The following is a 57,671-nucleotide window of genomic DNA, read 5'->3' as shown; positions in this document are numbered from 1 at the left end:
AGAAGAGATCAGGGCGGTGCTGAAGCAGGTGACGAGCAGTGGCAAACCCGTTTTGCGGCAGGAACGAGTGTACAATAAGTGGCTGACCGATGAAGAAAGCTACGATGTGCTCTATTATAAAATGGGTGATGGCTTCGCCTGCAGCTGGCGCAATGTAACGGAATACCGCCGAGCTCAGGAGCATTTGGAGCTTTCGAACCTGAAATTTACGAGCGCCTTTCATACGAATGCGACGATGAACTTTTTAATAGATTTGGAAACAGCGACGATTATAGAGATGAATCAGAAGTTTTCGCAGACGATGCGGCGGGGACATTATTCCCATTTTGTAAATAGTATTTTGCAAGCGATTCCAGATCAGGGGTTATTAGAAAATATCGAGCTTCCCTTTCTGCGGCAGTCTGGGGATACGGGCTATGGCGTCATATCGGGCGAAGTGCTTGAGCTGAAGAACAAGCGTTATTTTCTCGCCTTTGCCATCGATATTACGGAGCTGCGCAAAGCCAAAAAGCATCTCCTGCTTATGGACAAGCTGAATTTGCTCAGCTCCATGGCGGCAAGTATCGCCCATGAGGTACGCAATCCGATGACGACGATTAAAGGCTTTTTACAGCTGATGCAGAAAAATACGACGCTCGCCTCTTACCGCGATACGTTAAATTTAATGATTAGCGAGCTCGATCGCGCGAACGGCATTATTTCAGAATATTTATCACTGGCGAATACCCGTTTTGTGCAAAAAGAACAGAAGCAGCTGGATGTTCTCGTTTCGAATATACTGCCGCTGCTGGAAGCGGATGCGGCCTACTCCAACATTTTAATTGTGCTTGAACTGCATGCCACGGAGCCCGTTACCGTGGAGGAGAAGGAGATCCGCCAGCTGCTGCTGAATTTGACACGCAATGCAATCGAAGCGATGGAGAGCGGCGGCGAGCTGACCATTCGGACGAGAATGAATCAGGGCGATGTCATACTGGAAGTAGCCGATCAAGGACATGGCATTCCGAAGGAGCATATAGAGGCGATTTTCACCCCTTTTTATACGACGAAGGAAACGGGAACCGGGCTTGGTCTTGCGGTGTGCCGCAGCATTGCGGAGCATCATGGCGCCGAAATCGAGATTGAATCAAGCGAGGAGGGTACGACATTCCGGGTCGTATTTTAGCAGCCCTCCAAGCAGCGTACAATCTCATGAGAAGCAGCCAATCGTTTGGGTGGAATAGGATATTTTCCCACACTAACGTTTTTTTGCTGATGAATGGTTTCGAACAGTCGGAGACTTGGGATATTGAATCCAGTAAATAAGATTATAAGTAAGTTAGGCATTGATAGCTTGAATCCACCTGTGTGGCTCAAGTCATCAATGCCTTTTTGTATAAGAACGATTTAATAGAAGCAGTAAATTCTAATATGCGACAAAATATTTAGGGATAGAGGACTTTTTTACTATATCGTCGAATGTGATAATTGAAAAATATTGTAAGTTTAAATTTGCGGAGCATTATTTCAAAAGGGGGAAGATTTTTTTATAGACAGGGGGTCTGGAGATGAGAGATTCACGCTACATGGTAGTCGGAATTATCTTACATGTAGGTTGGTTTTTATGTGGATTTTATTTGTTGCAGTATATCGGAAAAGCAAGCTTTATGATGATCTATGATAGTTGGGGTGGCGGACTAGAAGGAACGAAGACAGTAGCAAACAGGATGTATATGTTACAAATAATGTTTGTTCTTTACTCTTTTAGCCTACTGTATTTCCATGGACGATATTTTAATCGTTCAAAGACGGTAGTGAAAAAGAAGCTGCTTCATCTAATTTCTATTATGGGAGTGACCATATTTTTTATAACAGGCTTTCTGCTCTGGTGGAATTATTCACCTCCAATGAGTGAGGCGAAAGCGCTAGAATATGCAGAAAAAAAAGTAGCGGGTTCTATATTAAATTTAGATTTTAACTCTATTCAATATAACGAAATGAGTAATGAATGGATAGTAGAGTATAGAATACTGAATCTATCTGATCAATGTACGACAGTTATTATTGGAAAAGGATATGATATGCGAGGAGGAGGGACGTGCTCACAAAATTAAATTGAGAGAGGTAGCACTATGAAAGAAATTCCTAAAGGTCATTTTTAATTTTAGGTAAAGCAACAGAATTCCTGAAAACTCATTGTTTCGTTTATATATTTATTTTCTTGTTCTTGGGATCATATGAATGTGAAAGGGAAGTTTAAATGACAAAGATCAGGTCAATTCTAGCCGTTATGCTAATCCTCTCGTTAATCTTTCATCTTACGCCAGTTGCTCATTCCCAAAATATAATTGAAGCTGGGATTGAGGATGCGGATGTTGTAATTCCTTCGGTGGTTGAATCGGTGTATGAGGACATTGAATTAAATACATTGAACCCAATAGGCCCAGTGAGTATGCTAACGGAGGGAGTGCCTATCAAAGAGGGGATACCTATACGTATAGAAACGTCGAGGGCGATTCGGTGAGCTGGGGTCTCTATTCTATTGGAGGCGATTAGGCGCATCAGGCAGGTATAATAGGTCAGTTGATAAAGTAGGGACATGGATTTTTAAACGCGATTTCAAATTTCCTGAAAAGAATGTAGATGATAATATACGACAAAATATTCATAAAATAGAGGACTTATCTACTAATTGGTCGAATATGATTATTCAAAAATTTTCAAGTAAAAGTGGATGAGTGTTTCCTAGGATTGGAAAGAGATGGCTAGATATAGACAGGAGGGCTAAAAGTGAAAGACTCTCGCTACATTGTAATCGGGATTTTTCTACATGTGGGTTGGTTCCTTTTTGGATTTCACTTATTTTGGTATGTCGGTGAAGTATCATTCCATTTAATGTATGAAAGCTGGAATGGCGGTTCGGAAGGAGAGGAGTTAGCGCAGAGAGCGAATGTCTATCAGATATTATATTTGATTTACACCTGTTTGCTGGTAGCCTTCCACATCCGATATTTCAGACGTTCGCAGACCAAGAGAAAACGGAAAACGTTTTACTTACTGAGCATATTAGGGGCAATGGCGCTCTTTATAACGGGCTATATGCTGTGGTGGAACTATGTTCCTCCGATGAGTGAGGTGAAGGCGTTGGAGTATGCTAATGAAAGAATGAAGAATCAATTAAAATATAATGAGTTTGATCGAATTAGATATGACTCAATAAACAATAGATGGCAGGTAAGGTATAAGCCTATAAACGGTGGTGCTTGTATAACTATAAATATAGGAAGGATTTACAGAGATTCGGGTATGGGGGCTTGTTCGAACGATTAGATGTCAAAAAATCAATTATAAAGTGGTTAGCGAAGTCATCTAAAGATAAAGGGGAATATTAAATGGGAACAATCAAATCCATAATAGCCGCTATAATTACGCTTTCACTAATCTTTAATATCACGCCAACTACTTATGCTCAGAATATAATTGAAGCAGGGGTCCAGGACACGAATGTAGTGAGTCCTACAGTAACTGAAACGGTATATGAGAACACGGGTGAAGTCCAAGAATACATGATCGCTTTTGAGGAAAAAGTAGATGTTGACGAATTTGTAGAGACAGAGATAGTTGCAAGAAGCGTTGTTGAGCAAAATGAAGAACAGCCAAATAGTAAAATAGCCACAGTGTTGTTGACTGAATCTGAGAAGGAGCAATTGGAGCAAAACCCTGAAATTAAATACATCGAATCAAACAGCCCGGTGAGTATGCTAACAGAGGGAGTACCTGTCAAAGAGGGGGATGCTTATACATATCAAAACGTGGATGGTGATTCTATAAGCTGGGCCTCTATTCCATTGGAGGAGATTAGGCGCATCAGGCAGTGATAATAGGTACAGTTGATAAAGAAGGGATATGGATTTATTAAACGAGAATTCAAATTCCCTGAAAAGGATATAGATGATAATATACGACAAAATATTCATAAAATAGAGGACTTATTTACTAGTTGGTCGAATATGATTATTGAAAAATTTTCAAGTAATAATAGGGGAGCTTTGGTTGGAAAGCGGAGAGTTGGTCAGATATAGACAGGGGGGCTGAAAGTGAAAGATTCTCGTTACATTTTAATCGGAATTGTCTTGCATGTGGGTTGGTTTTTGTGGTCTTTTTATATGTTTCTGTCTACAGGAGTATTGTCTTTTCTGTTATTGGATCAAACTTTTTATAGCGAATTAAAGGGAAGTTCAATGACGATGTGGATGTATGTCTTTCAAATTCTCCATTTTTTCTATACTTGTATTTTAGTGTATTACCACATCCGTTATTTCAAACGTTCACAATCGATAAGAAAGAAAAAAAATAGATATTTTTTTTGTATAATTGGATCAATGTTATTATTTATAATTTGTTTTTCGCTATGGTGGAATTACGTTCCTCCAATGAGTGAAGCAAGAGCATTGGAGTATGCGAAGGAGGAAATGAAAGACGAAGGTTTAAATTTTCATTATATACGGTACGATAAACACAATAATTCTTGGGATATTATTTATCGAGAAAATGAAAATGCTGATATTTGCACTACATTGGTTATAAATAGGAATTATACAATGAAAACTTCTGGATATTGCGAAAAAAAATAGAATCTAAAATTAAAATTATTTGTTTAAATGATTATTTTCACTATATTCATATAAAAACCATTCTGCTTGTTGGCCGGTTTTATTCGAGTTATATGTGGGACAAGGTTCCCTTTCAAACTAAGTATGACGGCTTTAATGATAAACTAAAATTAATGAATTATCCAATCATTTGTTAATTGACAATTTGTTTATTTTATGTAAATACCTTTTATCTACTGAAAATATTTGATATAAAAGGGGAAGTTTAAATGCCAAAAATCAAGTCCATCTTAGCCGTTATGCTAATCTTCTCGCTAATCTTTGATCTTACGCCGGTAGCACATTCTCAAAACATAATCGAAGCAGGGACTGAAAATACGAATGTAGTGATTCCGTCGGTTGTCGAATCGGTATATGAGGATATGGGAGAAGTTCAAGAGTACATGATCGCTTTTGAGGAAAAAGTAGATGTTGAAGAATTCATAGAAGCAGAGATGGATAGCAGCAAGGTAATGGAACAAAATGAAGAACAGCCAAATAGTAAAATAGCGACTGTACTACTTACCGAAACAGAGAAGGAACAATGGGAACAAAACCCTGAAATTAAATACATCGAACCCAATAGCCCTGTAAGTATGCTGACGGAGGGAGTACCTGTCAAAGAGGGAGATGCTTATACATATCGAAACGTGGATGGTGATTCTATAAGCTGGGGCCTCTATTCCATTGGAGGAGATCAGGCGCATCAGGCAGGGATGAAAGGTGCGGGTGCAAAAATCGCTGTTCTGGATACCGGAATTTCAGAACATGCTGATCTTCGTGTGAACGGCGGAGTATCTTTTGTAAGCGAGGTTGCAGCATACGACGATGACAACGGGCATGGTACATTCGTAGCAGGCATTATTGGCGCGCAAATAAACGGTCAAGGAATAGCGGGAGTGGCTCCTGATGCAGAATTGTATGCGGTAAAAGTGCTTAATTCAGCAGGCAAGGGTACGTATGCGCAAGTCGTAAATGGCATAGACTGGGCTATTAATAATCATATGAATATAATTAGCATCAGCTTTGGCGGTATGGAATCTAGCGAGATTCTGCGCGAAGCGGTCATTCGGGCGAATGAAGCGGGAATACTGGTTGTAGCTGCTGCTGGGAACGCAGGCGCAGGGGAAGAGACTGAGCTTTATCCAGCACGTTTTGAGGAAGTTGTTTCCGTTGGTGCGGTTACCCGATCATTTAAACGCGCGATTTATTCAAGTACGGGCGCACAATTGAACGTGGTTGCCCCTGGCAGTGATATTTTAAGCACAACCTATGATGGCGATTACGGTGTCGTATCAGGAACGTCAGTTGCAGCTCCATTTGTAGTAGGAGCGGCTGCGCTTTTATACTCAACAAATCCTCAACAAACGCCTTCCGAACTCCAATCCACCTTATATGGAAGTGCGACACCGTTAGGGGAGCAAACTTCTTATGGTAGCGGAATAGTAAACATTGCAAAAGCAATTGGCCTTAATGATGAGCCTATCCCTCCTATTTTCTTAGGCTCTGCTACAAATGAGGATGAAGAATGGGTTCCCCCAATATTTGAGGCACAGGATGGTGAAGTTTCTATTCTTGCCTATGGGCATAGTGGCAATGGACAGTCCATCGTGCCTGGAGAAAGCGCTACGGTTTCTTTAACTCTTTCTGATCCAAAGAGCAGAGTATATATTGGCGTCTTTAATCCAGCAGGCGTTAAAATTGACGGTATAGAATTTTCTGATGTAAGCGCAAATTTTCCTATTGAATATACTTGGAACACCTCTTCCGGTACGGTTCCAGGAACGTACAAAATTAAATATGCTTATTCAGGCACCACTTTAACAGATTTCTTTACCATATATGTTACTGCAACTCAATCCAATGCCACGCCAGTAAAGCCTACGGGTCTGCATATTAGCAGCTATTCAGATAGCGGTATTAGAATTAACTGGAACGATATGGGTGGTGGCCTGCAGTATATCGTTAGACTTAACGGCAGTACGGTCACTACTACCATGAACAAGAGCTATACATTTACTGGCTTGCAGCCTAACACGCAGTATGTCATGCAGGTATTAACGACTAATGCATCGGGAGAGAGAAGCGATGATGCAATTATTTACAAAAGTACACTCTTTCCTGTTCCTGGTGGGATAACGGCAACAGATGTTACGGAAACATCCATGACAATAAAATGGAATAGAATCGTAGGAGCAGATTTTAGTATACGCAAAAATGGACAATATTTCACAACAACAAGCAATAATTATCAGAGCTTCACGGGTCTCGATCCAGATACTACTTACAATTTTACCGTTGCTTCAAAAAATAGTAGCGGGGAGCTAAGCGAATTTAGTAATGCGTTTGCTATGAAAACACTAGCAGATACAATAAATCCTACGGTCTGGATTTCTGTGGCAACAGCGCTACCTTATTATGAAAATAAAGAGATTCTCATTAATTTCTCAGCATCCGATAATATAGCGGTTACGAAGCTGAATTTTATAGTGAAGAGAGATGGTGTTTTTTTATTAAATAAGGATCTTCCGCCAAATACAACTAGTCAGAAGTATACGCCCACAACAGCTGGGAACTATATATTTGAATTGACGGGATATGATAAAGCAGGCAATTCACAGACCAGGAGCCAAATCGTTATTGTCAGTCCTGAGAAAAAGGTTGTTGTTTATGTTCCTGGGTTTATGAATACAAGAATCTTTAAGGATGGTGATCAGGTTTGGCCTGCCTATCTGGTGAATCCAGTAAGTAACCCACTCCGATTGTCTAGTACTGGCGAACCTAATAATGGTACTACTCATGGAACAGTGTTTGAGGAATTTGCGCAAAAAGATTTTGGCGAAGTATTTTTTAAATATTTAAAAGATAATAGTATTAAGGTTGTGCAAGTAGGCTATGATTGGAGAAGAGATTTACGGCTAGCAGCTGAGCTTGTAAAAAACACGGTCGATGCTGAGTTTGAATCAGCAGGCAATCAAAAAATCAATCTTGTAACACACAGTACAGGAGGGATTGTAGCTAGATACTATTTACTTACAGACCCTACAGCTAAAGATAAGGTGAAAAATTTTATAAATATGGGCTCACCTAACTTGGGAACAGTTACTGCACTCAAGGGACTCATGGTTGGAGATGATCTTGGGGTAATTGAATATGGCTTGGTTCCGTTCTCTGAACGAGCATCCAAAGAAATGGTTCAAAACTTCCCTGCGGTTTATCAATTGTTACCCGGTCAGAAATATGTAAATGCTTATAATAGTTTATATGGAGGTAAGTTCAAAAGTTTTTATCAGTATACTAGTGTAGCTAGCCTTTCTGGACCAGCTCAAAATATAAATACCTATTCTGACACTGTTCAATATGTTAAAAATAATCACAATAATCGTATTTATGAGGTACCTGAGGATAGCAGTTCATTTAGATATACAATTGAGAATAAACAACTAGATTCCTCGATTAAAGAGTACCGAATCGCCGGTTACTACGATCATGATAAGAAAACTATTCTAAAATTTGTGGCACACAAAGGCCTTAATCGTAATCCTGAACCTTCTTACAAGGCTATTTGGGGATTAGGGGACAGCCTTGTCCCTTTGCTCAGTGCAAACTTCAATGAGCAAGGTTCCTCAACAAACTATTATTTACAAAGATCGCATATAGGTCTTATAAGGCCTGATGGGGCAAACCCATCCAGCGCGTTCAAAATCGTCAAAAGCATCGTAGCGGACAATGACCCATTGCCTGCTTATAATTATCCGAAACCTTCATTAACAGATATTAAAGGTGACGCTATAGATATTTTATGCCCTGTTAATGTCGTAGTAACAGATCATTATGGCAACAAAGCCTATGTGGATGAGAATGGTTTTGTTGTGAACAATATTGAGGGCTTAACTTATGAAATAGTAGGCGAATCAAAGCTTCTTTTTGTATCAGTAGGAGTAAAGGTGAAATTTGATATTGTTGGAACAGACGAGGGGGAAGTGAACCTTGGTGTAACAAGATACGAATCCTCTGTTCCTGTTCGCACGAATCTGATTCAGAATCTGGACATTAATGATGAGTCCCAAATCAAGTTTGAGTTTACAGGTGGTCAAGAGGTCACGAATCAGACGGATATTTTGTATGATTTCAACGGTGATGGAAACGTGCAAGTGCTTCATCTAACGAAAGAAATTCCAGCTGATGAGTATTTGGATAATTCTTATATTGACGTTACTGCACCAACTGTGCCGACTGCTCTATCTGTTACTGGAAAAACAGAAACGACAGTATCTTTGGTTTGGCAGGCTGCAACAGATAATGAAGGTATAAAAGGCTATGAAATTTATGAAGGCGCCAAGCAGGTTGGTTTTTCAAAAACGTTGGATTTTACGGTTCGAGATTTGCTGCCTAATGTTTCATACAGATTCTCCATTAAGGCGGTAGATAAGGCAGGTAATCCTTCGAATTCAAGTGCAGAAGTAGTTGCTATTACTAATCGTGATGTACAAGCGCCAACTGTTCCTGTAGAGATAGTCGTTAAATCAAAAACAGAAAAGTCGGTTACCTTGTCATGGGCAGCGTCTACAGATAATGTTGGCGTCGCAGGTTACGATGTTTATAAGAACGGGAATGTTCTTGCTGGATCTTCTGTATCTACAGAATTCACTGTAACAGGGCTGGTTCCAGAGACAGCATATTCCTTTACCATCAAGTCCAAGGATGCCTCGGGTAATATTTCTGGTTTCAGTACAGCAATAACGGTGGTGACTAATGCGGATACAGAAGCGCCCTCCGTTCCGACTAATTTGCAATTGCTGACTAAAACAGATCAAACCGTAACGCTATCATGGTCAGCATCTACTGATAATATTGGGGTAAAAAATTATGATATCTATATGGGTACAGAACTAGCAGGCACTTCTGCTTCTACCTCCTATACGGTTACAAAGCTGATGCCTGATACTTCGTATGATATTTCTATTAAAGCTAAGGACGCCAAAGGAAATGCGTCAGAGTTTAGCTCAATTTTAAATGTTCGGACGATGCCGGATACAACTCCTCCGGAGGCACCGACAAATTTAAGTGAGAGTGAAAAAACAGCAGCGAAGCTGAAATTGTCATGGAAAGAAGCGAAGGATAATATTGCGGTGACAGGCTATCATATTTACGAGAGCTCTAATTTAATAGGAACGACAGATTCTACAAGCTTTGAAGTAGGGGGTCTGACTTCTAACCGGCTCTATATTTTTTCTATAAGGGCTTATGATGCTGCTGGAAATATATCTAGCGAAAGTAAACCTCTTGACAGCATTTTTGTAGTCTCAAATGGAATAAAGCGACTAGCGATTGGAAATCAGATGCTTTATGCGAAAGCGGATGGAAGCCTATGGGGTTGGGGGAACAATAACTCCGGGCAATTGGGAGATGGAACGATCAATGCAAAATCGACGGCCACGCAAGTGCCTGATGTGAGCGGAATCGTCCATGTAGCAACAGGCTATGCCCACACGCTAGCGTTAAAGGAAGACGGAACCGTGTGGGCATGGGGAGATAACACCTTCGGTTCTTTGGGAACGGGTGACAAAGTTAATCAGAAAAAACCGAAGCAAGTAACCGGCCTAACCGATGCAGTTGCCGTAGCGGCAAATGGACAGGGCTACAGTAGCTATGCTCTGAAGAAAGATGGAACCGTATGGACATGGGGGAGATTTCTCAATAATTACAATACCCATCTAGTAGTGCCGCAGAAGATGTATGGAATGGAAGGGATTAGTCAGATTGCGACAAGTTTGACCAAATTCGCAGCTTTGAAGAATGATGGAACCGTATGGGTGGTAGGAACTACGACAAGTAATCCTGCTCAAATGATTGTCCCAGAAAAAGTAAGTACGATAGTGGTAGAAGACAAAGTGCTTGCCCTAACAGAAAGCGGAAAGGTATGGGCATGGGGCGGCCCAGGTGCAGGCGATAACCCAACAGAAGTAGCAGGGTTGAGTGGAATAGTGGAGGTGGCCGAAGGAGGAGCGTTCTACCTGGCACTTAAGGGTGACGGAACCGTATGGGGCTGGGGAAGAAACACGCAAGGTCAGCTAGGAGATGGAACGAGGACAGATCGAGCAGCACCCGTGAAAGTAAATGGCTTAACAGATGTGAAAAGTATCTATGCAGGAATGGCAAGCAGTGCAGCGATTAAGCAGGATGGGAGTGTGTGGACGTGGGGAGGGAATACCAGCGGTCAACTGGGAGATGGAACGACCACGGATCGCTCAACCGCTGTTCGGATGCTAGAAAATACAGCACCTACGTTAACCCTGAAATACCCGCTAGGTAAGGAAAGTCAGCCAGTATTCGTGAATATTGACCAGCCATCTATTGCCTGGGAGCAAATAGATACTGATTCGTTGACGGTATTTAGCCGTTTTCAAGTACAAATAAGCGACGGAGCGGGCGTGATGGTAGCAGATTCCGGTGAGGTGGAGCAGACGCTGCGAGCTAAAGCAGGAAACTGGGTAGTCAACACAGCGTTACCTTCAAATAAGATGCTAAAAGTACGGGTAAGGGTAAAGGATGATTCGTTGTGGTCAGAGTGGAGTGATTACGGATGGCTGCAAGTTAAAGTAGAATTTTCTAAGAATGTCATGGCGATTGGAAATCAGATGATGTACGTGAAGGCAGATGGAAGCTTATGGGGCTGGGGAAATAATAACTCAGGGCAATTGGGAGATGGGACGACCAATGCCAAAACGACGGCCACGCAAGTGCCTGATGTGAGCAGAATCGTCAATATAGCAACAGGCTATGCACACACGCTAGCGTTAAAGGAAGATGGAAGTGTGTGGGCATGGGGAGACAACACCTTCGGTTCTCTGGGAATAGGCGACAAAGTTAATCAGAAAAAACCGAAGAAAGTAACAGGCCTAACCGATGTAGTTGCCGTAGCAGCAAATGGATATGGCTATAGCAGTTATGCCTTGAAGAAAGATGGAACGGTGTGGACATGGGGAAGATTCATTAATAATTACAATACCCATCTCGTGGTGCCGCAGAAGATGTATGGAATGGAAGGGATTAGTCAGATTGCGACAAGTTCGACCAAATTTGCTGCATTGAAAAATGACGGAACAGTTTTGGTGGTAGGAACTACGACAAGTAATCCCGCTCAAATGATTGTCCCAGAAAAAGTTAGTGCGATAGTGGTAGAAGACAAAGTTCTTGCGCTAACAGAAAGTGGGAAGGTATGGGCTTGGGGTGGCCCGGGCGCAGGCGATAATCCAACAGAAGTAGCAGGGTTAAGTGGAATAGTGGAGATAGCTGTAGGAGGAGCATTTTACTTAGCGCTTAAGAGTGATGGAACCGTATGGGGCTGGGGAAGAAATACGCAGGGCCAGCTAGGAGATGGAACGACCACAGATCGAGCAGTACCTGCGAAAGTAAATGGATTAACGAATGTGAAAAGTATCTATGCAGGAGTAGCAAGCAGTGCAGCAATTAAGCAAGATGGAAGTGTGTGGACGTGGGGAGGAAACACCAGTGGTCAGCTGGGAGATGGAACGACCACGGATCGCTCAACCGCTGTTCAGATGCTAGAGAATACAGCGCCAACGTTAACCCTGAAATACCCGCTAGGTACGGAAAGTCAGCCTGCAGTGGTGAATATTAACCAGCCATCTATTGCTTGGGAGCAAATAGATACTGATTCACAGACAGTGTTTAGTCGTTTTCAAGTACAAATAATCGATGCAGTTGGGGTAGTTGTAGTGGATTCCGGTGAGGTGGAGCAGACGTTGCGAGCTAAAGCGGGAAGCTGGGTAGTCAACACAGCATTACCTTCAAATAAGATGCTAAAAGTACGGGTAAGGGTAAAGGATGATTCGTTGTGGTCAGAGTGGAGCGATTACGGATGGCTGCAAGTCAAAGTAGAATTTTCTAAGAATGTCATGGCGATTGGAAACCAGATGTTGTACGTGAAAGCGGATGGAAGTCTATGGGGCTGGGGAAGCAATAACTCCGGGCAATTGGGAGATGGGACGACCAATGCCAAAACGACAGCCACGCAAGTGCCTGATGTGAGCGGAATCGTCAATGTAGCAACAGGCTATGCGCACACGCTGGCGTTAAAGGAAGATGGAACGGTATGGGCATGGGGAGATAACACCTTCGGTTCATTAGGAACAGGTGACAAGGTTAGCCAGAAAAAGCCGAAGCAAGTAACAGGTTTAACAGATGTGATTGCCGTAGCGGCAAATGGAAATGGCTATAGCAGTTATGCTTTGAAGAAGGATGGAACCGTGTGGACATGGGGGCAGTTCATCAATAACTACAATGTCTCTCTAGTTGTGCCGCAGAGGATGTACGGAATGGAAGGGATTAGTCAAATATCGGCAAGTACAACCAAATTTGCTGCATTGAAAAATGACGGAACAGTTTTGGTGGTAGGTAGTACTTCAAGCAATCCTGCTCAAATGAGCATACCGGAGAAAGTAAGTACGATAGTGGTAGAAGACAAAGTACTTGCTCTCACCGAAAGTGGGAAGGTCTGGGCATGGAGCGGCCCGAATACCGGTAACAATCCAACAGAAGTAGCAGGGCTGAGCGGAATAGTGGGAGTAGCAGCTGGAGGAGTGTTCACCTTAGCATTAAAGAGTGACGGAACCGTATGGGGATGGGGAAGGAACACACAGGGCCAACTGGGAGATGGCACGATCACTGATCGAGTGACTCCGGTGAAAGTAACCGGTCTGACAGGTGTAAAAAGTATCTATGCAGGAGTAGCAAGCAGTGCAGCAATTAAACAGGACGGGAGTGTATGGACGTGGGGAGGAAATACGCAGGGTCAACTGGGAGATGGTACAACAGTAGATCGTTCAACTGTTGTCCAGATGCGGGAAAATACAGCGCCTACGTTGACCTTGAAGTACCCACTAGGTACGGAAAGCCAGCCAGTAGTAACGAATATTGATCAACCGTCTATTGCATGGGAGCAAATAGATACGGATTCGCTAACGGTATTTAGTCGTTTTCAAGTGCAAATAACCGACGGAGCGGGCGTGATGGTAGCAGATTCCGGTGAGGTAGAGCAGACATTGCGAACTAAAGCAGGAAGCTGGGTAGTCAACACAGCATTACCTTCAAATAAGATGCTAAAAGTACGGGTGAGGGTAAAGGATGATTCGTTGTGGTCAGAGTGGAGTGATTACGGATGGCTACAAGTTAAAGTAGAATTTTCTAAGAATGTCATGGCGATTGGAAATCAGATGATGTACGTGAAGGCGGATGGAAGCCTATGGGGCTGGGGTAATAATAACTCAGGGCAATTGGGAGACGGAACAACCAATGCAAAAGCGACAGCCACGCAAGTGCCTGATGTGAGCAGAATCGTCAATGTAGCAACAGGCTATGGGCATACGCTGGCTTTAAAGGAAGATGGAACCGTATGGGCATGGGGAGAGAACGGATATGCTTCATTGGGAACAGGTGACAAAATTAGTCAGAAAAAACCGAAGCAAGTAACAGGTTTAACAGATGTAATTGCCGTGGCGGCAAATGGGTATGGCTACAGCAGCTATGCTTTGAAGAAAGATGGAACCGTGTGGACATGGGGGCAGTTCATTAATAACTACAATTACTTTTTAGTCGCCCCTCAGAAGATGTACGGAATGGAAGGTATTAGCCAGTTCGGAGCAGGAAGTGATAAAGTAGCGGCACTGAAGAATGATGGAACCGTATGGGTAGTGTCCCGAACATATAGCACGCCTATCCAAATGACCATACCGGAGAGAGTAAGTTCGATAGTGGTAGAAGACAAAGTTATGGCTCTTACGGAAAGCGGGAAGGTATATATATGGAGTGGTCCGGGTACAGGGAGTAATCCAACAGAAGTAGCAGGGTTGAGTGGAATAGTGGAGTTAGCCGAAGGAGGAGCGTTCTACCTGGCGCTTAAGGGTGACGGAACTGTATGGGGCTGGGGAAGAAATACGCAGGGTCAACTGGGAGATGGAACGACCACAGATCGAGTAGCTCCCGTGAAGGTGAATGGCTTAACAGACGTGAAAAGTATATATGCAGGAGTGGCAAGCAGCGCAGCGATTAAGCAGGACGGGAGTGTATGGACTTGGGGTGGGAATGGCAGTGGTCAACTGGGAGATGGAACGACAATGAATCGATTGTTACCAGTTAAGATAGTACAATAATCAAAATGCTATTATAAGTTTGGAATGTCATAAATTTGTACCCGCAGATTGACGCTTAAAAAGGCGTTCAGTCCGCGGGTACTTTTTTATGACATATTTATATTGAAGATGAAACAGCCTTAACCCTCGTTCATAATCTCAGCAATCAATTCAAAAGAGCGAAGGCGTGCCTGATGATCATAAGCGGAACCTGTTATCATCAGCTCGTCAGCACCTGTCTTTTCAATAATGTCGGCGATTCTGCGGCGTACCGTTTCCTTGCTTCCGGCTGCGCCGAAGCTGAATTTGCTGCGGACGACAACCTTCTCCTGCTCATTCCACAGTTCATCCATATTCGCAACGGGCGGTTTCAGCTTGCTCGTCTGGCCGCGGATGAGGTTCAGGAACTGCTGCTCCTGCGAGGAAGCGAGGAAGCGTGCTTCTTCATCCGTATCAGCCGCGAGAATGTTTACGCCAATCATGACATGCGGCTGCTCCAGCGCTGCCGAAGGTCGGAAGCTGCTGCGATACAATTGCAAAGCCTGCATTAAATAGTCCGGCGCAAAATGGCTGGCGAAAGCAAACGGCAGGCCAAGCTGCCCTGCCAACTGAGCGCTAAAGCCGCTGGAGCCTAGCAGCCAGATCGGAATATCGAGTCCTTCGCCTGGGAAAGCGCGAACCGCAGGAACGCCTTCTTCTATAGAAGGGTTTAGAAAGCTGCGGAGTTCGCCAAGCAGCTCAGGGAAGTCTTGGCCGTTATTGCTATTAAGTCCACGGCGCAGCGCACGGGCAGTTGCCTGGTCAGAGCCTGGCGCACGCCCAAGCCCGAGATCAATGCGCCTTGGATACATCGAGGCAAGTGTGCCAAATTGCTCGGCTATCATAAGCGGCGCATGGTTGGGCAGCATAATACCACCGGAGCCGACTCGGATCTTATTGGTGCCTTCGGCAACATAACCGATGAGAACGGAGGTAGCAGCGCTGGCAATGCCTTGCATATTGTGATGCTCAGCCAGCCAATAGCGCTGATAGCCCCAACGCTCAGCATGCTGGGCGAGATCGCGTGTATTTTTGAAAGCGTCGGTTGCATTGCCGCCTTCAACAACGGGAGCCAGATCAAGAATGGAAAGAGGAACGGTATGTGAATGGGTCATGATAACAATAACCTCCTGTACAGTAAATTGACTTGTAGGTCATACTCTCCATTATATCATAATGAACGCCAAGTATAGAGTGAACGGGCAGGCGTGAAAGAGGGTGAAAAAAAGTTAAAGCAAAAGCTTGCATTTTATCTTTAATTGTAGTATCTTAAATTTAAGATAATAAATGCAAGGAGGTGAGGGCAATGAAAGAGGCAGACAGCAAGACGAAAGTGTCACCGCAGGAAGCCGAAGACAGCGCCTTGAAGCTCTACATTGCGCTCAACCGGGCCAGCCAATGGATTAACGCCCACGGCGACCGGGACATTCGCAAGCATGGCTTGAATCGTACCGAATTCGGCGTACTGGAAATGTTGTATCACAAGGGTGCACAGCCTTTGCAGCAAATTGGCGGCAAGGTGCTGATGAGCAGCGGCAACATTACCTACGTAATAGATAAGCTTGAGAAGAAGCAGCTCGTGCAGCGTAGAGCTTCGGCTGATGATCGCCGGCTCATCTTCGCAGAAATAACGAGCTATGGCACGCAGTTTATTGAGGAAGTATTCCCGGCACATGCAACTATTATTAAAGAAGCGGTTAGCGGCTTGACGTTAGAGGAACAGAAGCTGGCGAGCGTGCTGCTCAAGAAGCTCGGAAGACACGCGCAGGATGCATTTAAGTAGAAGCTGCTTAGTATCCTGTACAGTCACTTATTGTCATCGCTCAGCCCTGATATCTTAATTTAAAGATTCTCAAATCCATGATATAATAGAGGAGTGTTCATAATGACACAACAAACAGCAGGCATTCACCACATTACAGCTTTCGTATCGAGCGCACAAGCAACGGTTACTTTCTACGCGGGCGTACTTGCCCAGAGGCTCGTGAAAAAAACAATCAACTTCGATGCTCCGGAAGTATATCATCTTTATTTCGGAGATCAAGCCGGCAGTCCAGGCACGATCATGACCTTTTTCCCTTTTGCACACGGTCGTAAAGGTGTGATTGGCGGCGGACAGGTTGGGGTAACCACTTATGTTGTTCCTGCGGGAGCGCTGGATTTTTGGAAAGAGCGTTTGGCAAAATATGAAGTACCATTTACCGAAACAGAGCGGTTCGGCGAGTCGTATGTCCAATTCGTTGATCCTGATGGCTTGCAGCTTGAGCTTGTAGCTCGGGAGGAAGGCCCGCTGAGCGACTGGTCTTATGCGGGAGTACCGACAGACAAAGCCATTAAAGGCTTTGGAGGCGCCATTTTGTACAGCTCTGCTCCGCAAAAAACGTTCCGTTTGCTGGAAGAGGTAATGGGACTTAGCAAAATCGGTGAGGATGCTGGTTATGCGCGTTTCAGATCATCGGCAGATATCGGCAATATCATTGATCTTCCGATTGAGCGTGTTGAACCTGGCCATGGCGGTTCCGGTACGGTGCATCATATTGCATGGCGTGCGAAAGATGATGTAGAGCATGCACTTTGGAGAAGCCATGTAGAGACAAATGGCTACCACCCTACACCAATAATTGACAGACAATATTTCCATGCAATTTATTTCCGCGAAGAAGGCGGCATATTATTCGAGATTGCGACAGATCCTCCAGGCTTTGCACGTGATGAGGAGCCAGAACATCTTGGTGAAAAATTGATGCTGCCAGAGTGGTTTGAACAGCATCGCGAGGACATTGTGCGGCTGCTGCCGCCTATCCAAGTACCGCAATGAGAGGAGAATGGACAATGAAGCATATTTATCAGCAAGGTACGAATGCAGCGGCGCCAGTTTTGGTGCTGCTGCACGGTACCGGAGGAACGGAACGAGATTTGCTGCCGCTGGCTGGCCGGATTGATCCTACAGCATCGGTGCTCAGCATAAGAGGAAACGTACTTGAAAATGGGATGTCCCGCTATTTCCGCAGACTCGCCGAAGGTGTGTTTGACGAGGAGGATTTGGTGCTTCGTACGAAGGAGCTGCATGATTTTCTGGATCAGGCGGCCGTTGACTATGGCTTTGATCGTGAAAACCTCGTCGCCATCGGCTACTCCAATGGTGCCAACATTGCGGGCAGCCTGATGTTTCATTACAAGGATGCTTTCCGCGGCGCGATTTTGCATCACCCGATGGTTCCGCTTCGCAGCGTCGAGCTTCCCGATATGACCGGTATTTCCTGCTTCATCGGAGCAGGCCGCAATGACCAGATGTGCCCGCCGCAGGAGACGGAAGAGCTGCAAGCGATGCTGTCCAGCGCAGGAGCTGCGGTTAGCGTACATTGGGAAAACTATGGCCATCAGTTGACGGGCAGCGAAGTCGAAGCAGCGGCAGCTTGGTATGCTGAGGTCATCTGCCCATGATGGTAACCATTGATCCGTCTGAGCGCTCGGCCCGCGACAATTATAAGCTGCTTTCAGGCAGTGTTATACCGCGGCCGATTGCTTTCGTGACGACGCTGTCGTCAGAAGGCGTACTCAATGCTGCGCCATATAGCTACTTCAATATTGTATCGTCCAATCCGCCGCTTTTATCGGTTTCGGTACAGCGGAAGCCAGATGGTCAGCAGAAGGATACCGCCCGCAATGCGATCGAGGCAGGCTCATTCGTCGTGCATATTGCCGACCAATCGTATATTGAACAGCTGAACGTGACGGCGGCCAATCTTCCACCGGAGGAAAGCGAGGTCGCAGCAGCAGGACTTACGCCTGTTCCAAGCGTTCGCATTGCCGTGCCTGGTGTAGCTGAAGCGAAAATTCGGATGGAATGCGTACTTGAGAAAGCTATTCCGCTCGGCGGAACAGACGATGCTCCCGCTTGCGATTTGCTGATCGGCAAGGTGGTATTCTATCATCTGGACGAGACGGTTTACGATGAGCGCGGTTATATTGACTCAGGTCGGCTTGCGCCTATTGCCAGGCTTGCGGGCAGCGATTATGCGGGCCTTGGCGAACGTTTCTCCATTGATCGTCCGACGTTGTAATGGAATACTACGCTGCTAGTCATTTGAATTAAAATGGCGAAGCGAAAAGAACCTTCGACTACCCCGTATTCGGCGTAGAGCGAAGGTTCTTTTGCTTGTAAAAGTCATAGCGTGCGCTGCGTTTGTTCTATTAAGCTTAAGCTTCTGCTTCCGCCAGCTTAGCAATTTCCACGATGACCTGGACGGCTTTCAGCATATTATCCACCGAAGCATATTCGTAACGGCCATGATAGTTCTCGCCGCCAGTGAACACATTAGGCGTAGGAAGCCCCATATAGGAAAGCTGCGAGCCATCGGTACCGCCGCGAATCGGCTTAATATCCGGCTTGATGCCGAGGTTTTCCATCGCCAGCTTTGCTTGATTAACGATGCCGATAACCGGCTCGATTTTATCCCGCATATTAAAATATTGATCCCGAATGTTCAGCTCTACGCTGGACTCGCCATATTTGAGCTTAAGCCCGCTGACGATGTTCGTAAGCCTTTGCTTGCGGCCAGCAAACCCTTCTTGATCAAAGTCGCGAATAATATAGCGCAGCTCGGACTTCTCCACATCGCCGCTCATTTGAATCAAATGATAAAAGCCTTCGTAGCCTTCAGTAAATTCCGGTGCTTCTTCAGCAGGAAGCTGACTGTGCAATTCCATGGCGATTTTCGCCGAATGGATCATTTTACCCTTAGCCGTGCCGGGATGCACGTTCGTGCCTTTGCAAATAATGTGGGCAGCCGCAGCATTAAAGCTTTCGTATTGCAGCTCGCCAAGCGGTCCGCCATCCATCGTATAGGCATAATCTGCACCGAAGGCAGCAACGTCGAAACGATGCGGCCCGCGGCCGATTTCCTCATCCGGCGTAAAGGCGACGCGGATTTTCCCATGCTTCACTTCAGGATGCTGAATCAAATACACCATCGCTGTCATAATTTCGGCAATGCCCGCTTTGTTGTCAGCGCCAAGCAGCGTTGTGCCGTCGGTCGTAATCAGCGTATGCCCTACATATTGGCTCAGCTCAGTCGAAGCGGACGGAGACAATACGATGGACAGAGCTTCGTTCAGGACAATGTCGCCGCCGTCGTAGTTATCGACCACTTGCGGCTTAACATTTTCACCGGTGAAATCCAGCGCGGTATCGATATGGGCGAGAAAGCCAATCGTCGGCACCGTTTTGTCCGTATTGGCAGGAAGTGTAGCCATCACATAGCCATTCTCGTCGACGGTTACCTCCTCCATGCCGATCTTCAGCAGCTCTTCCACCAATTGGTCGGCAAGCACCAGCTGCCCTGGGGTTGTCGGACAAGTCTCGCTGCGGTCATCGGATTGCGTATTCACTTTTACGTAAGAAATAAAGCGTTCCATCAGTTCCTGTTTCATGCTTCCATGCTCCTTTTTCCTCTATTTAATCGGTATGTATCTCTAGGTTTATTTCTATTTTATCACAAGTGCCGCAGCGTTCGCGCGTAGGGCTGTGCATGCTATACTTAGGATTATTGAGAAGAGGGCAGGTGCTGTTGGATGGCCATTTATATCGCATTGCTACGTGGCATTAATGTCGGCGGGCATAAAATCATCAAAATGCAGGACTTGCAGCGGATGTTTGAGCAGCTTGGCGTGCAGCAGGTCAAAACGTACATTCAAAGCGGCAATGTGCTGTTCGAAGCGAATGCTCCAGCCGACCAGCTGCGCCAGCAAATTCAGCAGGAAATTATGGCGGTATTCGGATTCGACGTTCCAGTCGTCATACGTACCAACACCGAGCTGGCGGCGATTGTCGCAAGCAGCCCTTTTGATGCAGATCAGCTTCATGAGGGTGAAAATATTTATGTCGCGCTGCTCGCTGACACGCCTGCTGAAGAAGGAAAGCAGCGGCTGCTCGCCTGCAGCAGCGAGGTGGACGACTATCGCCTGCACGATAGCGAAGTGTATATTTATTGCCGCCAAAGCGTGCGCAAGTCGATGTTTTCGAATAATTTATTGGAAAAAAAGCTCGGCGTGGCCGCCACTTCGCGCAACTGGCAGACGATGAACAAGCTGCTTAGCCTCGCTGCCAGCATGGAGGAACGACTCAATGGCGAATAGGCTGTCGCCGTCCTCTGGCGGCGCTGCGCGTTTCATTCCGAGAAATATAGAGAAAGGATAGCGTTACGATATCCTTCTTATATTTCAAAAAGAAACCGCCAGCCTGGCAGCAAGGGAGCATAAAGCTCCCTTGTCCAAGCTGGCGGTACTTTTTATGGAATGAAGGATAAGGGCTAAGCGTGCTGTTTCAGCCATTTGGCGATATCGGAAATGACTTCTGCATCGAAGCTGCCTGCATGATTGTATTCCGCCACCGTGCCTTCTCCTTCGCCGCTGTAATCTACGAAAAAGTGGTTAAGGCCCGGGTACAGCTTGAAGGAAGCATTCGATTTCCCTTTGAACAGCTCCTCCCACCGTACATAGTCTTTATCCGCATACACTTGGAAATCGTCCGTGCCCTGCAGGACAAGTACCGGCTTCGTCAGTTTTGCGGCATATTCGCTCGCAGGATGGTTGTCCATTTCCTTGAAATAATAGGCGGGCATTGAGAAAATCGTCGTCGCCTGCGCCTGCGCATCGGTCAACGTATCCAAAGTTTGTGCCCTCTTGTATTCGGCTTCTATGAACTGGGTATTCTTCTGCTTGGCTGGATCTTTATCATCCATAGCAGCGATAACAGCTTGATTCTGGTCGTAGACGATTTCCCACAGTGAGCGCGGCGAGCCAGCAAGCAGCACAAGTCCGGCAAAGTCGCCGCCTTCCGCATCGATGCGTGGTGCGAGCATGCCGCCAAGGCTATGACCGACTACATACACCTTTGAGGCATCAATCCGTTTATCCGCCTTGAGCAGCTTGGCCGCAACAATGGCGTCGTCGATGGTTTCTTCCTTTACGGTCATTTTCATAAAAGCTTCTGTCGTCATGCTGCTGCCGTAAACAAATGTGCGTTTATCATAGCGCAGTACGGCAATCCCTTGCTCAGCAAGTCCCCAAGCGATATCACGGAATGGCGTATAGCCGCTTACTGCCTCATCGCGATCCGATGCACCAGACCCTTGAACCAATACGACCGCTGTCAGCGGGCCAGTGGCATTTTTCGGCAGAGTCAACGTTCCACCCAGCGCATAAGGAGTGCCTTCGCCGACGGTAACCTCTTCCTCAACAATCGTAGCTGGCGCTTCCTTCTCGATAGGCTTTGGCGTAATCAGCATGCCTTCGAGCAGCTTGCTCCGCATGTTGACGTAAAGTGTCAGATTAAAGCTGGTTTTCTCAAAAGCAGCGGTAGCCGTAATAATGGTCACCTCGCCAGATACGCCAGATATGGCAATGTCTTCTGAGCGAACGAAGCTGCCCGCTTGTTCCTTGATGCTATCCCATCCTTGTCCGAGTGCTGTTACGGAAATCTGTGCCTTGAGATCACTAGAAAAATAATCATCCGACAGCTTCTGGTAGTTTCCTTTGTTTAGCAGCTCAGTCACGCGCTTGATCCAGCTTTCAGCCTCAAACTGCGCTGTCGTAATGAATATTTGCTGTGTGCCGCTGTCAAAGCTGGCTTGATGCCCGAGTGCCTTATCGAAAAAAGCGAGCGGCACATAAGTACGTCCCTGCTTTTGGACAGATACGGCATCGAATGAGCGTTTCTTCCCATTTACAACAGCGGTTCTGCTCCCGGTACTGAAAATGACGGCAAGGTCTTGTCCTTCAAGCACAATTTCGGAGCCTGCTTTCTGATAAGTCACTTTAAAACCTAGCTGCTCGGCTGTGCTGCGGAGTGGGATCATGACTGTGTTCTGGTTTTTGTAAGGCTGTTCGCCTGCGGCGGAAACGGCGCTTCCATTAATAAACAGCTTCATGCTTTCTGCGGCGGCCGTCATAGCGGGAAAAGCAGCCATGAGCAGCAGTGAAAATACGATGGTTGATGCCAAATGTTTTTTCAAAATAAATGCAGTCCTCCTTCAGATTGGGCTTACCTTGTTGCTGGCAAGAAATATAAGGTCATGAAAAAATAAGTGGGTGATGAAGCTGTGACTAAATATGTAAGTGTGATGCAGTGGCCGCGTCTTTGTTTAATACGAAATAGACCTATCATTGGTTTCCACATTATGGTGAGGGAAAAGAAGAGGCATATATCGTTATAATCCCGTTGCCTGAGCCAGCAGCCCGCTGCTGCTGGCTGGAATCAATGGTTTTGTGAGGACTAGGAACAAGTATCAGAGGTTATAGACCGATCAGCTTACGCGTAATCGCATCTGCGGTCGCAGCTGGCGGCAGTGTGCCAGGCGCGGTGCCTGCAGACCTTGCATATATATGGGCCAGTGTATCGCCGATGCGTTCGACCTGACTTTGGGCATAGGAGGCGGAGCTGCCATCCAGCTCGGCTGCGGTTACGATAATGCCTCCAGCATTAATAGCGTAATCGGGAGCATAGAGAATGGCCGCCTGCTCCAGCAGCGCGTCATGACGGGGCTCCGCCAGCTGGTTATTGGCCGCCCCTGCAATGATCTGACACTCAAGCTCGGGAATGGTCAAATCGTTCAAAATGCCCCCAAGTGCGCAAGGGGAAAAAACATCGCAATGCTGCTTATGGATGGCATCAACAGCAATGGGCACAGCCCCGAATTGCGAGGCTGCCAGCTGCATCAGCCTGTTATCCAAATCGGCAACAATGAGCTGTGCGCCTGATTGATGCAGATAGCGGCATAGGGCAAAGCCGACCTTGCCAAGCCCTTGAACAGCAACGGTGCGCTGCTGCAGCTGCTCAGAGCCATATTTTTGCTTAAGTGACGTACGAATTGCGATATATACGCCATAGGCGGTCATTTCCGCCGTGAAATTGCCCGTTGCCCCTAGCGAGCCGGTCACATCGGTCACATGGCGCGTTTCATGCAAAATCTCATCCATATCCGCCGGGGTTGTACCCAAATCCATACCGGTAATATAGCGTCCGTTCAGCCGTTCAATGAAACGTCCGAGTGAGCGGAACAGCTTGCTGCTTTTGTCCATGGCAGGGTTGCCGATAATGACGGCCTTGCCTCCGCCGTATGGAATGCCAGCCAGCGCTGATTTGTATGTCATGCCTCGCGCAAGTCGAAGAGCATCGCCAATGGCCGCCTCCTCTGACGCGTACATCCACATTCGGCAGCCGCCCAATGCAGGGCCAAGCTTGGTCTGATCAATGGCAATGATCGCTTTGAGTCCGCTCGTCGCATCCTCCATCACATCCAGCCGTTCGAAGCCCTCTAAGCTTGCGCTCACGCTATGCCCGTCCATAGATAGCAGCCCCCTTTATGCTGTAGCGCAAAGCCGTTTACGCTCGCTTACTATTGGTGTATTCAATCGCAGCGCAACTTGATACCGCATATGCACGAATCGGGGGAATGCATAGTTTAAAATGGCATGGCGTGGATAAGAAAAAAGCCGCTATCACCCGTTGCCTGGAATGATGAAGCGGCCCCTTTCAAGCAAGCTTTTATATCGTTGATCTTCTAAGCATAAGGAAGGATAGCAGAGCATTTAGCAGGATGAACGGAATCAGCCAAAGGGAGAGGCCGAAGGCGGTATGCTTGGTGAGCCACAACCAAATATCGACCCACCATTGATTTTGAGTGATGATATAGAAGCCGAGGGTGAAGCCAAGTAAAGAAGCGGGAAAGAGGATCAGCAAGCCGTTTTTATTAAACTTGCGGTAGAAGCTGCCGAATACAAATCCCCACAAAAACAAATGCAAAGTGAACAGGAAGAAGGTGAGCAGCTGTACGAGTAAATTTCCGTCAGACAAATAGGGCAGGTGGAAAAAATATAAGCCCGACCACCAGTGGTTCGTAAGCTGATTTTCGATAATAGACATAAGCAGCAGCAGCAGCGCCGAGCCGAAACTAACTAGAAGTGCCATCACGATGGTCCCTGTAAAATAATTGAAGCGGCTAATGCTGAAGCTAATCGCAAATGGAAAGGTCTGTGCGACTACAATTATGCCCAGCACGAACATGTAGACCAATAGGGATGCGATTCCGCCTGTATACAAGGTGTTCTCAGAAATCATCATACTTATCAGCCAATTTACAATAAAGCTGGAGCCAAGAATGAATAGAGGGATAAAAACCCAGGAAAATTTATCGCGTTGATGCAGCTTGATTACGCTTAAAGTGCGGTTCATTACAAATCAGCCGCCTTTCGTTCGGTTTTGCCATTCGTCAGATGAATAATCAGCTGCTGCAGAGATACGGAGCCAAACTCCAGCCCTTTCGCCATTGCCTGCTTGCGATCCTCGGCACGCAGCGTGCCATCTACTGTGGCGGACAGCAAGGCGCCGAATGGGTCGCGGGAGATAACAGTTTTGCCGACGAGAAACGACTCGACCTCGGCAGCGGAGCCTGCTACAGTGAAGGCGCGACCCCGCAGCAGCTCGGCATCCTCGTTAATCAGTATCGTACCCTTGTCGATGACGATCACATGCTCAAGAAGCTGGCTAACCTCATCAATCAGATGGGAGGAAAGGACAACTGTGCGAGGATGCTCGGCATAATCCTCCAGCAAATGGCCATAAAATATATTTCTGGCCACAGCGTCCAGCCCCAAATAAGGCTCATCGAAAATCGTCAGCGGGGCGCGGCTCGCAAGTCCAACAATGATGCCGACGGAGGAATGCATGCCGCGCGACATTTTTTTAATTTTATGCTTCAATGGCAGCTGAAAATCCTGAACCAATGTATTCGCATAGGTGCGATCCCAGTTCGGAAACAGAGCGGCGGACAGCTCGAGTACATCGAGCAGGCTGTAATTATCGGGGTATTTCTGGCTCTCCTTAATAAAACAAATTTGGCTCAGCACACGGTTATTTTCATAAGGGGCTTCGCCAAAGACGGTCAGCTCGCCGCTGGTCGCAAACAACTGGGCCGTCAGCATGTGCATAATCGTCGTTTTTCCGGCGCCGTTGCGTCCGAGCAAACCATATATTTTATCTGGCTCCAGTATGAAGCTGACCTCGTTAACGGCTTTGAAATTTCCATAAGCCTTCGTAACCTGCTTTAGCTCCGCAATAGGGTTCATGGCTTGGTTCCTCCTCTTCTGATCATATCTGACAGCTGCTCCGCCGTAATGCCCAGCTTCTCTGCCTCATGCATCATCGTCACGACATACTGCTCGAAAAACTGCTCACGACGCTTCTCCATCAATACGGTTCTTGAACCTGTTGCAACAAACATGCCAATCCCTCGTTTCTTATAAAGAATGCCTTGATCTACTAACTGATTGACGCCTTTCGCTGCTGTGGCGGGGTTGATCTGGTAAAAGGCTGCAAATTGATTTTTCGAAGGCACCTGCGACTCTTCAGGCAGCAGCCCTTGAATGATATCGTCCTCGATGCGTTCGGCAATTTGCATGAAAATCGGTCTGCTATCGTCGATGCTTAAGCTCATATTGTCCACCACCAAACTGGTTAGTTACTCATGTAACCAACTATACATGCGATCAACCGAATCGTCAACAGGCAGCAGCAATGAAAATAAAAAAAAGGATAGAAGAGGCAGCGTTAAATCTGCTCTTCTATCCTTTAGATATCGGTTATAGCGGCCGACTAAAGCCTGTTAGGTCGGCTGCTGTGCGGCATCTATTTTGCCAAGCAGGTCTCGTACCTGCTTATGAACGGCATGAAATTCCTCAGGCGTAATGTCCAAGCCGCCATAAACGCGTTTCGGAACTTCGGCAGCCCGTTTTTTAAGCTCGCGGCCATCATCCGTCAACTGAATAACGAGATTGCGCTCGTCGGCTTTATCGCGAATGCGGGTAATCAGGCTCATGCCTTCCAGCTTCTTAAGCAGCGGGGTCAGCGTACCAGAGTCGAGCAGCAGTCTCGCGCCAAGCTCTTTCATCGTCACCTTGTCCTGTTCCCATAAGGACAGCAGGGTGACATATTGCGTATACGTTAAGCCAAGCTCAGAAAGTACAGGACGGTACAGCTTTGTAATTTCCCGCGAGCAGGCATATAAGGAAAAGCAAACCTGATTATCGAGCTTCATCCATTCATCTTCATTCATGCTAGTTGTCTCTCCCTCCGGACCAAGGTTATGCGAAGTAATCAATTGTGTGCAATTAATTAAGTTATTGTAGCATTGCATGCGGAACCTGTCAAAAGAAGACGCAGTATGCATAGCAGCCTATTTCGGCAAGCTGATTTGACAATTGAAATTAAATTGTATAAAATTAAATTTATCAAAATCAATCGCTATACTATCAGCCTAATCGCTGTTTTTAAAAATTCAAGGAGGTTATTCCTATGTCCATTTATGACATCGAAGTGAAGAAGATTACAGGTGCGCAGGAGACGCTGGCGCCATATAAAGGCAAAGTAATGCTGATCGTAAATACAGCTACGAAATGTGGCTTTGCACCACAATTCAAAGGCTTGCAGCAATTGCAGGATACGTATGGCGAGCAAGGGCTTGCGGTTCTAGGCTTTCCAAGCGGACAGTTTATGAATCAGGAGCTGGAGGGCGATGCGGAAATTGCGCAGGCTTGCGAGCTTAACCACGGGGTATCTTTTCCGCTGTTTGGCAAAATCGATGTAAACGGCAATGGCGCGCACCCGCTGTACCAGCACCTGACGAATGAGGCTCGCGGGGTGCTGGGCTCGAAGGCAATCAAGTGGAATTTTACGAAGTTTCTAGTAGATCGGGATGGGAAAGTGGTCAAACGGTTTGGGCCGAATGATAAGCCGGAGGATCTTGTAGAAGATATTAAAAAGCTACTCGGCTAAGCCAACCCGGCATCGGAAGAAGGTGCCGCTGACTGCCTCAAGATAGGTGAAGTCGGCGGTATCGCCAACGGTAATTTGCAGCCCGCCTTCGGGCAAATAGTCTTGCTCGGTGCGATAAACGCCAGTATATGGCCCATCCGGCAAATAAGTTGGGCATACGAGCGTCCAATTGAACGGCTCTGCAGATGCTTGAAGCAGGCGAAGTACAGCATGATGCTCCTCGGCAGCTCGAGTAGATCGGCGTTTCGATTCGCTCGATTGATAGCGAAGCAGCCCGGGCTCGCTGCGGCTCTCCAAGATGCCGGCCGTTCCAACCGTCACTAAACGATGGACTCCTTGCTGCTCCATGACAGCAAGAAGGAGTGGAAAACAGGCGGAGAGTGTATCCCCGCCGTCCGTTCCTAGCGCGCTAATGACAACGCTGCTGCCAGCAACAGCTTGCTTGAGCACAGCTTCTTCGCGGGCATCCCCGACGATGGCTGTCAATTGCGGATGCGAAAGCTCAAGCTTGTCTGCCGAGCGCACCAAGGCATGGACGCGATGTCCATCCGCAAGGGCGCGCAGCATGACTTCCCGCCCGACGCGGCCTGTAGCGCCTAATATCGTGATTTGCATGTGATTTCCCTCATTTGCTAAAAATATGAACGGCATTGCGTCCCATATGCTTGGATTGGTACAACGCCTTATCGGCCTCGCGAATCATCTCGTCTAGTTCAGCAAGCTCCGCCGCTGTTATGCCAGCGGCGCCAAAGCTTGCAGACAAAGGAACCATGCCAGCTTGTGTCAGCAGCGGACTGTCTGTAATTGCCCGGCGCAGCTTCTCGGCCAGCTCCCCTGCCTCAGCGGGTGCAGCAGCCGGAAGGCAAATAATAAATTCTTCTCCACCGTAACGTCCAAATAGATCGCTATCGCTAAGCTGTTCTTGACAGACCGCTACGACATGACAGAGGGCTAAATCGCCAATGTCATGGCCGAAGCGGTCATTTATCGTTTTGAAATGGTCAATATCGAACAAAATGAGCGCAAACGGCTGTTGGTCCTGCAGCGCTTTGTTAAGCAGCAGTCTTGCTTGCTCTAAAAAATAGGTCCGATTGTATATGCCAGTCAGTCCATCTATTGTAGCCATATGCTTCAGCTTCTCCTGAAGAATCGCCTTCTCGGTAATATCCATCAGTACAATCGTTCTCCCGATCAGCTCGCCTTTGCGGCTGTGGACAGGGGATGAGCGCACGAGATAGAACGACGGCACGCTCGTATGCAGCTGAATCCAGCGCACCTCCCGCTCATGATGCTTAAATTCCTCATCATAATGAATGAAATCAGCGGCTTGTCCCGTATGGAACAGCCATATATCCTCGAAAGGTGTCCCAATCACAGTAGGCTTCAGCGATGCGATCATCTGTGATGCAGATCGATTATAATCTACAATTCGCCCGTCCATATCCAGCACAATAACGCCGTCGCGCATGCTTTCGAAAATACGTTCTCGGGCAATTGGCGCGGCCTTCAAGATGTTTGACGTCAAAATCGCCCAAATGTTCAAAATCGAAGTGATAAACATGAGCGGCGGTACGATGTCCATGCCATAAGGCGTCAGATCAAGCAAATACATGAAGGAGGCGGTCATGGGAATGAAAATGCCAGCTGCCATCATTAAAAGCTGCTTGCGGTACACCATTTTGGCGTGATTCCATTGGCGAAGCAGCAGGTACGCGCTTACGACCAGACAGCCGAACGTGAAGCTCCCATTAATAATATACCATTCCCCAAAGACGATATCGGCTACAATGACCGATTCATTGGGACGAAGAAAAATAGAACGGTAAAACATATGATGCCATTCATTCGTTACGACCAGTAATAAAGTAATAAAGGGAATCGTAAAGAGCCAGATCAGGTTTTTACGGGTTACAAAGCGATCCATTCCAGTAAAGTACAGAATGAGCACTAGCGTAGCGGGGGAGATGAAAGGCAGTCCCAAATATTCAATGCCAATCCAGAAGCGAATTTCGGCTAACGAATCGCTTGCCAATTCAAAGGCAAAGCCGAAGGTGTAAATAGCTGAGCAAATGGAGGTCCAGATATAGGCTCTCATTCCGGCAAAGCTGGATTTTATTAAATATCCGTAAATGGCAAGCAAGGCGCTGAGTACGCTGGAAATCGTTACAATAACAATATAATTGGAGATAGTCATATTCATCAGTTGTATGGCTCCAGTTGGTTAATAATTAGGTATTGCTGCAATGAAGCGCTCTCAGGTTGCTAAATGATCTACATAGAATGGTATCACATTTTTTGCCTTTAAGGATACGCGATTTGAATGGTAATGTTAAGCATAAACCGCTTTCATCTATCTTCGACAGCAAAAGGCCGATAAAACCCGCTTTAGTTCGTGCATTTGCCAGGCAAGTATGCTAAGATACCTTGAGTTTCTTAGATATATAGAAAAGTATATGATTTTTTTCAGCCTTTCTCTATATTTCTCGGAATGAAACGCGCCGCGCCGCTAAGTACGGCGACAGCGCCGTTTACGCTTGGGATTATGAGCTGGAGAAGGTGACATCTTGGGATTTAAGCTGGGGGTTAAGCGGGATCGGGACAATAGTCTCTTTTTCTTGACTTGGCCAATATTTTTGGAATTATTTTTGTTTATGATGATGGGAACGGCGGATACATTCATGCTTAGCAAGCTGTCCGACAATGCTGTTTCCGGCGTAGGTGCATCCAATCAATATTTGCACATTATGCTGCTTGTTATGGAGGTTATCGGCAACGGGGCATCGATTGTCGTCGCGCAATATATTGGCTCGCGGAAGCTGGTCGAGGCTGCGCAGCTGTCGGCGCTGGCGATTTCGCTTAATCTTTTGGCGGGCTTGCTGATGAGCTTATCTTGTTTGTTGTTCGGCAATGTCATCCTGCAGGGCTTGCATCTGCAAGGGGAAGTGTTGGCCTATGCGCAAAGCTATTTGCGAATTGTAGGCGGCTTTATTTTTTTACAGGCGATTATTAATTCACTTTCTGCAATTATTCGGGTATACGGCTTCACGAAGGAAGCCATGCTGGTATCATTGGGAATGAATATTATACATTTAGTCGGCAACTATGTGCTAATCTTTGGCAAGTTCGGCTTTCCCGAGCTTGGTGTTGAAGGTGCGGCCATTTCGACGGTTGTCAGCCGCCTGCTGGCGATGCTGGTGTTTTTCTGGCTGATGAATCGGGTTATGGTATTTAAGGTGAAGCTGCAGTATTTTTTCAAGATGTCGAAGGAATTTATTCGCAAAATATTAAAGATCGGTGTTCCATCGGCTTTTGAACAGGTGATGTACCAGAGCTGCCAGATGATCTTTCTGTATTATGTGACGTTTCTCGGTGAAGCGTCCTTGTCGGCTCGGCAATACGCCTCGAATATATCGGTGCTGATCTATTTATTCGCGATGGCGGTCGGCATGGGAACAGCGATTATGGTAGGCCGCTACGTCGGCGGCGGGCGCAGCGACGCTGCGTACAAGCAGGTATTGGCAAGCGTGCTGTGGGCCAGCGGAGCGACGATGGTTATGCTTGTGTTCGTGCTGCTGTTCCGCGAGCAGCTGATGGGCCTATTCACGGATGATATTGACATTATACGGCTGGGAGCAAATGTCCTGCTGTACAGCATTGTGCTGGAGACGGGGCGAACGATCAATATTATATTGGTCAATTCGCTGCGGGCCTCCGGGGATGCGAAGTTTCCGCTCTGGATTGGGATGGTTACGATGGTCGGCATAAGCGTGCCGCTCGGTTATTATCTTGTTTTTCATCTGGACATGGGACTGGCGGGCATTTGGCTGGCTATTGCGACGGATGAGTGGTTGCGCGCGGTCATTATGTATTTCCGGTGGAAGAGCCGGAAGTGGGAACGGCATGCGCTGGTGAAACCGGACTTTGTAGAGCATACAGTCTCGCATTAAAGGAAGGATGGGCCTTGCAAGCGGACAGACGCTTGTCGTCCATCCGGTGATAAAGTGCTGAGGCTGCGAAGCTAGGGAGGCTGGCTACGTATGGATTACGCTAACAATGATGGTCAGGATATTGCGAGCATTTGCTTGCTGGCGGGTAAAATTATTTTGCAAAATGGCGGGGAGACGTACCGGGTTGAGGATACGATGGTCCGGATCGCCGAGGCTTACGGTGTGGCGAGTGCTTACAGCTATGTGACGCCAACGGGCATTATTTTTGCGCTGGATGGCGCTGCGCAGTCGACGCGGCTCGTTCGGATTTCGGAACGCTCGACGAATTTGAAGAAGGTGACGCTCGTCAATGATATTTCCAGGCGCATTTGCCAAGGAAGCTTGCAGCGTCATGAGGCTTATAAGCAATTGCAGGATATTGAACAGGCGAAGGAAGATTATCCGGCTTGGCTTAAGGTGCTGGTTGCCGCTATTGCAAGCGGCTGCTTCCTGATTATGTTCCGCGGCAGCTGGAACGACTTTCTTCCGGTGGCGCTTGCGAGCGGCATCGGCTTTTTGTGCTTGCTGACGCTGCACCGCATAATGCCGATTACTTTTTTCGCGAGCTTCTTGTCGGCGGTCATTAGCGGTTCGCTCGCTGTACTAATGGTATGGCTCGGCTTCGGGCATAATTTGGATAAAATCATTATCGGCTCGATTATGCCGCTCGTGCCCGGCCTTCATATTACGAATGCGGTAAGGGACTTGATGGCGGGGCATCTCGTCTCGGGCTTGTCCAAGGGCGCTGAGGCCTTTCTTATTGCTTTTGCCATCGGTGCTGGCATTGCTTTCGTGTTGTCCGTATATCCGTAGCCTTAAAAGGAGGGAGAAACGATGGTTGTACAGCTGCTTGAACAGCTTGCCGTCAGCTTCGTGGCCTGCGCTGCGTTCAGCCTTATCTTCGGTGTGCAGAAGCATCGCTTGGTACAGTGCGGATTGGTCGGCGCATCGGGGTGGCTTACCTATACCGTGTGCAGCGCGTTTGAAATGAGGACGATTCCGGCGACGCTGCTGGCCGTCTGCGTGGTGACCATTATTAGCCAAATAATGGCGAAGCATTATCGTACGCCAATCATTGTATTTAGCGCGGCGGGCATTATTCCCCTTGTGCCGGGCAAAATCGCCTATGATGCGATGCGCCATATTGTGCAGGAGGAATATGTCGTAGCTGTCGAGCTTGCCATGCAGGCTTTCATGATTTCAGGCTCTATCGCCATCGGACTCGTCTTCTCCGAGGTCATTTATATTATATTTCGCAGAACGCCGCGATCATCATGACCCTAATAATGCCTCTTGCTTATGCTGCTTCGCAGCAGGGCAGGAGGCATTTTGTATGTGTGGCCATGCTTTGGCCACGCCTAGCCATAGGCGCTACGTCTGCGTGGTCGCATAGCGTCCGCGCAAGCGCAGCGCCATGTCTTCAATCTGCTGAGGCGACGGCATCTGGAGCCGAGCCGCTGCTTCGGCAAGGCCATCCGCCGTCTGCCCGCTGCGGATGATCTGCTTGACGGCGTCCGCGAAGCGCTCCGCGCCGCCGCCCTGCGCCAAGCCGACCAGCTCTTCGAGGCTGGCCGTGCTGCTGCTCTCTACGAGCGGATGCGCTCCTGGCTCGGCGTCGCCCGCTGCCCGCTCATAGAAGGAGCGGACCAGCGCCGCCCGCTCCTGGCCTGCGCCTTCGGCGACGACGAACGCCTGCACGATATAGGCGTGTGCCTGGCGACGCTGCGCAATGCCGCAAAACTTGAAGCCGTCGATGCTGAGGTCGAAATCGCCGGGACAATACGCACCTGCGATTTCACCTTTGTCGACCGGGACGCCAGCCCCGGCGAGCGCGGAACGAATGAGGCTGTACATCAGCTCAAAGTCCTGATGAAAATGAAAATCGAGCGTATTCGCCTTGGGCAAAATGAGCGAAATGTTGACGACGCCCGGATCAAGCGGCACCGCCGCACCGCCGGAGTTGCGCACCGCTGCCTTGTAGCCGAGCGATTCAAGCCAGCGGGAGGCGTCGCCCGCCAGCGGCAGCCGGCTGTCGCGCAGGCCGAGTATGAAGGCGCGCTCGTGGCGCCAAATATGGCATATCGCGGGTCCGCCCTGTCCGGTGCTGCGGCACAGCAGCTCATCTAGGGCGAATGGGTAAAGCGGATCTGTCTGCGAATAATCGTTCATCCGGTCAAGCAGCAGCAGATTTTGCAGTTCGGGAACCGGTCCTGCTGGCTGTATCGTCATCGTGAGCTGCTCCTCTCTAAGCTTCCTGTTTCTCCATCATACTAAGCGCCGGGGATAGAAGTCCAGCCTGTCTCTGTAGAGGAGCGGAAGCGAAAAGGCAAGCTGTTGAATATATTATTTTAGCTCGCTGCACCGTATGGAAGGAGTGATAGAGTGGACATGGACTTGCTGCGAACGGTATTCCCTGCAAAGCATAAGGATGGGCATACGCTAATTGGCGAATACACCTTCGGTGAACCAAATGTTTTCTCCTGGGGGGAGGGAACGAAGCTGACAGTCGGCAAATTTTGCTGTATTGCCGGAGGCGTTTCAGTCATGCTAGGAGGCAACCATCGTACGGATTGGGTATCGACTTATCCTTTTACTTCCTTTTTATCGAAGCATTTGCACATTACCGGCCAGCCGCAAACAAATGGTGATGTCGTCATCGGCAACGACGTTTGGATCTGTACACATGCGACCATTATGTCTGGCATTACGATTGGCGATGGAGCGGTCATCGGCATGAATGCGACGGTAACGAGGGATGTTCCGCCTTATGCAATCGTTGGAGGCAACCCAGCAGGCCTCATTCGGTATCGCTTCAGCGACCAAGTTATTGCCAAGCTGCTGCGCATCAAATGGTGGGATTGGCCGCCGATGCGCATTCAGAAGGTGGTGCCGCTCATCGCGTCGCATGATATGAAAGCCTTTCTGGATTACTGCGAATCGCATGGCTATTGAGGAAATGGATGTGCGGGAGAAAAATGCAAAAAAGACGGGGCAGCCAGCGCGAGCAGCTGCCCCATCTTTTTTTGTAGATCGTACATATGCTACAGCGTGCACTTGCTTTCCCTTGTGCTTGTGAGTCGCAGCCTGCTATCCGGTCGGAGGCACGTCCTGTATGACAGGCAGCCGAATTTCTACCTGCGTGCCAATGCCTTTCTTGCTTTGGAAGGACATCGTGCCGCGATGATTGGCAATAATTTGATAACACACCATCAGGCCAAGCCCGTTGCCTTCCTGCTTCGTTGTGAAAAACGGCTCGCCGAGCCGTGACAGATTGTCCTCGGTAATGCCGAAGCCATGGTCGGTAATACGGATAATAATGCCGGTAGTTGGCGTGTAGGACAGGTCAATGTCGAGCTCGCCGCCTTCCGGCATCGCTTCGATCCCATTTTTAATAATATTGACGAATACTTGCTTTAGCTGATTAACCTCGCATTTCAATTCGGGTATTTCATTATCAAAACGGGTTGTGAACTGGACATTGCTAATATTCGCCTCGGAATCGAGCAGCATAACGATGCCGCGCATAATCTCATGAATGTTGGCACGCTGGAAGCGGCTCGCCTGCGGCTTCGCAAACACAAGAAATTCGCTGACGATAAAATTAATCCGGTCCAGCTCAGACAGCATAACATCGATGTAGGCGGGCGCCAGCTGGCCATTTTTCTTCAGCAGCTGGACAAACCCGCGCAGCGTCGTTAGCGGATTGCGCACCTCATGGGCGACGCCAGCCGCCAGCTGCCCGACGACGGACAGCTTCTCCGAGCGTCGCAGCACCTCTTCCGTCTGCTTGCGCGCTGTAATGTTCCGCGAAATCGTCGCAATCGCAATAATCTGCTCCTGCTCATCGCGTATCGAAGAGACGGTAATGCTCACATCGAGCAGCCTGCCGCTCTTGTCATAGCGCATCGTATCGTAATCGGCGACGGAGCCGCCTTGCTGGATGAACTCGAGCATAAAGGTGCCCTCCATCGCAAGCTCAGGCGGCATGTTGTCCAGCGGTTGGCCAAGCAGCTCCTCCTCCGTCCAGCCATACATTTTCTCAAACGCTTTATTCATCTGAATGACAGAGCCGTGCAGGTTGGAGACATGAATCGCATCAGAGGTATGATTGACGAACGATTCCAAATACTGCTTCGTCTGCCGCAGCTCTTCCGCCGATTCGGTCAGCCGGTTCATATACGTATGAAGATTTTGCCCCATCGCATTTACGCGATCAGCCAATACACCGAATTCATCATTGCTTTTTAAGGAAATGCGGGCGCCGAAGTTGCCATTGGAAATTTCATTGACCTTGCAGACGATTTGATTAAGCGAGCGGACCATAAAGCCGGAAATGAAGTAGCTGCACAGCACCGTCGCCAAAATCAGGCCAAGAGATATTGCGCCTTGCGTCAAAACCTGGCGCATGAGCGTTTGCTGCAGAGCGGAGTTGTTGAAGGTAATGCTAATAACGTACGGCTTGGGTCCCTGAACGGGAATAAAGCTCTTGATGACCTGCTTGCTGTTCAGCTTGCTTTCAATGGTAACGACTTCGTTTTTCTCAATTGCTTTCAGCGTATTTAGGTGGTCATTAACCGAGTCCTTATAATAATATTGGCCAAAAATAATGTTGCGAACATCGAGATTATAGACAACGGTTCCATTTTTAATGCTGACAGCAGGTGCCTTGCCGAAGTAGGCAGGGTCGAAGCCGGTCACTTCGAGAATATTATTTTTATCACGCATAATCTGGGCCACGATGGCATCCGCACCATATTTCTTTTTGCTGTCCAAAAAAGTTTGCGCATGAATATAAGGATTAATCATATAGTTGGTCGTGCCGTCATAATAGTTGCCCCATTTAAACACTTTATCGGGGTCGGAGGTGCCAAAGTTGATCGGTCCCGCCCAAAAATTCTCCAGCTTCTGTCCTTCGGGAATCGTAACCTTATGCTGCTCGAATAGCTGGGTAAAGGCGGTATACCAGTAGTTCCATGTTTTCGGGCTCATATAGAGCTCATCGGGGTTCGTCGAGCGGACTGATAAAATATCGTCTTTCGTCTGGATCCACAGCGTAATGTGATCAACGCCCAGCTCCTTGCTTAGCTGGAGGAGCTCGCTGTTGCGGACATTTTTAATATCGGGATCGAGCTTGCTTTGTATGGCAATCGCGACGGCGCGCAGACGCTCCCCCAGCGCGTCCTCTGTCAACTGGCTGTTCTGCTCGGCCGAGGCGATGGAGACGGCTATCTGATTGCCAATAAAGCGCATTTGCTGCTCTGCGTTCCGTTGCAGCTCATCCTTGGAAGACATATAGTAGATTGTAATATTGAGTAGCAAAATCACGGTAACGGTAACCGATATGAGGCAAACGAGCTTCGCTCTGATCGACAAATCCTATTCCTCCTGGCCATGGTCGCGGATGCTTCTGTATTATTTGACATCTTAAAGGCAAATTCCTTGTTTGTGAGAGGAGATAGAGACTATTTTACTGCTTAATATTAATTTGGAAAATAGTTATAAATGCTCTATATTGATGTCGATGAGGGACAAACGGGAGCATAAGGCATAAAAAAACCGGCTCCGCTATAGAAGGGCGATCCCTTCAAGCGGAGCCGGAGGCTGTTGTCTAATCGATTATTGCTCTTTCTTGCGCGACAGCATCGCGAAGGCTCCTACAATAATAAGAGCAATGGCGAGCAGCGGCTGCACGGTGGCAAGTTGTCCGGAGGCGGCGCTCAGCGAGAAGACGCCGAAGAACAGCAGCGACAGGACGGCTAAAATGTTAATCGGGATAAGCAGCCACTTGTTGCGGCTGCCGAACCAATAAAATTCAAACAAGCCGACGGCTACCGCCAGAATGAAGCCTGGCCACAGAATATGCCACGCCGAGAATAACGTGGAGAGCTGGCAGACGAGTCCAACGGTGAACAAAATGCCTCCCGGGATGAGCAGGCCGACCCCTTTGCCACCTGTCACGCCAAAATACAGCCAGTGGAAAAACAGTCCTAGCGGAATGATGAACATGCTGGCCCAAAAATTCGCGAACACAGCGCCTGCTCCAAATGACTGGCCTTGGTTGAAGTAAAGAAATACACCAATCAGCATAAGGGCGGGGCCGATAATCGAGCGCTTTAACATTTTTCTTATCTCTCCTCTTTTGTTTATTTATCCGTTGTTTTTCTTAGCTACAATAGCATAGCACAGCCCCCCGCAGTATGTCGTCATGCTTGAGGTAAAGCAGCGGACTAGACTAAAGTCTAGGAAGCAAGCGAAAAAGCAGCGTCATGGCCCAGCCCATGTTCGCATATTTATCATAATATGCTACGATGGGCATAGGCATGTGGCTTCTAGCGGAGCTTCTGGCGAAGTCCCGGGACGAAGCCGGGTTAATTTGATGGAAAGAAGGAACGGAAATGATCATTATTAAGACCGAGGCGGAAATCAACCGCATGCATGAGGCGGGTAAAATATTGGCGGAATGCCATAGGCAAATTGCCAAGCTCATTCAGCCCGGCATCACAACGCATGAAATCGACCAGTTCGCGGAAAAATTTATGAAGCAAAATGGCGCAACGCCGGAGCAAAAAGGCTATAACGGCTATCAATATGCGACCTGTGCCTCCACGAACGATATTATTTGCCACGGCTTTCCGAAGAAGGAAAAGCTCAAAGAAGGCGATATCGTGACCATCGACATGGTCGTCAACCTGAACGGCTGGCTTGCCGATTCGGCATGGTCCTATGCGGTTGGGGAAGTAACCGATGAAGCAAAGCATTTGCTGGCGGTAACGGAAAAATCGCTGTATCTTGGCATAGAGCAAGCGCTAATCGGCAAGCGGATTGGCGATGTATCTCACGCGATTCAGTCGTATGCGGAGGCGGAAGGCTTCTCGGTCGTGCGTGATTTTATCGGCCATGGTATTGGGAAGGACATGCATGAGGATCCGCAGGTGCCTCACTATGGCCCGCCGGATAAAGGGCCTAGAATTAAAGAGGGCATGGTGTTCACAATTGAGCCGATGCTGAACGCGGGCACTTATTTCAGCAAGCTGGATTCTGATGGATGGACCGCGCGGACGCGGGATGGAAGGCTGTCTGCCCAGTATGAGCATACGATTGCGATTACGAAGGATGGTCCGCTTATTTTGACCCAACAATAAAATATTACACGTATATAACGCAAAGAGGGAGAGATCCCTCTTTTTTCTGCATGACAAATTTGGATAATTCATCTAAAATAAATGGAATGATGGGAATGATCGTCCAAAAGCTCGGCCTACATAACGCGATCATTACATGAATTCAGTCATTTTGGGGAGGGTATTCATTTGTTGAGATCGTCAGTCGTATGGAGAAGTGCTTTATCTATTGCGGTTACTGTTGGTTTGGTGGCAATGCCCTTTACGGCAACAGCGGCATCGGTGAACAGCAGCACAGTAAAGCTGCGTATTATGGAAACGACCGATCTGCATGTGAACATGGTGAACTATGATTATTTTGCGGACAAGCCGACCGATGAGTATGGCTTTGCCAAAACAGCGACGCTCATCAAGCAGGCGCGCGAAGCGGCGACGAACAGCTTGCTTTTTGACAATGGCGATTTGATTCAGGGCAACCCGCTTGGCGACTACACGGCGGTTATTAACCCGCTGAAGCAGGGCGAGACGCATCCGGTGTACAAGGCGATGAACCTGCTTGATTACGATGCTGGGAATTTGGGCAACCACGAGTTCAACTATGGGCTGGATTTTCTGAATAATTCGCTGGCGGGGGCGGATTTCCCTTACGTCAATGCGAACATCTATGTGGATGACAAAGATAAAGACGAATCAAATGATAAAAATATGTTCACGCCTTATTTGATTTTAGACAAGGAAGTGAAGGATGAGAGCGGCGCAGCACATAAGCTTAAAGTAGGCGTCATCGGTTTCGTGCCGCCGCAGGTCATGCAGTGGGATAAGGCGAATCTCGAAGGCAAGGTTATTGCCAAGGATATCATCAAAACGGCGGAGAAGTTCGTTCCCGAGATGAAGGCGAAGGGTGCCGACATCATTGTTGCGATTCCGCATTCGGGCTTTGAGGATATTCCGCAGGCTGAAAATATGGAAAACTCCGTGCTGTATCTTAGCAAGGTCAAGGATATTAATGCGATTTTGTTCGGCCACGCCCACAAGGTGTTCCCGGACAAGTCGTTCGAGGGCAAGCCGGGCGTAGATTTGGAAAAAGGGACGATTAACGGCGTGCCTTCGGTCGAGCCGGGCTTCTGGGGCAATAATCTCGGCATTATTGACCTTGATTTGAAGCTGGCGGGCGGCAAATGGTCGGTTGTGGACTCCAAGGTTGAGGTTAAGCCGATCTTTGATGCGGTGAACAAGCAGCCGCTTGTAGAAGCGGATCAAGAGGTGCTGGAAGCCGTAGAAGAAGACCATGAGCATACGCTCGACTATATTCGCGGCCCGGTAGGCAAGACGACGGCGCCAATCAACAGCTGGTTTGCGCTCGTGCAGGATGATCCATCGATCCAAATTGTAACAAACGCGCAAAAATGGTATGTAGAAAAGCAAATGCAAGGGACGGAATACGAGGGCATACCGGTATTGTCCGCAGGTGCGCCGTTCAAGGCAGGCGGACGCCAAGGCCCGAACTATTACACGGATATTGCGGCTGGTGATATTGCGATTAAAAACGTAGCCGACCTGTACTTGTACTCCAACACCGTTAACGCTGTATTAGTTACAGGTGCCGAGCTGAAGGAATGGCTGGAATGGTCCGCTGGGCAATTCAACCAGATTGATGCATTGTCGACAGCAAAGCAAGAGCTGGTCAATCTGGATTTCCCGACCTACAACTTTGACGTCATTGACGGCGTAACGTATCAAATCGATGTGACCCAGCCAGCCAAATATGATGCCAAGGGAACGACGGTTAGTGAAAAATCGAGCCGTATCGTCAATCTGCAATTTGATGGCAAAGCGATTGATCCGAAGCAAAAATTTATCGTAGCGTCGAATAATTACCGCGCCTCGTCGAGCAAGTTCGCGAATCCGGATGGCAAACGGATCGTTTTGGCTTCGCCAGATGAGAACCGTCAGGTTGTCATAGATTATATTCGCTCGAACAAGACGATTGACCCTGCCGCTGACGGCAACTGGTCGCTCGCGGCGATCAAAGAGGACGTCAACGTTTCGTTCAAAACGTCGCCTGCTGCCAAGACGCTCGCGGATTCGCTTGACGCTTTGTCGTATGTAGGCGAAACCGATGACGGCTATGCGGAGTTCAAAATTAATTTGTCCGCTGGCGCGACCACGCCAACGACTCCGACGACACCAACCACGCCAACGAAGCCAACGGAGCCGGGCCCAACGAAGCCGACCACGCCAACGACACCGATGAAGCCGGCGACCGGTACAACGCAGGATACGGTGTATATTGTGAAAAGCGGCGACACGCTGTACCGCATCGCATTAAATCACGGCACCACCTGGCAGAAGCTTGCGGCCTATAATAAGCTGGCGAACCCGAATCGCCTATCCATTGGGCAGAAGATTTTGATTCCGGCAGTGAAATAGGAAGAGCGGAGCCTTCCATGCTTGGAGGCTAGCCATTTGAGAAAAGACAACACCCTTTCGAAATTCGTCCTTGCGGCCCCTGGGTTTCCGCGGCTGTTTGGATGAATGCTCGAAGGGTGTTATTTAATTGTAGGAGGGAAGTCTGATCAAGGTGGAGTCTGGTCTGGAGGACACAGATGACGTTATTTTGTCTAAACCGGGGGGTTTGGAGGTGTTTGCGGACTCAGGCGTCGCTATTGGTTCTCAAACCCCTGTTTTGACGCCATGATCAAGGGAATAGCGGATTTCCTGTCCGTTCACCTGCTAAAATCGCTCGAAACGCTAAAATAGCGGAATGCCAGTCCGCCAAGAAAAGAGAGAGCATCCGCGCGCATCCAGTCCTTGTGCTTGTCTTTGCTGGTATCGCACGTCATGGAAAGGATGCTGCTACATGAGTGAAAAAATGTATGATGTACTTTTATATCTAATGCTGGCGGTGACTGCTACCACGGCTATTTGTTTATTGGTTTTTATCCTATTGTTCGTAGGTAGTCTAATTAGAAAATCTAAAAAGCTGCCGAAGGTGAGCTTGACGCTGACAGTAATCGGTGCCTTTGTGGTAGGGATATATTGCTATAATCATTTTAATAATCTTGATTTTCTTCCAAAAGGGGAGTTGAATCCAAGCGCTGTCGTCTCTCCAGATGGTCAATATATAATTCGGACGTATCACTATAATGGGCTTTTTTATAGAACAGCACGAGCTGAAGTTGTGGATATGGAGAGTGGGAAGAGCAAGACGATCTACTTTAATGATTATGACCGCAGTCCGGCGATTCAGTGGGCTCACAGTGGCGTGGTGAAAATTGGCAGAGAAACATTGGATATTTCGAAAAATGAGGTTTTTGATTTCCGCGATACCTCGCATGTAAATAAAACGATGCCTCCGCAAGGATGAATACAGAATTGAAGGCGAATAGGGAATTGGGGATGTGTCCTAATCTATTAAAAACAGATGACTCTGCGCAGGCAGGGTCATCTGTTTGCTTTGAAGCGAATATTATGGCGGCAAAAACAGGCTAGCTCGTCGTCGTGAAGGAAAAATGCTTATTCGTGTTGTTATCGTCCGTCCACTGGATGGCGTCGGCACCGTTGTCGGAGGAGCCTCCCGTAATATAAAGTACTTTGCGGCTTTTGACGTTCATGATTTTGAAATAGCCGCTTCCGGCACTGAGAATGCGGAATTGCTGATTGAGCCCGCCGTTGCTCGTATATTGAATGACAGTGGCGCCGTCTGCGACCGAGCTGCTGGTGATGTCCATGACTTTGCCGCTGTTGCGGTTTTTGATCGTATAGTAGCGTCCGCCTACGTCGGTGAACTGCCAGTGCTGGCTCGTCCAGCCGCCATCGGTGTATTGCTCGATCTGCACGCCGTCCGTCGTACCCCCGCTGGTGACGCCAAGGAGCTTGCTGCTGGAGCGGTTAGTGATTTTATACCAGGACGTCGTGTTGACAGGTGGCGCTACAGTGCCGGTGATGGTGCCCGTCGCCGTGTCAATCGTAAGCTGGTCAGCCCAGTCCAGCGTCATGGTGGTGGATGAAGGGAAGGTTATCGGCAGCCACACATATTCCGAGGTGTTGACCGTGCCGCCCCAAGCCCCGGCCCAGCGGTCGCCCATGTACAGAAACGAAGTAGTGGACGAGCCTTCAATCGGCAGCACATACGTAGATTGTGAGTTGAAGGAGTTGCCGTTGCCCACATTCGTCAGGCCGCTCCATGTGCCGGAAATGTTGCTGGCTGTCGCATATTTCGCTTGGTTTGGCGCCCAGCCAGTCGCCCCGGAGGTGACGAGGAAGTAGGTGCTGCCCCGCTTGAACATGGCAGGCGCTTCACGGTATTGACCGACCCATAGGGTAGAGACGAGCGAGTCGATGCCAAGGAAGTCGGAGGTCAGGCGATAAATATTTAAATCGGCGTTGACGCGGGTGGCAGAGATGAGATAAGCCGTGCCATTGTCGTTGTAGACGGTCATATCACGGGAATCGTAGCCTAACGGACGGAAGCTGCCCTGATACGTATAGGGGCCTTCAATGTTGGTGGCATATGCAACAGCGACCTGCGCATCGCCGTAGTCCACGCCATTCTCCTTGTGCATCCACATCACATATTTATTCGTAGCCGCGTTAAAAATGACTTTGGGGCGCTCAATGTTGGCGGTTGCCAGCTCGGGCGATGAGGTTTTGCTGAGAACATGGGCACGGAGCTCCCAGTTTTTCAGATCCGCTGAGCGATAGACGGAAACGTAATTGACGCCATCGCGATTTTCGCCAAACCAGTAATAATAGCTGCCTGACTTGAGAATGCCGCCCCCGTGGGCTTGAATCGGGTTGCCAGCGGTGTCTTTGAACTGGACGCCATTGTCGAACGTGACAGGAGCAGCGGCAGCAGGGACGGTCATCAGACTGAGAGCCAGAGCGACGGTGAGCACATACGCGAGCAAAAGCCGGGACTTGCTTTTCATCATAAAAAACCTCCTTGGAATTTGATGAGGGCATCGCAAGCATCGGCGTAAGCATGGACCGCTTGGCTGATCGGAGCCCGGCCTAGGCTTTGCTCGGGTCATGTGGATAGAGGAGCGGCAAAAAAGTAAGCGCTTGCAAATAAGATTGTACAACGATAGAGAGGGAAAAGCATCCTATTATTTTTACTTTTTTTGGTGGGGAAACGGTGGGTGGAGGGCGCCGCAGAATTTGACGTGAAACCGCTATCGCGGTACGCTAAAAGCAAAATAAAGCCGCCATGCGGTACGGCGATGATCCAGGCGGACAGGGGAGCAGAAGGATGGGAAACAACCGCGCGAATTGGCGCAATGTCGGGATTTTCGCACATGTCGATGCTGGCAAAACGACGACGACCGAGCATATGCTTTATGTCAGCGGGCGCACACGGACACTCGGCAGTGTCGATACGGGAACGACGATAACGGATTCCATGGAGGTTGAACGGGCAAGGGGCATTTCAGTTCGGGCGGCAATGACCGCATTGGAGTGGCAGGGTACGCATGTGCAGCTGGTCGATACGCCAGGACATGTCGATTTTCTCTCGGAGGTGGAGCGCGCGCTGCGGGTGATGGATGGCGCTGTTCTGATCGTATCCGCAGTGGAAGGCGTGCAGGCGCAGACGGAGCTGATTTGGAATGCTTTGCGTAAGCTGCGTATCCCCACGCTGATTTATATTAATAAAATGGACCGCGTCGGCGCCGATTACGAAGCGGTGCTTGCCGATATCCGCAGCTATTTGACGGCGGATCTGCTCGCGGTGCAGCGTCCGCTTGGCAGCGAGCAGCAGTTCGCTGGCGCGGAGGATTTGTGGGCGGAGGGCGCGGATGAAGGTGCGCGCACGGCGCTGCTTGAGGCGATGGCGGAGCGGGACGAGCGCCTGCTGGAGCGGTATGTCAGCGGCGAGGAAGTGCCGCTGGCGCAGTGGCGGGCGGAAGCCGCTGCGATGGCGCGCCGAGCGGAGGTGCATCCGGTGCTGTACGGCGCATCGAGCAAAGGCATTGGCGTGCAGGCGCTGCTGGACGCGATGATCGAGTATTTGCCTGCGCCGGGCGGCGAGGCGGAGGCGCCGCCTTCGGGCATTGTGTTTAAGATTGAGCGTGACAAGGTGATGGGCAGGATGGCTTACATTCGGCTGTATCAAGGGAAAATCCGCAATCGTGATGTCGTGCGCAATTTCACGCAGCAAATGGATGAGAAGGTGACGCAAATCCGCAAAATGGACGGCTTCCGCTCCGAAGATGCCGGGGAGCTTGCGGCTGGCGGCATTGCAGCCGTGTGCGGTATGTCCCATGTGCGGATCGGCGATATTATCGGCAGCCCGGATGCCGTTCCCGAGGAGGCACGGCTCGCTGTGCCGCTGCTGACCGTTCAAGCCCATTGGGGCGATGCCCAGCATTATCCGGCAATGGTACAGGCGCTTACGGAGCTGTCCGATGAGGACCCGCTGCTGAATGTGCAGTGGCTGCAGGATGAGCGGGAGCTGCATGTGAAGGTAATGGGACCGATACAGCTGGAAATACTGACGAGTGTTATTGAGCAGCGGTATGGACTTGCAGTGCGGTTCGGCCAGCCGTCGGTTATTTATAAGGAGACGCTAAAGGAAGTGGGCGAAGGGTATATTTCCTATTTAATGCCCAAGCCCTGCTGGGCGGTATTACGGTTTCGCATGGAGCCGGGCGAGCGGGGGAGCGGGCTGCAATATGCTTCGGTGGTGCGCTCCGAGGATTTGCTGCCGCAATACCAAAGCGAGGTGGCGCGGCGCGTGCCGGAGGCGCTGGAGCAAGGGCTGTACGGCTGGGAGGTCGTTGACCTTAAAGTGACGCTCATTGAAGGGCAGCATCATGTGTGGCATACACATCCGCTGGATTTTGCGGTAGCAACGCCAATGGGCATTATGAATGGGCTCGCGTCTGTGGGTACAAGGCTGCTGGAGCCGATGCTTCAGTTCCGCATCGTCGTACCCGAGGAGGCGGGGGGCCGAGTAATGAACGACCTGTCGCTGATGCGCGGCACATTCGGTGCGCCTGTGCTGCATGGCGACAGGATGATTATTGAAGGGCGCATTCCCGCAGCGACCTCGCTGGAATATGCGGTGGAGCTCAGCTCGCTGACGAAAGGTCGCGGCACGATCGCCACCTTTTTCGCTGGTTATGAGCCTTGCCCGCTTGATGTGAAAGCCGAGCGCCAGCGGCGCGGTGTCAATCCGCTGGAGCAGTCGAAATATATTTTGAGCGTGCGGAAGGCTCTGCAAAGCTAGATGCGCTAGATACCTAGATGCGCCTAGATTAGCTAGTTAGGCTGGAGCTGTTCAGCCTCATGCTCTTCGTTTCAGTGGTTTGTTTTCTTCACTAAGACCGCCTTGGTGGACACAGCAGGCGCTATTTCGATAGGATCACGGGTTTGGGGTCAGGCCGCGGACTCAGGAGCCGCTAATGCACTGTAAATGGCTAATTTGCTGGGATGAAGAGGGCAATAGCGGATTTCCTGTCCGCCTACGGCCCGAAAACGGATCAACAGCCAGAATACCGGAATCACAGTCCTCCAACATTCCAACATAGGAGCGAGCAGCCCAAGTTGTGTACAAGTTGTGGACAAGTGGCGAGCAAGCTAGGTGTGGTCGGTCACAGCAACATTCGCAGGCTATAGTTCCTGAACCATGCAGCATCAGATGAGATCGGCCTAAAAATGCGCAAAGCGAGGCGCAGTATGTCGACTCAAGTTTGCGCACGCGCCCTAGCGCCACATAATGAACAGTAAGGACAATACCGACAGCAGAACCGACGTTATGGTCATGGCGAGCAGCGGGCGAAGCGCCCGGGAGCGCAGCTCTCTCAGATTAACGTTCAGCCCTAGCCCAACCATCGCCATCGTCAACAGGATGGTTGTAATCGTGGACATGCCGCTTAAGGCGCGAGCGGGCAGTTCCAGCGGAGTTCCAGCAGTCATGCTCCCGAATAAACTAAGGGCGATGAAGCCGAGCAAAAACCATGGAAATTCAGGCCGGGTCTTCATTTCTTGAGGACTCGCTGCCATCTCGCGGTGGCGGCGATTCATGATTGCCATCAGTATAAAGCTGACGGGTACGAGCAAAAACACGCGGCTCAGCTTTGCTAGCAGCGCCAGAGCAACCGCATCCTGTCCGGCAGGCTCTGCGGCAAGCGCCACATGAGCGATTTCATGCAGGCTGATGCCTGCCCAAACGCCATATTGCTCCGCGGTTAGCGGCAGCAGCGGCAGGAGGGCGGTGTAAGCGAGCGCGGCAATCGTGCCGACCAGCGCAACGAGTCCGACGCTTGCGGCGGTATCCTCGCCGCGAGCTTTGAGAATCGGCGATACAGCCGCAATGGCTGCCGCGCCGCAGATGCCTGTACCGATGCCGAGCAAGAGCGACAGCGGCATATCGGCTTTGAGCTTGCGGGCGAGCAGCAGCGTGAAGAGGACGGAGAAGAGGATGGTGGCGGCGGCTTGCAGCAGCAAGCCGGCCCCCTGCTCCAGCAGCACTATCATATTCAGCTTGAGTCCAAACAATATGATTGAAAGCCGCAGCAGTTGCTTGGCGGAAAAATGAATGCCAGGGCGGAGAAAAGCTGGATATCCAGCGAACTGGCGAAAAAGCACAGCGGCAATTAAGGCAATCGCCATCGGGCCCATGCGGCTGAAGCCGGGAAGCATGGCGAGTGCATAAGCTGTGGAGGCAAAAGCACCTGTCAGCGCTACCCCGCCCAGCCAAGCCGCAGTATGCCCCTTTGCACCCCTACATAACGATCCCTGAGGCTCCGTCTTTTCCGAGGAGGACTGCGTCATCATCATCGGGTTTATTTCTGCTTTCATAGCTGACACCTCATCCTCATCCTGTAAGCGAACAGCCCGCTGCTTCTACTGCCAATGCCGTCAAATAACGGGCGCATGCTTCCTGTCTGAATTATAAATTAAGCATAAGGGATAGCTTACGATAAGAAAAATAAATTGTTATGATTATAATCATAACTAAATACTTATGATAACTTCATGAACAGACAGCAAATGAAGAGAGAGAGAGAGGAGCATGTTTGAATGATGGATCAATCCCTGCTCGTTTTTATAGCTGTTGCCGAGGAGCGCAGCTTCACTCGCGCAGCGGAAGCGCTGCATATGACGCAGCCGGCGGTCAGTCAGCACATTCAGTCGCTGGAGGCGGCTTTGGGCGCCAAGCTGCTGGATCGCAGCAACAAGTACGTCCGGCTGAATAAAGCGGGGGACATCGTGTATCGCCATGCGAAGGAAATCAGCGGATTGCATGCGAAAATGCAGAGCCTGCTCGGTGACCTGCTTCACACGGCAAGCGGAGCGCTGTCGATTGGCGCAAGCTTCACCTTTGGCGAGTATGTGCTGCCGCATATGATTGCGTGTCTAAGGGCGCGGTACCCGCTTATTACACCAACGATTACTATAGGCAATACGAAGGACATCGCAGCGCTCGTTGCAGCCCGCCAGCTGGATATTGGAATTATAGAGGGAGCGCTGCCGGAGCAGGACAAGCTGCAATGCGAGCCCTTTGCCCAAGATGCTATGTATGTCGTTGTTGGCGCCGGGCATCCTTATGCGGAGCGGCAAGACATAGAGGCTGAGGCGCTGCGAGGCGAGCACTGGATTGTGCGAGAGGAAGGCTCGGGAACGCGGACGGCAATGGAAAAAATGTTCGAGCAATACGATATTAGGCCGATGAACCCTATGGCGTTTGGCAGCACGCAAATTATTAAGGAGTCCGTTGAAGCGGGTCTCGGCATTTCGCTGCTATCGGAGTGGGCTGTACGCAAAGAAATTACGCTAGGGACGCTGAACAGGCTGACCATCAATGGCCAGCCTGTTCAGCGTGATTTTTCGATTATTACGCTGCAAGATGCTTTTCATACGAAAGCGGCGGAGCTGTTCATTGAAATGGTGCGCACCCGTGAAGGCATGCCGCAGCAGTCGATTTAAGGTTTTTCCGATATAGCAGCGATAGGGCTGCATACAGAGCAACAGCTTCTTATGAAAAATAGCCCCTGTCTCCCGGCCCATAACCAGCTGTGCTGCCTCAAGGGTATGCTATGGCGTTTTCCGTTCCTCCAAGCTCATCGACTAACTCAGCCTGTAAAGCGCGAATGGCTCGCCATATTTAAAGCGCAGGCTGATTTCATCCAGCCGCTCCAGGATGGCCGGCTCCGGCTGAAGGCTGGCTGAGGCCAGATTGGCCTCCAGCTGCTCTGCGCTCGTCGCGCCGACGATAACGCTTGCCCTGCACTGGCTGCTGCATCAGCCAGTGCAGGGCAAGCACAGCCGGCGTGCAGCCCGCCTGAGTCGCAAGCTCGCCGACCTTGCGGCTGAGCGTGAAGCCTTCGCCCGTGAAGAAGCGGGCGAAGTCCGGGTTTTTGTCCAGCCGCGACCCTTGCGGTGCGCTCTGCTGCTCGCTGTATTTTCCGGTCAGCAGGCCGCCGGCTAGCGGAAAATAAGGGATAATGCCGACGCCCTGGTCGAGGCATAGCGGCGTAATGTCGCGCTCCGGCGTCCGGTCGGCGAGCGAATAGCTGGTCTGAATCGACACATAGCGATTCAGGCCCAGGCGGTCGCTGATGCCGAGCGCCTTCATCAGCTCCCAGGCCGCGTAGTTCGATGCGCCGATGTAGCGGACTTTGCCGGCGCGCACCATATCATCGAGCGCCCGCAGCGTTTCTTCCAGCGGCGTCTCCGGATCAAAGGTGTGGATTTGGTATAAATCCACATAATCCGTCTGCAGCCGCCGCAAGCTCTGCTCCAGCTCAAGCTGCAAATGATAGCGGGACGAGCCGCGCTCATTCGCGCCTTGGCCGCGAGGCAGACCGGCCTTAGTGGCGATTACGGCCTCATGCCTTCGTCCTTTAAGCGCCTCGCCGATAATGGTCTCGGATGCGGTGCCCGAGTAAATATTGGCAGTATCCAGAAAGTTTATCCCGCTGCCAAGTGCAGCATGTATAATAGAGATAGAGCTTTGCTTATCCGCCCGCGAGCCGAAGGAATTGGTACCGAGGCCGAGAGAGGATACTTTTAGTCCACTATTGCCGAGACGTTTATATTTCATAAGCTAAAGTCACTCCGTTCAACGTTTAATTCGTGCAATTAGGCATAAGCATGCTTGGCATTTAATATAGCATAAGATAGCGAGGGACGACGATGGAAAGAGTGATAGCGCGGGCTCAGCTGCTTGCAGATGAAGAAATGAAAGCGCTCGCTTCTGTGGAACGCTTGAGAGAGCAGCTGCTTCCTTGGATTGAGGAAGGCAAATTCATGACAGCGGCCTTGTTTAAATGGGAGCGGAATCTTTTTTTATATGTAGAAAGCCTGATGGATGAACCGCCAGCGCCCGATCAGCTCATGCGCGAGCTAGGCAGTTACTTGGAGCCATGGCCCGGACAGGCCGAGAAGCGCTTATGGATTCCGATGATTGATGTGTTTCATTTCAATGCGCCAGCAAGCCCGGAGCATTGGCGGCGCAAGGCAGCGGTGGAGCGGCGCGTCGGGCGCGTGGCGCATTTGAAGCCGGAGATGGTGGCGAGCTACATTTATTTCCACTACCAGCTGCAGGAGGAGCACGCGTTTCATGGTCCCAAATATGAAATCATCGCGCTGCATGAAAATTTGCTGTTCGGCTATCAGGAATTTCCGGCTGTCGTGGAGGAGCCGGTGCTGCCGCGCAAGCTAAAGACAAGTGGAACGCCTGCGGACTGGAGCGAATCGCGAATGGATTTGCATTTTCAGCCATGGTCCGATGGTCATCTATATTTCAAGCCGGTGGAAACTTGGTTTGCTTTGGGTGAATAAGGAACAATCTGACAAAATTCATCATAAATTCATGAAAAATGATCAGTTAGAATTAAGGGAATCTTAAGAAAAATCATGTATAGTAGAAGGATAAGCTGTTAAAACAGCATTCGAAGCCGGGAGGGGACCTGTTATGCGTGAGCCAGTCACTTATTCCGTAGTCATTCCTGTGTATAATGATGAGCAAATGCTTTACGACACCTACAAGCGGCTAAAACGAATTATTCCGCCCATTGGCGAGAATTACGAACTGATTTTTGTAAATGACAACAGCACGGATCGCTCAGCAGATATGCTTCGAGTCTTTTGCGCAGCAGATATTCGGGTACGTGCGATCCATTTCGCCAGCAGCTTTGGTTATGATGCGGCAGTTGCCGCAGGGGCAGACCATGCTTCGGGCGAGCAGAAGATCGTCATGGAGGTATCTGACCGCTTCCGCAGCGTCAGTGCGGGATTGCAGGGTGCTTCTCCGTTTTATGTTGTACGGGCTAAGGAAGGCTTTACCCATTCCCCGCTTTGGGATTTTGCTTCGGAGAGTGCCGCATGCTAATAACTAGCACAACTGAATGGTTCTTCATTAGCATCAAATAACCCCCGCCTTATTAGGCGAGGGTTATTTTTAACTGGAGCGATGTCATTTATGCATAGCACAGGTTTGTCCCGATGTGCCCCGTAGAAGGAGGCCGTTTGCTGCTCTGTTATTGTTCAATGTAAAAACCGAATGAGTGCAGGTTGTCGGCGCTGTTGGTCATGGTGAGCGCTTCCGGCAAATCGATTTTGTCAAAAGCATTGTAATAAGGAGTTCCTGCAAGCAGCACAATAGCAATGGCTACAGCCAGCCTGCGTACCATGCGCTCGCTTGGACGGCGCTGGAGCTTCGCTTTCGGCAAGGTCACCCTGCTGCTGCGTTCGCCGTGAATCATCCAGAGAACGGCAGCAGCGAAGCCGAGCATCGTAAGCGGGAGAGCAAGTGGCATCGAATGCAGCGATACAGCGACGCATAAGGTCAGGTAAAAGATCGTTAGCGTACAGAGCGACAGCAGCTGGTAAGGCAAGATGAACGCGGGCTCTGAAGCGCGATATAGCATGCGTACAGGCAATGGGTCGCTGGACTTCCGTCCTGTATTTTTGCGCATTCTGAGCAGCTTGGGAATGCTTCTAGCCCACAGCAGCGCAAGCGACAGGGTCAGGATAGGTACACAGATGAGCATGCCCAAATCATAATCCGGTGGGAGCTTGACGGCCATGGTGACGACTCCGCCCAATGCCGCTGCTGCTGGGATGGACAGTACAATTGTCCAAATGATTAAGTCTTTGGCACGCTGGTGCAGCTGCTGCTCGGATTTGCTGTAGAGCAGGGAGGAGGCCTTATTACCGGCAATCCAAGACAACAGCAGCGCTAGGAATAAACAACCAAGCGTAAGATGAACCAAGGTGATATACAAAATAGCTTACCTCCCAGTATAATAATGACTAGATCTATTTTATCGCCTGCGAGCTCCTCGCTATAACAGTCTCTGGTGCAGGTAGTACCTAGACTTTAGACGAGGGAATATCAGGAATGGTTGCTTTATACTACAAGAGTAACCGATTTGAGTCTGGAGGTGAAGAAGCTGCTCGAGCTGCATGATATTATACCGTATTTTTTCTCTGTAAGCATTATCTGCACGTTCGCTTATGCAGCGTATTTCACTTTTCATGCTGCAAGCGAGCCGTCCCGATGGTCGAAGGACAAGGTTCATGCGCCAGCACCTGCACGTATTTTGCCAACGGTTCAGCGGGCTCATACCGTTGCCCTCTGGCTTGTACGAAAAGTAAAAAGAAAAGAAGCGCCTGATGGTGATCCCACAGATTGCAGCTCCTCGTTTGTGAAGCAACATCCAAACAAACGAGGAGGATATATATGTTATCTAAATATACAATGGAATTGCTTAAAAAATACCGCTTTATCCTTATTATCGGGCTGCTGCTCATCATTAGCGGCTGTGGTGCGGCGAATGGAACGATTGACTCAGCGACACCAGGATTTTTCAACCATTACGTTGTATTCCCCATCTCTTATTTAATTCAACACATTGCGCAGTTTTTTAACGACAGTTTTGGCATGGCGATTATTGCGATTACCTTGCTCATTCGTCTGGCCCTGCTTCCGCTTATGCTTCGCCAATCCAAGAGCCAGCAGGTAATGAAGCAGAAGATGAGCGTCATGCAGCCGCAGCTTAACCAAATCAAGGAAAAATACAAAAATGACAAATCGCCTGAAGCGCAGGCGAATATGCAAAAGGAAACGATGGCGCTGTACGGCGAGCACAAGTTTAATCCGCTTGCCATTGGCTGCCTTCCGATGCTCATTCAACTGCCGATTTTGTCGGGACTGTATTATGCAATCAAAATGACGCCGGAGCTGGCGGAGCATTCCTTTCTCTGGTTCCAGCTCGGTGCGCCGGATCACATCCTGCCGTTTCTCGCCGCTGCTATCTATTATGTGCAGTTCCGCGTATCTCAAATCGGCATGGACCCTGCCCAGCAAAAACAGATGGCGCTGTTCGGTTACCTTTCACCGATCATGATGGGTATTTTCTCATTTACCGCACCTGCTGCTGTACCGCTTTATTGGGTCGTTGGCGGAGTGTTCATGATTTTACAAACCATGCTTTCGAAGCGGCTGTACCCGATGCCTATAACGCCAGTTATGCCAGTAGTAGAGGCTGTAGCGCCAACGCAGAAGAAAGCAAAAGGTAAAAAGCTTCCTGCAAAAACTTAAGCTCCATATACAATAGACGTTCCGGAGGCCTCACAACCCTCGGGGCGTTTTTTTTTTTATTTTCAGAGCAAAGGACAGCGCTGTAGAGAAATTTAGAATTCGATCCGGCTGAAGCCTCCAAGCGGAATGAAAAGTCGGGTACAGAGAAGTTGAGGAGCTGCATGGGACAGTTTTGAACGAAGTATGATACAATAAGTGTAAGGTATGGTTTGGCATGCGGACAGTTAAGTGTAAAAAGGAGGCCTTGCACGATGATTAAGCGTTATCCTGCGAACGAGCGGAACTTTTTTGATATTGGATGGTTGAGGGGCTCACGCAGCTTCTCATTCGGTGATTATTATGATCCGGATAACGCTCAGTTCGGCGTCATGCGTGTATGCAACGAAGATGAGATTGCGCCGGGCCGTGGCTTCGGAGCGCATCCTCATAGCGACATGGAGATTGTGACCATTGTGTTGAAAGGCCGCCTTAAGCATGAGGATAATTTGGGCAATATGGAGGTTACCTCTGCCGGGGAAATCCAGAGGATGACAGCGGGCTCCGGCATTGTCCATGCAGAATACAATGATTCAGAAACCGAAGAGGGACATTTTCTGCAGCTATGGTTTATGCCTCGCGAGCGCGGGCTGACGCCTTCCTATGAGGTGCATCGGTACGATCAGGAGAAGCTGGTCAATGCTTTTCTGCCGATTGTCACGCCGGAAGGGACGGACGGCACAGCGATGATTCATCAGGACATGTCGATTCATTTGGGCCGTGTTGAGGCAGGAAAACGCCTTTATTACAGCCAAAAGGCAGGCCGGCGTGTGTTTTTGATGCTGATCGAGGGCGCTGCCGACGTCAATAACATTAATATGATGGCGAAAGACAGCCTTCGTGCGGAGTTTGAACCGGAAATTCTGATCAAGGCGAAGGAAGATACATTCGTCATGCTCATTGATATGCCTTAAGGACGGAATTTTCTGCGCGAGGGGGAGAAAGCGATGAAGGAAACGTTACTAATCAAGCATGCGGTTGGAGGAAGAACCTTTGTAGATTCCAGCAAGTATGACGTTCATTATCACATTGAGCAGGCTGCTGATTTATGGGCATTCACGGTCACGACGCCGCCGGAGCTTGATTTGGGCAACCTGCTTGCGTGGAAGGAAGAGCTGAACGTCTTTCTTTTCCAAGAGCATGAGGATAAGCCAACGGTCAAAATTTGGTTCTACGTACAGGAACAATCCGTCAGCTTTCAAGCTGTTGAACGCAAGCTTGCGTTCAAGGCGAAAGCGATGATTGAATATATTCCACATAACTACGGCTACAAGCTGTAAAGCGGGGCCAAGCAAAAACGACTTCGTCGTCCTTCTGGAACGAGCGAAGAGCTTTGTCGAAGAATTCTAAGTGATAAGGATAAAACTTATAAATGCTTAGAATTCAAGGTGAAACGGCTGTCGCCGTCTTCTGGCGGTAATGCTAACGTTTCGCGGTGAAATATAAGCTAAGTATAAAGAGAAAGCTTATACTTTCTTATATTTTAATAAAATCGCCCGCTGCTGCATATACATCCTTTATGCGAATGAAGGACAGGGTGCCTTGGTTTATCTTATTCAGGCGTACCGATGATCAGATGTACAACGATTCAATGCTTGGGCTCGAGGCGGCTGGTAATCATTTGCGTTCAATTCCTATGTATGGAATTTCGTAATTTATCAAACGCTAGAAGCAGGAACAGGTTTATCATGGCAATAGCATGTCCAATTAAAGGAGGCGTTGACGATCTATAGTCGGAAAAAGTTTCAAGAGGAAGTCCCTGAGGTCAGCACGAAAATATGGGCTTGTACGAGTGATGTTTGCAATGGCTGGATGCGTGCAAACTTTTCGTTCGAGCAGTCGCCCACTTGCCTGCAATGCAATTCTCCTATGGAAGAATCGGAGAAGATGCTGCCACAACTCGTCAACTCCAATGATATAAATCGGGCGAAAAACAGCATTCCAGTAGCGGAATAAACCAAATAATCGAATTAGCCGAATATATGGCCGATTCAAGCAAAGGGCGTCCAATTGGGCGCCCTTTCTTTGAGCAAATCGATCAGGCTAAGGCCGCTGATCCCCACTAATGCTCTAATGTCCTAATGTACTAATGCCCTAATGCCCTAATGCCCTAATGCCCTAACGCCGTAACGCCCAAGCATTGACACCTAATGCGCGTTGTAATTATAATTGTTACAGAATATAAGCACGTAAATGGAAGATAGAAATGGAGAGACAATTTGATGAAACAACAGGTGTTGATTTCGAAGCAGCAGCCGACTTCCTCTGCACGCATAAGGATGGCGCTGCTGCTTGGCGCTTTAGCTGCCTTCGCTCCGTTATCCATTGATATGTATTTGCCGGCATTGCCGGAGCTGGCGAATTATTTTGGCGCTAGCGCCTCCATGGCGCAGCTGAGTCTGACAGCCTGCTTGCTTGGTATTGCAGTGGGTCAACTCATCATTGGACCTTTAAGCGATATTTATGGCAGAAAAAAGCCGCTTATGATTGGACTCATCGTATACGTTATAGCCTCGGTGCTATGTATCGTCGCGCCTTCGATTGAGACGTTCGTGCTGCTGCGGCTCGTGCAGGGCTTGGGCGGGGCAGCCGGCATTGTGCTGTCCAGAGCGATTGTACGGGATATGTATGACGGGCCCGAAATGACGAAGTTTTTCGCCTTGCTTATGCTGGTGAACGGGGTAGCGCCAATAGCAGCACCGATTGCGGGCGGACAAGTGCTGCAATGGACATCATGGCGCGGTGTTTTCCTTGTGCTTGGCGCCATTGGGGTTGTAATGCTGTTTGCGTCGTGGCTCGGGCTTAGGGAGACGCTGCAGGAGCAAAATCGATTAAAGGGTGGGCTGCAAAGCACGCTGCGCACCTTCGGTACACTAATCCGGGACCGCGTATTTATGGGCTATGCGCTTTCCCAAGGCTTTGTAACCGCGGCGATGTTCGCTTACATATCGGGCTCTCCGTTTGTACTGCAGGAGATTTTTGGCGTCTCGCCGCAGATGTTCAGTGTATGCTTTGCTATTAATGGTGTTGGCATCATTATTGCCAGCCAAACTGCTGGCAGGCTCGCTGGCAAGGTGAGCGAAACGAAGCTGCTCATCGTTGGGCTCAGCATGGCATCCATTGGCGGTGTCGCGCTGCTGCTTGTCATATTAGCTGATCTTGGGCTGATTGCCGTTCTTATTCCGCTATTCTTCGTCGTATCCAGCGTCGGCGTCATCCAGACGGCGAGCTTTACGCTGGCGATGCAAAGTCAAGGCAAAGCAGCCGGAAGCGCCTCGGCGCTAATCGGCTTGCTATCCTTCGTCATTGGCGCCATTGCTGCGCCGATGGTAGGTCTGGGCGGCAGCCACACGGCGCTGCCGATGGGCATCGTTATTGCAGCATCAAGCATCATCGCTGTGCTGTTCTATGTGTTTATGGCGCGTAGAGGGAGCGTGCGCTAGACGTCGGCCGGCGCAAAAACGACTATCCGAGCAAGTTATCGGATAGTCGTTTTATTTTTGCCGCTATTTTTCGAATCGTAGAGGGCTTGATCCGCTTCCTGGAAGCTCGCCTCTTTGGATTCGCCAGGGAGATGCTCGTGCAGGCCAATGCTTACGGTGACGGAATGATTGTCCATTTCGGCGATTTTGGTCTGGGCGATGGACACGCGAATTTTCTCAACGAGCGCAAGCGCCTTCTCCAGGCTCTCTTCATGGAGAATGAGTATAAATTCTTCCCCGCCATAACGGGCGGCAAAATCATCGGTTTTCAAGTGCTTTAGCAGCGTCGCAGCCATCTGTCTAAGCGTAATATCGCCAACCCAATGCCCGTAAGTATCATTGACTTGCTTGAAGTTGTCGATATCTATAATCGCGAGCTGGAAGTTGAACGGGTTAGCTTCTTGGTATTCAATGAGCTTTTCCACATATTCATGAAATGTTTTATGGTTATACAGATCGGTAAGCGGGTCGATTTTCGACATTCGATCCATCACGATATTTTTGATCAGCAGCTCTTGCTCGGATTTAAGCGTACGGTTGAGCGTGACAAGCAAGCCTCTCGCCCGATGTATAATTGCGAATCCTACTAGTGCTGTGGCAATTAGTATACCTGCGAAGAAGAAGGCATCGAGATCAGTAAATCCTTCATCATAATAATAAGAAAAATAAATATAAGATAGATAAAGCATCGAGACGAGCAAAGAAACAAATAAATAATAAGGCCGCAAAAATAACACCGTAATCAGCATTGGAAGCAGCAGCAGGGCGGGTGCCGTCAAAAGCTGGGCGTTTAAAAAAAATAAGAAGCTCATCGTAATGAGATGAGCGCCGATAATGAG

Annotated in this window: 45 protein-coding genes and 1 pseudogene (2 of these 46 cut by a window edge); 28 read left to right on the top strand and 18 right to left on the bottom strand. The window is 49.0% G+C overall.

Annotated features, from left to right (window positions below; genetic code table 11):
• The 6 genes from AC50YG_RS18415 to AC50YG_RS18390 form a co-directional block, all read left to right on the top strand.
• Positions 1–1,165, top strand: the 3' portion of a protein-coding gene (locus tag AC50YG_RS18415) for an ATP-binding protein (RefSeq protein WP_494828442.1). Its footprint begins 557 nt before the window's first position; 1,165 of the gene's 1,722 nt are visible here — the last part of the coding sequence; the start codon falls outside the window, past its left edge; its stop codon occupies positions 1,163–1,165.
• Positions 1,166–1,547: 382 nt separating this feature from the next.
• Positions 1,548–2,093: a hypothetical protein gene (locus AC50YG_RS18410; protein ID WP_494828440.1), complete on the top strand. Its 546-nt coding sequence runs from the start codon at positions 1,548–1,550 to the stop codon at positions 2,091–2,093.
• 676 nt (positions 2,094–2,769) lie between these two features.
• On the top strand, positions 2,770–3,309 hold the full coding sequence (locus AC50YG_RS18405; protein WP_494828438.1) for a hypothetical protein: 540 nt from the start codon (positions 2,770–2,772) through the stop codon (positions 3,307–3,309).
• Positions 3,310–3,371: 62 nt separating this feature from the next.
• The gene (locus tag AC50YG_RS18400; RefSeq protein ID WP_494828436.1) at positions 3,372–3,857 is read left to right on the top strand and encodes a hypothetical protein; all 486 of its coding nucleotides are present in this window, start codon (positions 3,372–3,374) and stop codon (positions 3,855–3,857) included.
• A 219-nt stretch (positions 3,858–4,076) separates the two neighbouring features.
• Positions 4,077–4,613, top strand: coding sequence for a hypothetical protein (locus tag AC50YG_RS18395; RefSeq protein WP_494828434.1), 537 nt, complete (start codon positions 4,077–4,079; stop codon positions 4,611–4,613).
• A 248-nt stretch (positions 4,614–4,861) separates the two neighbouring features.
• Positions 4,862–14,806, top strand: a complete 9,945-nt coding sequence (locus tag AC50YG_RS18390) for a fibronectin type III domain-containing protein (protein ID WP_494828432.1) — start codon at positions 4,862–4,864, stop codon at positions 14,804–14,806.
• 119 nt (positions 14,807–14,925) lie between these two features.
• Here the strand turns inward: AC50YG_RS18390 and AC50YG_RS18385 are convergent, their stop codons facing one another.
• Positions 14,926–15,939, bottom strand: coding sequence for an LLM class flavin-dependent oxidoreductase (locus AC50YG_RS18385; protein WP_494828430.1), 1,014 nt, complete (start codon positions 15,937–15,939; stop codon positions 14,926–14,928).
• A gap of 191 nt (positions 15,940–16,130) precedes the next feature.
• Between AC50YG_RS18385 and AC50YG_RS18380 the strand changes: the two genes are divergently transcribed.
• The 4 genes from AC50YG_RS18380 to AC50YG_RS18365 all read left to right on the top strand — a co-directional run bounded on the left by AC50YG_RS18380 (position 16,131) and on the right by AC50YG_RS18365 (position 18,888).
• Complete coding sequence (locus AC50YG_RS18380; protein WP_341280074.1) at positions 16,131–16,607, top strand: MarR family winged helix-turn-helix transcriptional regulator; 477 nt, start codon at positions 16,131–16,133, stop codon at positions 16,605–16,607.
• 102 nt (positions 16,608–16,709) lie between these two features.
• Entirely contained in the window at positions 16,710–17,642 is a 933-nt protein-coding gene (locus AC50YG_RS18375) for a ring-cleaving dioxygenase (protein WP_473757284.1), read from the top strand.
• Between the two features lie 14 nt (positions 17,643–17,656).
• Complete coding sequence (locus AC50YG_RS18370; protein ID WP_473757283.1) at positions 17,657–18,268, top strand: alpha/beta hydrolase; 612 nt, start codon at positions 17,657–17,659, stop codon at positions 18,266–18,268.
• Positions 18,268–18,888: a flavin reductase family protein gene (locus tag AC50YG_RS18365; RefSeq protein WP_494828801.1), complete on the top strand. Its 621-nt coding sequence runs from the start codon at positions 18,268–18,270 to the stop codon at positions 18,886–18,888. The genes AC50YG_RS18370 and AC50YG_RS18365 overlap by 1 nt, the downstream gene beginning before the upstream one ends.
• A 136-nt stretch (positions 18,889–19,024) precedes the next feature.
• Here AC50YG_RS18365 and pepT read toward each other — a convergent pair whose 3' ends face one another.
• Positions 19,025–20,257: a peptidase T gene (gene pepT / locus AC50YG_RS18360; RefSeq protein WP_494828424.1), complete on the bottom strand. Its 1,233-nt coding sequence runs from the start codon at positions 20,255–20,257 to the stop codon at positions 19,025–19,027.
• A 141-nt stretch (positions 20,258–20,398) separates the two neighbouring features.
• Here pepT and AC50YG_RS18355 point away from each other — a divergent pair, with 141 nt between their 5' ends.
• The gene (locus AC50YG_RS18355; protein ID WP_494828421.1) at positions 20,399–20,962 is read left to right on the top strand and encodes a DUF1697 domain-containing protein; all 564 of its coding nucleotides are present in this window, start codon (positions 20,399–20,401) and stop codon (positions 20,960–20,962) included.
• Between the two features lie 173 nt (positions 20,963–21,135).
• Here AC50YG_RS18355 and AC50YG_RS18350 read toward each other — a convergent pair whose 3' ends face one another.
• The 6 genes from AC50YG_RS18350 to AC50YG_RS18325 all read right to left on the bottom strand — a co-directional run bounded on the left by AC50YG_RS18350 (position 21,136) and on the right by AC50YG_RS18325 (position 26,937).
• Complete coding sequence (locus AC50YG_RS18350; protein ID WP_494828418.1) at positions 21,136–22,839, bottom strand: alpha/beta fold hydrolase; 1,704 nt, start codon at positions 22,837–22,839, stop codon at positions 21,136–21,138.
• Between the two features lie 280 nt (positions 22,840–23,119).
• Complete coding sequence (locus tag AC50YG_RS18345) at positions 23,120–24,172, bottom strand: Leu/Phe/Val dehydrogenase (RefSeq protein WP_494828415.1); 1,053 nt, start codon at positions 24,170–24,172, stop codon at positions 23,120–23,122.
• A gap of 199 nt (positions 24,173–24,371) precedes the next feature.
• Positions 24,372–25,058: a hypothetical protein gene (locus tag AC50YG_RS18340; protein WP_473757278.1), complete on the bottom strand. Its 687-nt coding sequence runs from the start codon at positions 25,056–25,058 to the stop codon at positions 24,372–24,374.
• A complete protein-coding gene (locus AC50YG_RS18335; RefSeq protein ID WP_494828412.1) occupies positions 25,058–25,951 on the bottom strand; it encodes an ABC transporter ATP-binding protein in 894 nt (297 codons plus the stop codon). The genes AC50YG_RS18340 and AC50YG_RS18335 overlap by 1 nt, the downstream gene beginning before the upstream one ends.
• Positions 25,948–26,319: a GntR family transcriptional regulator gene (locus tag AC50YG_RS18330; protein WP_473757276.1), complete on the bottom strand. Its 372-nt coding sequence runs from the start codon at positions 26,317–26,319 to the stop codon at positions 25,948–25,950. The genes AC50YG_RS18335 and AC50YG_RS18330 overlap by 4 nt, the downstream gene beginning before the upstream one ends.
• Positions 26,320–26,487: 168 nt before the next feature.
• Positions 26,488–26,937: a MarR family winged helix-turn-helix transcriptional regulator gene (locus AC50YG_RS18325; protein WP_494828410.1), complete on the bottom strand. Its 450-nt coding sequence runs from the start codon at positions 26,935–26,937 to the stop codon at positions 26,488–26,490.
• Positions 26,938–27,176: 239 nt separating this feature from the next.
• Between AC50YG_RS18325 and AC50YG_RS18320 the strand changes: the two genes are divergently transcribed.
• Entirely contained in the window at positions 27,177–27,656 is a 480-nt protein-coding gene (locus AC50YG_RS18320; RefSeq protein WP_341280063.1) for a glutathione peroxidase, read from the top strand.
• Here the strand turns inward: AC50YG_RS18320 and AC50YG_RS18315 are convergent.
• Together AC50YG_RS18315 and AC50YG_RS18310 are read right to left on the bottom strand one after the other, a co-directional pair.
• Entirely contained in the window at positions 27,645–28,271 is a 627-nt protein-coding gene (locus AC50YG_RS18315; protein ID WP_494828408.1) for an NAD(P)-dependent oxidoreductase, read from the bottom strand. The two genes, AC50YG_RS18320 and AC50YG_RS18315, sit on opposite strands and share 12 nt — an antisense overlap.
• 10 nt (positions 28,272–28,281) lie before the next feature.
• Positions 28,282–29,856, bottom strand: coding sequence for a histidine kinase N-terminal 7TM domain-containing diguanylate cyclase (locus AC50YG_RS18310; RefSeq protein ID WP_494828406.1), 1,575 nt, complete (start codon positions 29,854–29,856; stop codon positions 28,282–28,284).
• Positions 29,857–30,220: 364 nt separating this feature from the next.
• On the opposite strand from AC50YG_RS18310, the gene AC50YG_RS18305 reads away from it, so the two are divergent.
• The 3 genes from AC50YG_RS18305 (at position 30,221) to AC50YG_RS18295 (ending at position 32,920) form a co-directional block, all read left to right on the top strand.
• On the top strand, positions 30,221–31,603 hold the full coding sequence (locus AC50YG_RS18305) for an MATE family efflux transporter (RefSeq protein WP_494828404.1): 1,383 nt from the start codon (positions 30,221–30,223) through the stop codon (positions 31,601–31,603).
• Between the two features lie 90 nt (positions 31,604–31,693).
• Positions 31,694–32,455, top strand: a complete 762-nt coding sequence (locus AC50YG_RS18300; protein ID WP_473757271.1) for a threonine/serine exporter family protein — start codon at positions 31,694–31,696, stop codon at positions 32,453–32,455.
• A gap of 21 nt (positions 32,456–32,476) precedes the next feature.
• The gene (locus AC50YG_RS18295; protein ID WP_494828402.1) at positions 32,477–32,920 is read left to right on the top strand and encodes a threonine/serine exporter family protein; all 444 of its coding nucleotides are present in this window, start codon (positions 32,477–32,479) and stop codon (positions 32,918–32,920) included.
• Between the two features lie 93 nt (positions 32,921–33,013).
• Here the strand turns inward: AC50YG_RS18295 and AC50YG_RS18290 are convergent, their stop codons facing one another.
• On the bottom strand, positions 33,014–33,871 hold the full coding sequence (locus AC50YG_RS18290; protein ID WP_494828400.1) for a lipoate--protein ligase family protein: 858 nt from the start codon (positions 33,869–33,871) through the stop codon (positions 33,014–33,016).
• A gap of 159 nt (positions 33,872–34,030) precedes the next feature.
• Between AC50YG_RS18290 and AC50YG_RS18285 the strand changes: the two genes are divergently transcribed.
• The gene (locus AC50YG_RS18285; RefSeq protein WP_494828799.1) at positions 34,031–34,594 is read left to right on the top strand and encodes a CatB-related O-acetyltransferase; all 564 of its coding nucleotides are present in this window, start codon (positions 34,031–34,033) and stop codon (positions 34,592–34,594) included.
• A gap of 135 nt (positions 34,595–34,729) precedes the next feature.
• On the opposite strand, the gene AC50YG_RS18280 is transcribed toward AC50YG_RS18285, so the two are convergent.
• Both AC50YG_RS18280 and AC50YG_RS18275 read right to left on the bottom strand, forming a co-directional pair.
• The gene (locus AC50YG_RS18280) at positions 34,730–37,015 is read right to left on the bottom strand and encodes an ATP-binding protein (RefSeq protein ID WP_494828398.1); all 2,286 of its coding nucleotides are present in this window, start codon (positions 37,013–37,015) and stop codon (positions 34,730–34,732) included.
• Between the two features lie 243 nt (positions 37,016–37,258).
• A complete protein-coding gene (locus AC50YG_RS18275; RefSeq protein ID WP_341280053.1) occupies positions 37,259–37,762 on the bottom strand; it encodes a hypothetical protein in 504 nt (167 codons plus the stop codon).
• A 275-nt stretch (positions 37,763–38,037) separates the two neighbouring features.
• Here AC50YG_RS18275 and map point away from each other — a divergent pair, with 275 nt between their 5' ends.
• The 3 genes from map (at position 38,038) to AC50YG_RS18260 (ending at position 42,130) form a co-directional block, all read left to right on the top strand.
• Positions 38,038–38,784: a type I methionyl aminopeptidase gene (map, locus tag AC50YG_RS18270; protein WP_099518083.1), complete on the top strand. Its 747-nt coding sequence runs from the start codon at positions 38,038–38,040 to the stop codon at positions 38,782–38,784.
• 234 nt (positions 38,785–39,018) lie between these two features.
• The gene (locus tag AC50YG_RS18265) at positions 39,019–41,193 is read left to right on the top strand and encodes a bifunctional 2',3'-cyclic-nucleotide 2'-phosphodiesterase/3'-nucleotidase (RefSeq protein WP_494828797.1); all 2,175 of its coding nucleotides are present in this window, start codon (positions 39,019–39,021) and stop codon (positions 41,191–41,193) included.
• 430 nt (positions 41,194–41,623) lie between these two features.
• Positions 41,624–42,130: a DUF5412 family protein gene (locus tag AC50YG_RS18260; RefSeq protein ID WP_494828395.1), complete on the top strand. Its 507-nt coding sequence runs from the start codon at positions 41,624–41,626 to the stop codon at positions 42,128–42,130.
• Positions 42,131–42,251: 121 nt separating this feature from the next.
• Here AC50YG_RS18260 and AC50YG_RS18255 read toward each other — a convergent pair whose 3' ends face one another.
• Positions 42,252–43,694 (bottom strand): RICIN domain-containing protein, encoded by a 1,443-nt coding sequence (locus tag AC50YG_RS18255; protein WP_494828795.1) that lies wholly within the window; start codon positions 43,692–43,694, stop codon positions 42,252–42,254.
• Positions 43,695–44,014: 320 nt separating this feature from the next.
• Here AC50YG_RS18255 and AC50YG_RS18250 point away from each other — a divergent pair, with 320 nt between their 5' ends.
• Positions 44,015–45,991, top strand: coding sequence for a GTP-binding protein (locus AC50YG_RS18250; RefSeq protein WP_494828393.1), 1,977 nt, complete (start codon positions 44,015–44,017; stop codon positions 45,989–45,991).
• A gap of 476 nt (positions 45,992–46,467) precedes the next feature.
• Here AC50YG_RS18250 and AC50YG_RS18245 read toward each other — a convergent pair whose 3' ends face one another.
• Positions 46,468–47,565: a YeiH family protein gene (locus AC50YG_RS18245; RefSeq protein ID WP_494828391.1), complete on the bottom strand. Its 1,098-nt coding sequence runs from the start codon at positions 47,563–47,565 to the stop codon at positions 46,468–46,470.
• 225 nt (positions 47,566–47,790) lie between these two features.
• Between AC50YG_RS18245 and AC50YG_RS18240 the strand changes: the two genes are divergently transcribed.
• Positions 47,791–48,693, top strand: a complete 903-nt coding sequence (locus AC50YG_RS18240; protein WP_494828793.1) for a LysR family transcriptional regulator — start codon at positions 47,791–47,793, stop codon at positions 48,691–48,693.
• Positions 48,694–48,834: 141 nt separating this feature from the next.
• Here AC50YG_RS18240 and AC50YG_RS18235 read toward each other — a convergent pair.
• Positions 48,835–49,810, bottom strand: a pseudogene (locus AC50YG_RS18235) (aldo/keto reductase).
• A 92-nt stretch (positions 49,811–49,902) separates the two neighbouring features.
• On the opposite strand from AC50YG_RS18235, the gene AC50YG_RS18230 reads away from it, so the two are divergent.
• Together AC50YG_RS18230 and AC50YG_RS18225 are read left to right on the top strand one after the other, a co-directional pair.
• On the top strand, positions 49,903–50,550 hold the full coding sequence (locus tag AC50YG_RS18230) for a hypothetical protein (RefSeq protein WP_494828389.1): 648 nt from the start codon (positions 49,903–49,905) through the stop codon (positions 50,548–50,550).
• 133 nt (positions 50,551–50,683) lie between these two features.
• Positions 50,684–51,100 carry a glycosyltransferase gene (locus tag AC50YG_RS18225; protein ID WP_473757261.1) on the top strand — a complete coding sequence of 139 codons (417 nt, stop codon included), beginning with the start codon at positions 50,684–50,686 and terminating at the stop codon, positions 51,098–51,100.
• 148 nt (positions 51,101–51,248) lie between these two features.
• Here AC50YG_RS18225 and AC50YG_RS18220 read toward each other — a convergent pair whose 3' ends face one another.
• A complete protein-coding gene (locus AC50YG_RS18220) occupies positions 51,249–51,995 on the bottom strand; it encodes a hypothetical protein (protein WP_494828387.1) in 747 nt (248 codons plus the stop codon).
• A 458-nt stretch (positions 51,996–52,453) separates the two neighbouring features.
• Between AC50YG_RS18220 and yidC the strand changes: the two genes are divergently transcribed.
• The 5 genes from yidC (at position 52,454) to AC50YG_RS18195 (ending at position 56,793) form a co-directional block, all read left to right on the top strand.
• On the top strand, positions 52,454–53,314 hold the full coding sequence (gene yidC, locus AC50YG_RS18215; RefSeq protein ID WP_473757259.1) for a membrane protein insertase YidC: 861 nt from the start codon (positions 52,454–52,456) through the stop codon (positions 53,312–53,314).
• Between the two features lie 251 nt (positions 53,315–53,565).
• Positions 53,566–54,264: a pirin family protein gene (locus AC50YG_RS18210; RefSeq protein ID WP_473757258.1), complete on the top strand. Its 699-nt coding sequence runs from the start codon at positions 53,566–53,568 to the stop codon at positions 54,262–54,264.
• Between the two features lie 33 nt (positions 54,265–54,297).
• Positions 54,298–54,630: a hypothetical protein gene (locus tag AC50YG_RS18205; protein ID WP_341280041.1), complete on the top strand. Its 333-nt coding sequence runs from the start codon at positions 54,298–54,300 to the stop codon at positions 54,628–54,630.
• 439 nt (positions 54,631–55,069) lie between these two features.
• The gene (locus tag AC50YG_RS18200) at positions 55,070–55,306 is read left to right on the top strand and encodes a cold-shock protein (protein WP_445933771.1); all 237 of its coding nucleotides are present in this window, start codon (positions 55,070–55,072) and stop codon (positions 55,304–55,306) included.
• A 266-nt stretch (positions 55,307–55,572) separates the two neighbouring features.
• The gene (locus AC50YG_RS18195; RefSeq protein WP_494828383.1) at positions 55,573–56,793 is read left to right on the top strand and encodes a Bcr/CflA family multidrug efflux MFS transporter; all 1,221 of its coding nucleotides are present in this window, start codon (positions 55,573–55,575) and stop codon (positions 56,791–56,793) included.
• A 35-nt stretch (positions 56,794–56,828) separates the two neighbouring features.
• On the opposite strand, the gene AC50YG_RS18190 is transcribed toward AC50YG_RS18195, so the two are convergent.
• Positions 56,829–57,671 carry the 3' portion of a GGDEF domain-containing protein gene (locus AC50YG_RS18190; RefSeq protein WP_494828381.1) on the bottom strand. Its footprint extends 261 nt past the window's final position, so 843 of the gene's 1,104 nt are visible here — the last part of the coding sequence; its start codon lies beyond the right edge, outside the window; the stop codon is at positions 56,829–56,831.

The organism is Paenibacillus sp. J31R34, assembly GCF_059383715.1.
This window is presented reverse-complemented; position numbering and strand designations above follow the sequence as displayed.

What these genes read in the sequence shown, in the direction of transcription:
- AC50YG_RS18390 (WP_494828432.1), top strand. Translation starts at nt 4,862, where the DNA reads ATGCCAAAAATCAAGTCCATCTTAGCCGTTATGCTAATCTTCTCGCTA.
- AC50YG_RS18300 (WP_473757271.1), top strand. Translation starts at nt 31,694, where the DNA reads ATGGATTACGCTAACAATGATGGTCAGGATATTGCGAGCATTTGCTTG.
- AC50YG_RS18315 (WP_494828408.1), bottom strand. Translation starts at nt 28,271, where the DNA reads ATGCAAATCACGATATTAGGCGCTACAGGCCGCGTCGGGCGGGAAGTC.
- AC50YG_RS18385 (WP_494828430.1), bottom strand. Translation starts at nt 15,939, where the DNA reads ATGACCCATTCACATACCGTTCCTCTTTCCATTCTTGATCTGGCTCCC.
- AC50YG_RS18400 (WP_494828436.1), top strand. Translation starts at nt 3,372, where the DNA reads ATGGGAACAATCAAATCCATAATAGCCGCTATAATTACGCTTTCACTA.
- AC50YG_RS18340 (WP_473757278.1), bottom strand. Translation starts at nt 25,058, where the DNA reads ATGAACCGCACTTTAAGCGTAATCAAGCTGCATCAACGCGATAAATTT.
- AC50YG_RS18375 (WP_473757284.1), top strand. Translation starts at nt 16,710, where the DNA reads ATGACACAACAAACAGCAGGCATTCACCACATTACAGCTTTCGTATCG.
- AC50YG_RS18285 (WP_494828799.1), top strand. Translation starts at nt 34,031, where the DNA reads ATGGACTTGCTGCGAACGGTATTCCCTGCAAAGCATAAGGATGGGCAT.
- AC50YG_RS18265 (WP_494828797.1), top strand. Translation starts at nt 39,019, where the DNA reads ATGCCCTTTACGGCAACAGCGGCATCGGTGAACAGCAGCACAGTAAAG.
- AC50YG_RS18335 (WP_494828412.1), bottom strand. Translation starts at nt 25,951, where the DNA reads ATGAACCCTATTGCGGAGCTAAAGCAGGTTACGAAGGCTTATGGAAAT.
- AC50YG_RS18370 (WP_473757283.1), top strand. Translation starts at nt 17,657, where the DNA reads ATGAAGCATATTTATCAGCAAGGTACGAATGCAGCGGCGCCAGTTTTG.
- AC50YG_RS18380 (WP_341280074.1), top strand. Translation starts at nt 16,131, where the DNA reads ATGAAAGAGGCAGACAGCAAGACGAAAGTGTCACCGCAGGAAGCCGAA.
- AC50YG_RS18255 (WP_494828795.1), bottom strand. Translation starts at nt 43,694, where the DNA reads ATGAAAAGCAAGTCCCGGCTTTTGCTCGCGTATGTGCTCACCGTCGCT.
- AC50YG_RS18355 (WP_494828421.1), top strand. Translation starts at nt 20,399, where the DNA reads ATGGCCATTTATATCGCATTGCTACGTGGCATTAATGTCGGCGGGCAT.
- AC50YG_RS18320 (WP_341280063.1), top strand. Translation starts at nt 27,177, where the DNA reads ATGTCCATTTATGACATCGAAGTGAAGAAGATTACAGGTGCGCAGGAG.
- AC50YG_RS18290 (WP_494828400.1), bottom strand. Translation starts at nt 33,871, where the DNA reads ATGACGATACAGCCAGCAGGACCGGTTCCCGAACTGCAAAATCTGCTG.
- AC50YG_RS18345 (WP_494828415.1), bottom strand. Translation starts at nt 24,172, where the DNA reads ATGGACGGGCATAGCGTGAGCGCAAGCTTAGAGGGCTTCGAACGGCTG.
- AC50YG_RS18260 (WP_494828395.1), top strand. Translation starts at nt 41,624, where the DNA reads ATGAGTGAAAAAATGTATGATGTACTTTTATATCTAATGCTGGCGGTG.
- AC50YG_RS18225 (WP_473757261.1), top strand. Translation starts at nt 50,684, where the DNA reads ATGCGTGAGCCAGTCACTTATTCCGTAGTCATTCCTGTGTATAATGAT.
- AC50YG_RS18195 (WP_494828383.1), top strand. Translation starts at nt 55,573, where the DNA reads ATGAAACAACAGGTGTTGATTTCGAAGCAGCAGCCGACTTCCTCTGCA.
- yidC (WP_473757259.1), top strand. Translation starts at nt 52,454, where the DNA reads ATGTTATCTAAATATACAATGGAATTGCTTAAAAAATACCGCTTTATC.
- AC50YG_RS18245 (WP_494828391.1), bottom strand. Translation starts at nt 47,565, where the DNA reads ATGAAAGCAGAAATAAACCCGATGATGATGACGCAGTCCTCCTCGGAA.
- AC50YG_RS18205 (WP_341280041.1), top strand. Translation starts at nt 54,298, where the DNA reads ATGAAGGAAACGTTACTAATCAAGCATGCGGTTGGAGGAAGAACCTTT.
- AC50YG_RS18410 (WP_494828440.1), top strand. Translation starts at nt 1,548, where the DNA reads ATGAGAGATTCACGCTACATGGTAGTCGGAATTATCTTACATGTAGGT.
- AC50YG_RS18210 (WP_473757258.1), top strand. Translation starts at nt 53,566, where the DNA reads ATGATTAAGCGTTATCCTGCGAACGAGCGGAACTTTTTTGATATTGGA.
- AC50YG_RS18240 (WP_494828793.1), top strand. Translation starts at nt 47,791, where the DNA reads ATGGATCAATCCCTGCTCGTTTTTATAGCTGTTGCCGAGGAGCGCAGC.
- AC50YG_RS18325 (WP_494828410.1), bottom strand. Translation starts at nt 26,937, where the DNA reads ATGAATGAAGATGAATGGATGAAGCTCGATAATCAGGTTTGCTTTTCC.
- AC50YG_RS18275 (WP_341280053.1), bottom strand. Translation starts at nt 37,762, where the DNA reads ATGTTAAAGCGCTCGATTATCGGCCCCGCCCTTATGCTGATTGGTGTA.
- AC50YG_RS18250 (WP_494828393.1), top strand. Translation starts at nt 44,015, where the DNA reads ATGGGAAACAACCGCGCGAATTGGCGCAATGTCGGGATTTTCGCACAT.
- pepT (WP_494828424.1), bottom strand. Translation starts at nt 20,257, where the DNA reads ATGAAACAGGAACTGATGGAACGCTTTATTTCTTACGTAAAAGTGAAT.
- AC50YG_RS18295 (WP_494828402.1), top strand. Translation starts at nt 32,477, where the DNA reads ATGGTTGTACAGCTGCTTGAACAGCTTGCCGTCAGCTTCGTGGCCTGC.
- AC50YG_RS18330 (WP_473757276.1), bottom strand. Translation starts at nt 26,319, where the DNA reads ATGAGCTTAAGCATCGACGATAGCAGACCGATTTTCATGCAAATTGCC.
- AC50YG_RS18365 (WP_494828801.1), top strand. Translation starts at nt 18,268, where the DNA reads ATGGTAACCATTGATCCGTCTGAGCGCTCGGCCCGCGACAATTATAAG.
- map (WP_099518083.1), top strand. Translation starts at nt 38,038, where the DNA reads ATGATCATTATTAAGACCGAGGCGGAAATCAACCGCATGCATGAGGCG.
- AC50YG_RS18310 (WP_494828406.1), bottom strand. Translation starts at nt 29,856, where the DNA reads ATGAATATGACTATCTCCAATTATATTGTTATTGTAACGATTTCCAGC.
- AC50YG_RS18230 (WP_494828389.1), top strand. Translation starts at nt 49,903, where the DNA reads ATGGAAAGAGTGATAGCGCGGGCTCAGCTGCTTGCAGATGAAGAAATG.